The organism is Exiguobacterium sp. SH5S13 (assembly GCF_004337085.1).
In the GTDB taxonomy this organism is placed as follows: Bacteria; Bacillota; Bacilli; order Exiguobacteriales; family Exiguobacteriaceae; genus Exiguobacterium; species Exiguobacterium aurantiacum_A.
The window spans coordinates 1-57,481 of record NZ_SJUS01000011.1; the positions used below are offsets into that span (position 1 = coordinate 1).

Consider the following 57,481-nt stretch of genomic DNA (forward strand, 5'->3'; position numbering starts at 1 on the left):
TGGCATCATCGGGATCGCCTCCAGGATGTGTAGTTATAGCCAGTTTAGTCCGAAACGGCAAGGACGTACAGCGTCGCCCCGAGGGCACGCCGACTCCCGGGGGAACAGCGGGCAAGGCGAGACCCAGCAGCGACATCGTCGCGATGCGGCTCGCTGACCGCCCCCAGGAAAGCGGCGTGCCGGACAGGGCGGCTCGAAGGGCAATGAAAGCAGATGAGCGTCATCCCATCCGGGACGACGCTCATCTGCTTAAAATCATTTGAAGTTTTTCAGTGCCCTCGCAAATGGGTGGTCAAACGTCGTCATTTCAGTTTCAAAATGGAAACGCTATACGGTGCGAGTTCAAGTTCAAGTGAGTCTACGTCCCGGTCGTTCAGTAAATCGTGGGCACCACCTGTATGCCAGAGCGGGTTGAGCGTAGACAACGTATCTGAGTTATTGAAGTAGATCAAATACGTCTCGTCTTTCGAGCTCCGTTCGACGATGAGGGCGTTGTCTTCATCGTCGACGAGGTTGAACCGGTACGATCCTCCGTTCGCGAGCACCGGATGATCTTTGCGGAGCTGGATCAACTTCTGGACGAAGCGGAACAAGTTACGGTCTTCCTCGGCCTCGTCCCACGGCATGCAGCGGCGGCAGCCCGGATCTTGCTCGCCTTCGAGCCCGATCTCATCACCATAGTAAATACATGGGCTACCCGTATACGTGAGCATCGAAGTCATGAGGAGTTTGAACTTCCCTTTATGCCCTTTTGCCCGAGTGAGGGCCCGTGGGGTGTCATGAGAGTCGATCAAGTTGAACGTCACTTCGTTCACGTTCATCGTGTTCATCATCTCGACACGCGTCAACTCGTCCCGGAACTGTGACGCCGTCGTCCGATCGAGCGCGAAGTAGTTTAAGCTCGCGTTCGTGAACGGATAGTTCATGACCGCATCGAACTGGTCGCCTTGAAGCCACGGTTGGGCATCGTGCCAAATCTCACCGAGGATGTACGCTTCGGGGTTCGCTTCTTTTACAGTGCGACGGAAGTCACGCCAGAACGCGTGGTCGACCTCGTTCGCGACGTCTAAGCGCCAACCATCGATGCCGAACTCTTCGACCCAATAACGGGCCACATCTAATAGATAAGCTTTCAACGCCGGGTGTTCGGTGTTGATCTTCGGCATGTTCTTCTCGAAAGCGAACGTATCGTAGTTCGGCTTCGGTGCCGTCTCGATCGGGAAGTCGCGGAGATAGAACCAGTCGCGATACTCGGAATGCGGCCCGTTTTCGACGACGTCTAAGAACCAAGGATGGTTGTAGCCGACGTGATTGAACACCGCATCGAGCATGACTTTGATCCCGTTCTCATGAAGCAAGTCGACCAATTGTTTGAACTGCTCTTTCGTCCCGAACTGCGGGTCGATTTCCATATAATCGAGCGTGTCGTATTTATGGTTCGTCGTCGCTTTGAAGATCGGGCAGAAGTAAATGCCGGTGATCCCGAGTTCGACGATGTGGTCCATATGATCGATGATGCCTTGGAAGTCGCCACCGAAGAAGTTTGTGATCGTTGGCTCAGTGCTGTTCCAGGCGAGCGTCCCTTCAGGATCGAGTGACGCGTCTCCGTTCGCGAACCGGTCAGGGAAGATTTGATACCAGACCGTGTCCTTGACCCATGACGGGGCGTGGAAGATGTCGATCGGGTTGATGAACGGGACACAGAAGTAATAACCCGTATCGTCGAGCGGTTTATCTTCGAACCAGCCTTTTTCCGTATAGACGGCCGTCTCATTGCCGTCATGGAGCCGGAACCCGTAACGGAGGCGACGGAACGGCGGCTTGATCGCGATGAACCAGTAGTCGTACTGGTCGTCGTGGCCGATTTGTTCCATTGGTGTCTCGAACGTGCGCCAGTAGCTCGGCTTGTCCGGGTCAAAGTTCCACATCGCCGGGTCTTCTGAATGCCAGTCGTATGGGTCGTTCCAAATTAAGTCAACAGATTGGATATCATTTCTTTTCGTATGAAACCGAATATGGATCGTTTCCCGGTCGTATTTATAAACGAAAGGGGACATGGCGCGATGATAAATAGCTTCTTTGATCAAGTGAAATCGTTCCTTTCTCGATTGGGGTTGTAACCATTTTACACTGTCTGTTCCGAAAAGAAATGACAGTTGCGAAAACGTTTGCTCAAGCAAAGGGTAATAAAGCGTTTACATTTTGTCAATCACTGTTCATAACAATTATTGAACAATTGAACGTAGAAACGTTGAAAAAGAGATAAATGGGATACCTACAAGAAAAAATCGTAAAAAAAAGTCTTGTAAAACGCTTACACAACTGTATAATAAAAATTGAGGTGAGGATGCAAACGTTTTCACTGAGCGGCTGATTTCGTAGCGGAGTTGATTAAAATCAGTCGTTCAGTACGTGTGCGCAAATCTGACCATACTAATTTCCTTGGGGAGGTTTTTCATCATGAAGATGAAAAAAATGGTAGCAGGACTTTCAACGGCAGTATTAGCTTTCGGTGCACTTGCTGCATGTGGCGGCGGTACGGATAACGGTTCTACTAACGAAGGCGGTTCTACTAGCGAGAACAAGCCAGAAAAAATCGTAATTTGGGAAGATATTGAAAAGTCGGAAACGACGAAAGAAGTTGCGAAAGCGTTTGAAGAAGAACACGGCGTCGCAGTAGAAGTCGTCGAAGTTCAAATGACGGACCAAAAAGACAAGTTGGCGCTTGACGGCCCGGCTGGTAAAGGTCCAGATATCGTTCTCGTACCGCACGACCAAATCGGCACGATCGCTGACCAAGGTCACTTGGCACCGCTCGCTGACGAAGGCGCGCTCGAAGCGTTCACAGATGCTTCGAAATCGGCTGTCATGTTCGACGGACAAGCTTACGGCTATCCTAAATCAGTTGAAACACCAGTCCTCATGTACAACAAGGATTTGGTTTCAGAAGCTCCTGCTTCAATGGACGACCTTTACAAGTTGTCTACAGATCTTAAAGACAAAGGCGAGTACGGCTTCCTCGGTCTTTGGGATAACTTCTACTTCGCTCACGGTGTAATTGCAGGCTTCGGCGGTTACGTCTTCAAAGAAGACGGCGGCGCGCTCGACCCAACCGACATCGGCTTGAACAACGAAGGCGCAGTCAAAGGATTCGACTACATCGGCAAATGGTACCAAGAAGGCCTCTTCCCTAAAGGATTGGTCGGCGAGTCTGGCGGCCAAGCGATGGACCAACTCTTCACTGAGAAGAAAGCACACACAGTTATGAACGGACCTTGGGCTGTTGCTGGTTACCAAGATGCTGGCGTCAACCTCGGAGCGGCGGCAATGCCAACACTTCCGAACGGTGAGCCAATCAAGACGTTCATGGGTGTGAAAACATATGCACTCTCTGCGTACACTGAGAACCAAGAGTGGGCTGAAATGTTCCTCGCAGAACTTACAAACGAAGAGAACGCATTGAAAATGTTTGAAGCATACAACGAAATCCCACCGGTAGCAGCACTCGAGTCGAATGAGACAATCACATCGAACGAAGTTGCGAAAGCGGTATTCGATCAAGCGACAAATGCAATCCCAATGCCGAACATTCCTGAAATGGGACAAGTTTGGGAGCCAATGGCACAAGCGCTTCAGCTCGTAGCGACTGGCAAGCAAGATGCACAAAAATCAGCTGACGAGGCTGTTAAAGTCATCGAGCAACAAATCCAAGCAAACAACCAATAAGGATGTGAAATGACGGGGTACGCCACATGGCGTTCCCCCTCATTTTCTGAAATTGAGCAAACGCTTGCTCGATTGATTTGCTCAAATTGAAAGGAGAAATTGAGGATGGCTTCAATTCCGAACCCAAAAACACCGGAACAACGACCGGACAAACCGACCAACCATGCTCGGAACGCCGCATTACTCTCGATCATTCCGGGAGTGGGGCAGTTCTATAACAACCAACGTGCGAAGGCGATCGCGTTCTTTATCGTCATCATGTCTTATTTTGCAGTAAACTACGATCTGTTTTTCAAAGGGGCGGGCGCCGGACCTGGTGACCGTGGTGGCCTTTGGGGATTGATCACGCTTGGCGAAGTAGCGGGACCTCGTAACGACCACTCCATCTTCTTGATGGTAGAAGGTATTGTCGCAATAATTTTACTGTTCTTCGGTATCGCGTTCTACATTTGGAACATTCGTGACGCTTACCGAGTCGGTCGCATTCGTGATCAGCACCTAAACGTGCCAACGTTCCAAGTGCAACTTCGCAACTTGCGTGACCATGGATTCCCATACTTGATGTTGATCCCGTCGCTCATCTTGCTCGTCTTCACAGTCGTGTTGCCGCTGATCTTTACGTTCTTGATCGCATTCACGAACTATCGTTACAACAACGCGCCACCGGCAAAACTCGTCGAGTGGATCGGGTTCGAAAACTTTACGCGCATCTTTGAAATCGACATTTGGCGCGACACGTTCGTCGGCGTTCTCGGTTGGACGCTCGTCTGGACGGTCGCTTCAACGGTCGGTGTCATCGCGATCGGGATTTTCCTTGCCGTTCTGTTGAACCAAGAAGGACTTCGGTTCCGTCGCTTGTTCCGTTCAATCTTGATCTTGTCATGGGCCGTACCAGCGTTCATCACGATCTTGATTTTCCGCTCGATGTTCAATGAGTCGTTCGGTGTGTTCAATACGACAATCCTGCCGGCCTTTGGTCTCGATCCGATTAACTGGATGACCGACCCGACAGCGACACGTAGTGCGCTCATCTTGATTCAATGGTGGCTCGGTTTCCCGTTCATCATGACGCTCATGACCGGTGTCTTGCAGTCGATCCCGGGTGACTTGTATGAAGCTGCGACGATTGACGGCGCGAACATCTTTGATAAGTTCCGTCTGATCACATTGCCGATGCTCTTGTTCGCAACAGCACCGATTCTCATCACGCAGTTCACGTTCAACTTTAACAACTTTAACATCATCTATCTCTTCAACGGTGGTGGGCCGGCTGTTCCAGGACAAACTGCCGGTGGTACCGACATCTTGATTTCATGGATTTACAAATTGTCGCTCGGGGCCAACCCGCAATACGGACTTGCGGCTGCGATCACGCTCATCTTGTCATTCTTCATCATGACTCTAGCCGTCATCCAGTTCCGTCGGACAAAATCTTTCAAAGACGAGGATATGATCTGATATGAAAAAACAAAAACGAATCAATTTGGCGTTCTCTTATGTCATCTTGACGCTTGCGTCGATCATTATTCTCTATCCGATGCTGTGGGTAATGGGAACATCATTTAACCCGGGTCGTACGATCACGTCGACGATCATTCCGTCAAACCCGACGCTCATTCACTACAAAAACTTGTTTGACCTAACAATTTCGGATTATAGTTTATGGTATGTGAATACGTTGAAGATCGCGTTCATCACGATGGCGCTCGCCGTCATCTTAGTAACGATTACTGGTTATGTGTTCTCGCGTTACCGTTTCGTCGGACGGAAGAACTCGCTCATCTTGTTCCTCGTCTTGCAGATGGTCCCGCAATTCGTTGCCATCATCGCGATTTTTGTGTTACTCAACATGCTCGGCCTTCTTGATACGCATACAGCGCTGATTCTGCTGTACGCCGGTGGGGCGATTCCGATGAACACGTACCTGGCGAAAGGTTACTTCGATACGATTCCGAAAGAGCTCGATGAGGCTGCTCGGATGGATGGTGCCGGTCACCTTCGTATCTTCTGGCAAATCATTTTGCCGCTCGCGAAGCCAATTGTCGCAACGATCGCCTTGTTCAACTTTATGGGCCCGTTCAACGACTTCATCTTGGCATCGCTCGTCCTGCGTACACCTGAGAAGCAGACGCTAGCGGTTGGACTTTACAATATGATCTCGCGACAATTCGACAACAACTTCACGTTGTTCGCGGCAGGCGCCGTCCTTTCGGCCCTCCCGATCGTCCTCTTGTTCTTCATATTCCAACGTTACTTCGTCTCCGGTCTCACTGCGGGTGGTACGAAAGGTTAATACTCAAAAAGGGGGAAGCGATATGAGGCGAGGCGTCGTGCTCGTTCTCCTGTCGCTTCTTTTGTTTCCTACAATCGTCGGAGCGAAAGAAGCAGCAACATGGGAACAAGAACGCATGTACTTTATTATGGTCGACCGGTTCGTTGACGGGAATCCTGACAACAACGACCAAGTCGACAAGGATGATCCAAAAGCGTTTCACGGAGGCGACATTCGAGGTGTGATCGAAAAACTCGACTACATCGAATCGCTCGGATTTACGTCGATTTGGTTGACGCCTGTGTTTCAGAACATGCCGGACGGTTACCACGGCTACTGGATCAAAGATTTTTATGACATCGATCCCCAGTTCGGGACGAAAGAAGATTTGCAAGAACTCGTCGATGAGGCGCATAAGCGCGATATGAAAGTCATTCTTGACTTCGTCGTCAACCATGTCGGTCCGAAACATCCGTGGGTCGAGGAACGACCGGACTGGTTCCATGACGAGTTGCCGATCGTTCTCTGGCAAGACCAAGAGCAAGTCGAGACGCACTGGTTGTTCGACTTGCCGGACTTTAAAACGGAAGACCCTGAAGTGAAAGACTATTTGATCGACGCCGCTACTTATTGGATTGAAGAGACCGGCATCGATGGCTATCGTCTCGATACGGTCCGCCACGTCGATAAGCCGTTTTGGGAAGACTTCGTCGAAGCGGTGCGGGCGGTCGACCCTGACTTTTACTTGTTGGCCGAAGTGTTCGACCCGAATCCACAATACGTCGCCGAGTACGACAATTTAGGATTTAACAGTGTCACAAACTTTACGTTCTATGATCGCGTCTCGAAGACGATGACGCAAAAGCACGCCAACGTCGACGAAATCGACGTGGCGGCAAGCTACGCCGAGACGTTTTTCAACGATCCGAACCAAATGGCGACGTTCCTGGACAACCATGATGTCGAGCGGTTCATGCACGTCGCTGGACTCGGGGGAGCCGAGTCGGCAGAGCGGCGACTTCGCCTAGCGCTGTTCGCGCTCTATGCGTCGCCTGGTATGCCGATTTTATTCCAAGGGACAGAAAACGCGCAAACCGGTGGGGCCGATCCGGCCAACCGGGTGATGACGGATTTCCCAGGGAATGAAGAGTTACATGAGTACGTCGCGACGATGAACCGGATGCGGGAAGACTATCCCGTCTTCGCCACTGGAGAGCAACGGATGATTGCCTCGAAAGACGGCATGGCCGTGTTCGAGCGTCGCGACGGCGATGAGGTCGCCTTGTACGCTATTAATATGAACGATGAGGATACAGAGATTGAATTCGAGGTAAGCGAAGTCGGTGAAGATCAACGGCTCCGCGGTCTCTTGTTCTCACAACTTGTCACGGAAAAACGTGGCACGTTCACCATCAAGCTCGCTGGCGAGAGCGCCAACGCCTATGTCGTCGAGGAATCGGAAGTGAACATGTGGACGCTTGGTCTGCTCGTCGTCACGATCCCGCTGTTCTTGACGGGTCTGGTCATGTGGAAGCGACGCCGCGGCGCGAACTGAATACCCTGTCGCAGGGAACAATGAATTAACGGAAGCAAGGGGGAGCACCATGCAAATCACGATCAAAGATGTCGCCAAACACGCCAACGTCGCACCGTCGACAGTGTCACGCGTCATCGCCAACAGTCCGCGAATTAGCCAGAAAACGAAAGAACGTGTTCGTAGTTCGATGGAAGAACTCGGGTACCATCCGAACATCCATGCAAGAAGTCTCGCCAACCGCTCGACACAATCGATTGGTCTTGTCATGCCGAGCGCGGCGACGAAAATACTCCAAAATCCGTTCTTCCCGGAAGTGTTGCGCGGAATCAGTACGAAAGCCCATCAAAACGGTTATTCGTTGTATATGACGACCGGTGTGACCGAAGAAGAAGTGCTGTCGGGTGTCATCGAGATGGTCCAAGGTCGCCGGGTCGACGGTGTCATCGTCTTGTACTCACGCGAAGACGATAAAGTCGTCCAATATTTGCGGCAGACGAAGTTCCCGTTCGTCGTCGTCGGGAAGCCGTTCGGGGACGCCTCGTCAATCACGTACGTCGATACGGACAACTACTTAGCTGGTCGTGAAGTGACGAAGCACTTGTACAACCTCGGTCACCGCCGCATCGCCTTCATTGGCGGATCGGATAAATTGGCTGTCACGCAAGACCGTCGCAACGGGTACGCGACGGCGCTTATGGAAGCCGGGATCCCGGTACGGGAAGACTACATCGCCCGTGCCGAGTTCATGACGAAAGGTGGCGCCAAAGCGGTCCGGGAACTGCTTCATGTCGATGAGCCACCGACGGCTGTCGTCGTCAGTGATGATATGATGGCGCTCGGTGTCATCAGCACGCTCAGTGAGATGGGTCTGAAAATCCCTGAAGACGTCGCTGTCGTCAGTTTCAACAACGTCTATATCGCTGAGCATTCGAATCCGCCGCTCACTTCAGTCGAAATCAACATCTTCGGTCTCGGTTTCGAGGCGACGAACTGCCTGATCGAACAAATCGGCGATAGTGCACCACCGTACGGGAAACGTGTCATCGTCCCGCACTATTTAGTCGTCCGCCAGTCGTGTGGTCAAAAAAAGAATAGCCATGCGGCTGAATGAGTTGAAACCTTCCGTTTTCGTGCGGAAGGTTTTTTGTGCGGATTCTAACGCATACAAAGAAAGAACGTTCAATCCGACAAAAGTCCTGGCGTTACAAACAGATTACAGTTGTGAAAGAAATGGTTGAAAAAACAGGACGAGGGAACACTTATACTACCGGCAAAATAGCAAATCACGACAGAGCAGTCCGGCCAATAACCAAAAAAATATAGAATTTGAAAGGGAGATACAATCATGGATAACAAACGTTACGTAGGGACTTACTATCAAGAAGCAGAGCTTGTCTCGAAAATTGATGAACTTCGCGCGGCGGGACACCGCGAGGACGACCTGTACGTTGTTGTAAAAGATAAATCGAACCTTTCGATGGTTCGCGGCGAAACGGATGCAGAAGTAAAAGAAACGAAAGCATCGTGGCTCGATCGCTTCTTCGGAGTCGCAGACGGCGGCGATGAAGTGCGCCATACGTTTGATAAACTCGGCTTCTCAGAAGAGGAGACGGCACGCCACCATCAAGATATCGAAAAAGGCGGCTTCGTCTTGTTATTAGATACAGACGACGGCGTCTTGGACAACGGTCGCAACGACACGTTCGAAGGCGGTCGCACGTCAGCGGGCTATGGTTCTGAAGGGAACGAGGCTGGAAACATGACGTCGCGTGATCATGACCTCGGGACGACAGGTGCCGGACTTGGCGCAACGGGCGCGGGAGTCGGAGCGGACCGTCACCATGACATGGACGAGGACATTCGCAACCGTACCGACTTGACGGACGAGCAAAAGCTTGAGCTTCACGAAGAGCGCCTCCAAATCAATAAAGAGCGCGTTCAGACCGGTGAAGTCCGAGTCGAAAAAGAAGTCGTCGAGCACGAAGAACGGGTCGATGTCGAAGTCGAGCATGACGAAGTGCACGTCGAACGACGTCAAGTCGACGGGGACCGTGAAGCGACGGGCCATTCGTTCGATGCTACGACAGATCGCGACGAGATTCGTGTGCCAGTCACAGAAGAACGCGTCGATGTCACGAAGAAAGACGTCGTGGCCGAAGAGATTGTCGTCGGCACAGACAAAGTGAAAGATACAGAGACGGTACGCGAGACGCTTCGTAAAGAAGAAGCCCATATCGAAGGCGAAAACAGCCATCAAAAACATGACGCTGACCATAAGCGCCGTGATGAGCGCGACCGGATCTAATTGGATGACCAAGCACCTCGACAAGGATGGCTCTCTCTGAGGGACCATCCTTTTTTTCGCCAATTCATCTTACAGGAGGAACGAATGTTATGAAACATGCCATCATCTCTGAAGTATTTGACCAACCCGAGGTGTTGCTCAAGCGGACGATCGATTTGAAGCAAGAAGGATATAAAGAAGAAGACATGTACGTCTTCGTCAAACGGACTGAAACGGCTGACGCCATCCGACGCCATTCAAAACTATACGTACTAGTCGCGGATGAGCCGGATACGGTGGCGTCTCTCGTCACGTCAAGCGAACGGCCAATCGAGCGCTGGCTCGGCAGTATGCGGTTGACGCGCGAGCAGCAGGAACGATTCGTGGGTGAAGTCGAGCAAGGACGGTTGTTCCTTTACGTCGACGCGGATCAAAACGAGGAGATGGCGGACATTAAACGATTGCCGCGCGCTTCTTCCAAGGAGCATGAAGAACAGACGCTTGAACTCCACGAGGAGCGACTCGCGGTTGAAAAAGAAACGGTGCAGACGGGGGAACTCGTCATCGACAAGCATGTAACCAAGACTGAACAGACGATTGAAGTACCGGTTCGGAGGGAACACCTACATGTAGAGCGCCTTGCTGGTTCTGAAAATGTGATTGAAGACTACGACTTCGACAAACCTGGCATCCGGACGATCGACGAAGGGGACCAACTACGTATCCAAGTCATCGAAGAGCGCGCCTTCATCGTCAAGCGTCCAGTCGTCGTCGAAGAGATCATCGTCCGCAAGCAAGTGGATGAAGATACGAAGACGGTCACCGAGACGCTCCGTAAAGAAGAGATTGATATTAGGCAAGTGGGACAAGGCAAGATCACGATCGAGGACAATCCAACACCTAGAAAGGATGATAAATGATGAGTAACAAACGATTTGTTGATACGTACAAAGACGAGGCGGCACTCGTCTCAAAGATTGATCAACTGAGCCAAGACGGGTACGACGAGAAAGACCTTTACGTCGTCGCGAGAGACGAGGATAACGTCTCGCTCGTCAAACGGAACACTGACGCGAAAGTCGAGGAAGCGAACGCTTCTTGGATGCAGAAGTTCGCGGGCGTCGCCGAAGGAGAGCAGGAAGTGAAACGGGCACTCCTCGATCTCGGTTTGGCCGATGATGACGTCAACAAAGCGTACGGGGACATTATGGACGGTGGGTATGCCCTCATTCTCGATGAGCCCGATACCGGATTCAACGATGGCGACAACCAGGCCTTTGAAGGTCATGAAGCGAACGCCGCCTTCGGTCGCGATTCAGACGTGTGATACAGACGTACCTACTCTGGCCCAATGAGGCAGGGTAGGTTTTTTTCGTTCCAAAAGTGACAAAAAAAGAATGAAAAACTTTTATGCAAACGATTGCATTCTCGGTGTAGTCGTGTAAAATGAGAGGTGAGATTAAAAATACAGCGCTTTCATAGACAAGCGGTTGCACGATTCGGTTGTCTACTGACAAGTAGCCTTGTAGAGAAAAAGGAGTGGCAGACAGATGAAACGATTGTTTGCAGTCGACGAATGGAAAGTAACGGAAGAAGGGCTTCACCCGAACGAGAACCGTCTCGCAGAATCGATCACCTCGCTCGGTAACGGGCACATGGGGATGCGCGGGAACTTTGAAGAAGATTATTCAAACGATACGCACCAAGGATTTTACGTGGCGGGCGTCTACTATCCCGACAAGACGCGTGTCGGTTGGTGGAAAAATGGATATCCGGAATACTTTGCCAAAGTATTGAACGCGACGAACGTGGCCGGCCTGCGTGTCGCCATCAACGGGACGCCTGTCGACTTGGCGAAGTGGGAAGTCAAAGGCTTCACACGCGAACTCGATATGCAGCGCGGTGTCCTCACGCGGACGTTCACGCTCGTGAACGGATCCGAGGAGACGAACGTCGAAGTCGTTCGCTTCTTCTCGATCGTCGACAAAGAGATTTTGGCGATTCGCTACAACGTCACCCCGGTGAACTATGAAGCGAAAATCGAATTCACTCCTTATCTAGACGGGGACGTCGTCAACGAAGACTCGAACTACGATGAGAAATTCTGGTTGCCGGTCGAACACGGCGTCGAAGAACGGTTCGGTTTCGTCACGACAAAAACGAAGAAACTTGATTGGCACGTCACGGCGTCGATGATCGCCGACGTCGAAGACGCACGCTGTGAAGTGCTCGATGCGACCGACCTCTACGTCGCGAACCGCTTCACGGTCAAAGCGGCAGCGGGTGAGATGGCAACGGCGTACAAGTACGTATCGGTCGTCACGAACCGTGATCATGAAATTGACAATTTGCAAGGAGTCGGCATGCAGCGCGTTGAAGCCGCGTTCGAGAAAGGGTTCGAGACGCTCTTGGCGGAACAGACGGAAGCTTGGCTCGCCCGTTGGGAAAACGCGGACGTCCGCATCGACGGCGACGCGGAAGCGCAACAAGGCATCCGTTTCAACATCTTCAACATGTATCAAACGTATACGGGCGAAGACTCACGTCTCAACATCGGACCGAAAGGGTTCACGGGCGAGAAGTACGGTGGCGCCACGTATTGGGACACGGAAGCGTATTGCCTCCACTTCTACTTGGCGACGACGAAGCCGGAAGTGTCGTGGAACTTGCTCAAATATCGTCATAATCAATTGCCGCAAGCGAAAGAGAACTCGGTCAAAAACGTCGGGATGAAGGGCGCCTTGTATCCGATGGTGACGATGAACGGGGAAGAGTGCCACAACGAGTGGGAGATCACTCATGAAGAGATTCACCGGAACGGTGCGATTGCCCATGCGATCTTCAACTACACGAACTTCACGGGCGACAAGTCGTACCTAGGTCAATACGGACTTGAAGTATTGGTCGAGATCTCGCGTTACTGGGCTAGCCGCGTCAACTTTGTACCACACAAAGACGTGTACATGATCCTAGGCGTCACAGGTCCGAACGAATACGACAACAACGTCAACAACAATTGGTACACGAACTTGATCGCCGCTTGGACGCTCGAGTACACGCAAGAAGTGTACAACTACTTGAAAGAAGCAGAACCGGCACGACTCGACGAGTTGACAGCAACGCTCAACTTGACGGATGCGGAACTCGCGAAGTGGGCTGATATCCAAACGAAGATGTACTATCCGAAAGACGACCTCGTCCCGGACGTGTTCATGCAGCAAGACGGGTTCATGGATAAAGAGCAGATCTTAGTGAAAGACCTCGATCCGAAACACTTGCCACTTAACCAAAATTGGTCGTGGGACCGCATCCTCCGCTCGAACTTTATCAAGCAGGCGGACGTGCTCCAAGGCCTGTACACGTTCAGCGACCGCTTCACGCTCGAACAAAAACGTGCGAACTTCGACTTCTATGAGCCGCGTACGGTGCATGAGTCGAGCTTGTCGCCTTGTGTCTACTCGATCGTGGCAGCTGAAGTCGGTTATGAAGACAAAGCGGTCGAGCTGTACCAACGCTCAGCCCGACTCGATCTTGATAACTACAACAACGATACAGAAGACGGTCTTCACATCACATCGATGGTCGGTTCGTGGATGGCGATCGTCCACGGCTTCGCTGGGATGCGCGCCCTCGAGACCGAACTCACGTTCAGCCCGATGATCCCGAAAGATTGGGACGGTTACTCGTTCAACGTGCTCTGGCGCGGCCATCACTTGACGGTCACATCGACGCGTGAACAAGTGACGATCAAACAGACAAATGGAACGGACGTTACGATTCGTGTGTACGGAAACGCGGTAACGGTTCCGGCGAATGATTCAGTGACGATCGAGACAGTGAAAGCGTGACCAAACGTATCAGGGCAGCAAGTCGGCTTCGGCCGGCTTGCTTTTTTGTGATACAGGCGGGCACATCCCATTATTTTTGTTGTAGGCATGGCTTTGAATGTATGTTATCTTGATGCTTAGCTAATTTTGAAAGGGGAGACAGAACTTGACGGAATCCGTTAAAGAACACGCGCGCATCGGGATCGTTTCGATCATCGGGGGAGTGTTCGTCGCATTATCGATGACATTATTCTTAATCCCAGCGGGGGTTTACTCGACTGGGTTTACGGGCTTGGCCCAAATTTTCACGACCTTATTTGCCGGTACGCCGTTTGAGCTCGGTGAAGGCATTTGGTTCTTCATCTTGAACGTACCGCTTTTAGTCGTCAGTTATTTTATGCTCGGAAAGAACATGATGATCCATACGTTGATCAGCGTTGCCTCGGTCACCTTGTTCATTCGCGTGCTTCCGCAATCGCAGCTCCTCTCGGACGATCCACTCTTAAACGCCGTCTTCGGCGGGGTATTGCTCGCCATCGGGTCAGGCATCACGATTCGGTTCGGTGCCTCGACCGGAGGGTTTGATATCGTCGCCCTCATCCTAGCGAAGTTCACGAACAACTCGGTCGGCGTCTACTTGTTCCTCATGAACATGATGATCGCGCTTTGGGCCGGTGCTTTGTTCGGATGGCCGACGGCGCTGTATACGATCGTCTTCTTGTACGTGACGTCGAAAGTCATCGATGAGATTTACACGAATACACAGCGTCAGACGCTCTTCATCGTCACGAATCATCCAGACGAAGTGACGCAAGAGTTGCACCAACACGTGTTCCGCGGCATCACGCTCATGCCAGCGATCGGTACGTACTCGAAAGTCGAGAAAGCGACGCTCATGATGGTCGCCCAACGCCACGAAGTGCGTGAGATTACCCGTATCTGTAAAGATGCCGATTCACACGTCTTTATTAACGTCGTTCCGACGGAAGATGTTGAAGGGGCATTCCGACGCTGACAGGAAGTCAAGAAAACCCGCTGAACGATTTCAGCGGGTTTTTGTTATGACTTGATGCCAAATTTTTCTTCGAGGTAGATGGCGATGCCGTCATCCATGTTCGAAGCGGTCACTTCGTTGGCGACGACTTTGAGCTGGCTGATGGCGTTGCCCATCGCGACGCCCGTGCCGACGTAGTCGAGCATCTCGAGGTCGTTCTCTTCATCGCCGAAAGCGATGATGTTCTGACGGCTAATGTTCAAGTGCTTCGATACTTCGCGAAGGCCGAGCGCCTTCGATGTATTTTGGCTCATGACTTCGATCATGTGCTCGGGCATGCGCCATTGACGGTTCAAGACGGCTTCGGCGTGCACTTTGTTCAAGCTGGCCCGGACGTTGTCGACGTGTTCTTTCGTCGCGTGGATCAAAAGCGACGTCGGCTCGTCTTGCAAGTGCTTGAGCAAGTCACCAGATGTGACGCTGAGTGCCCGTTCGGCGTAGGGACCGTAAAATTCTTGCGGATCTTTATGGAAATAGACGTGGTCGGTCACTTCGACGACGATGTTGTGTGCTTTCGTCTCCGATACTTCTTCGATGATGTCGTGTGCTGTTTTAAGTGGGATCGGACGGTGTGTGACCGCGTAGGACATATCTTTCGGGTGATGGACGAGCGCTCCGTTGAAGTTGATCAAAGGCGTCGTCAAGCCGAGTTGTTCATAATACATGATCGAGTGACGATGGGGCCGTCCTGTTGCGATCATGACTTCATGGCCGGCATCACGAGCCGCTTGAAGAGCGCGGATGTTCCGCTCACTGATCGTCTTGTCATCTCGTAACAACGTACCGTCTAAATCGACTGCGATTAAATAACGTGACATAAGTCATCCTCTTTTCTACATTGTGTACTATTTCTCTGACCGTACCATATTTCACGTTTCGACGGAAAGAATATACAATCGAGGTCGCATATTGTACGGCAACAATGATATACTATTGCCGTATGGAATTTTATGAATCATCTGTGAGATGGAGGGGACTTTCGATGCGTTACTTAGTCACATTGTTCTGGGCGATCTTGCTTTCGAATACAGCAGTCTTTATCATTTCAGCTGTCGATGGCGTGACGTTCAATGCGGTGCTCGCAACAGCCTTTGGCGTGGTCATCACAATCTTTATCGCGCTCTTGGATACACTTAACCAAGACATGGGAATCAACGACGTCGCCCAAGAAAAGTAAGACGTCCACAACCAAACTGGCTCATATCCGAGTCAGTTCTTTTTATACACATTTAGGAGGGATCGACCATGAAAAACAGTGCCAAACGCGCCAACTTCATTACGTTCGCCATCATCGGTGCCATCATCGTGATCGGGATCGCGCTTTTATTCTTCTTGAATAATGCGAATGAAGAGACCGGCGTCAACGCCGTGTCAGCGGACGAGCTCGAACAGAAAATTGACGAAGAAGAAGAGGTCGTCGTTTACTTCTGGCAGACGGGTTGCGAATATTGTGATCAAGTCAAACCGTATGTCGAACCACTCATCGAGGAGTATGACGCGGTCTCGATCAACTTGGCCGATCATGACGTCTGGACGACTTATGGCATTAACGGAACACCAACGATGATTCGTTTTAAAGACGGTCAAGAAACGGGTCGTGTCGAAGGGGCCGTCTCGGAACAACAGTACGAAACGTTCTTTAAAAACGAGGAGGCCGCACAGTGATCAAAAGCCGCTTGTATCAGACGTTGTTTGAATTGAATGCGACACCGTTCATCGCCAAGCGGCTCCGTCAGTTCGCCGAATCGAAGGCGAGCCGCGCGTTCATCCCGTCGTTCGCGAAAACGTATCAAATCGATATCGCTGAAGCGGCAGAGCCGATCGACGCCTATCCGAGTCTGCACGCCTTTTTCACGCGCCACTTGAAAGACGGGGCGCGCCCGATCGATGCAAACACGGACACGGTCGTATCACCGTGCGACGGACAGCTGTCGATCGTGTCCGCCATAACAGACGAGAGTCGGTTTGAAGTAAAGGGGCAGTCGTATACGCTCGCCGAGATGCTCGGTTCACAGTCAGAGGCGAGACGGTATGCCGGCGGGACGGTTTGCGTGCTCTACTTGAGCCCGCGTGACTACCACCGTGTCCATGTCCCGCTCGCAGGCCGAGTGCTCAGCCATTACGAGCTCGGCGACCGTTCGGCGCCGGTGAATGAACTCGGTTTGACGGAGACGGTCCGCCCGTTGTCACGTAACTATCGCCGTGTCACGCGCTTTGAGAGCGTGGCCGGACGTTACGAGCACATCATGGTCGGCGCTTTGAACGTCAATACAATCGAATGGACCCATGACGGCGAACGTGTCGATAAAGGGGCCGAGGTCGGTTACTTCTCGTTCGGCTCGACCGTCATCCTCTGTTTTGAGAAAGATCGTGTCGTCATCGACCCGGCGAAAATTGGTCCGGTCCGGCTCGGTGAAGTCATCGGTTCGATTCAATCGAACCGATGACTGATAAGTAAATAGACAACAATTTTCTGGCCGGTCAAACGAGACACTAGTCGTTTGGCCGGTTTTCGTATAACATAGAAGGGATATCAATACTTGTATAAGCTGTTGAATCGCTTTAGCTAATTGGAGGAATACAAACGTGTTTAATCGACTTTATCCGAAACAGTTCGTCGCGTCAGTATTTGACATCGACCTTGAAGACTTGAAAGACCGTGGTGTCCGCGTCATTTTGACGGACCTTGATAATACACTCGTGGCCTGGGACGTCCCGCACGCACCTGAGCTTCTTTTGCTATGGCTCGAGAAAGTGAAATCACATGGACTCGATGTCATCGTCGTCTCGAATAATAACGAGAACCGCGTGCGCACGTTTACGGAACCGCTCGGTCTTCATTATGTGGCGCGTGCGAAAAAACCGTTGCCGTCTGGGTTCAAGCAAGCACTTGCCAAGTACGGCTATTCAACCAAAGAAGCGATTTTCTTAGGCGATCAAATCTTCACTGACGTGCTCGGCGCCAATATGGCAGGCATTCACGTCGTTCACGTGCAGCCCGTCGTCAAGACGGACGGTCTCGTCACGAAGTTCAATCGCATGCTGGAGAAAGTCGTATTCGCGCATATGAAGCGTCGCGGGAAGTACGTGTTGATCACGAAAAAAGTGGAGGAAATCGCAGTCGATGCGAAGCGGGCCAAAGTGGCCGTCGCTGAAAAGATCGGCGAGGCGATGCACTCACGTTCAGAAGATTCACATAAAAAAGATAAATAAGGGCCTCGAACGCATAGGAAGAAGGAGGCTGTCTTGTACGGCGCGTAAGACGTCGGAATTAACGCTTCAGGAGTAGCGGCGAGGCGCTACGAAGAATGAAGAAGAGGAAACTTAAAGGACAGCACATACGAATATGGAAGAAACGAAACGTTATTGCGCCGGTTGCGGCGTTCTCATTCAAACAGAAGACCCGACAGCAGTCGGTTATGCACCAAAATCGGCACTTGATCGCGAGATCGTCATTTGCCAACGCTGCTTCAAATTGAAGCATTACAACCAGATCCAAGACGTCGAATTGACGGACGATGACTTCTTGCGCATCTTGAACGGGATCAGCGCCAAAGAAGCGCTCGTCATCAAAATCGTCGATATTTTTGATTTCAACGGAAGCTGGCTCCCGGGACTTCAACGTTCGGTCGGATCGAACGATGTCTTGTTAGTCGGGAACAAAGTCGATCTACTGCCGAAGTCGGTCAACCCGAACCGGATGGCGAACTGGATGAAGACCGAGGCGAAAGAACTTGGTTTGACGCCGGTCGATGTCCATTTGATCAGCGCTAAAAAAGGTCACGGCATCGACGAACTAGCAGAGAAGATCGAGTACTATCGCAAAGGGAAAGACGTCTACGTCGTCGGTTGTACGAATGTCGGGAAATCGACACTCATCAACCAAATCATCAAGCGCTTCGGTGCTGAAGATGAAGCGATCATCACCGTCAGTCATTTCCCGGGAACGACGCTCGACTTGATCGACGTCCCGCTCGATGATGATGCGAACCTGTACGATACGCCAGGGATCATCAACCGCCATCAAATGGCGCATTACGTCGACGCGCGCGATTTGAAGACGATCACACCTAAAAAAGAGATCAAGCCGCACGTGTTCCAATTGAACCCGCAGCAAACACTCTTCTTTGGTGGTCTGGCTCGTCTCGATTACCTGGAAGGCAATAAACGTTCATTCGTCGTCTACATGTCGAACGAGTTGAAGACACACCGGACGAAGCTCGACAAAGCAGATGAGCTTTATGAAAACCATATCGGCAAAATGCTTAACCCGCCGAACGAGAAGACGTTGCAATTGTTGCCGCCGCTCGTGCGTCATGAATTTAGTCTCCGTGACGGCGTCAAGACGGATATCGTCTTTAGCGGACTCGGTTGGGTCGCCATCCACGGAAAAGGTGGACGGATTGCCGCTTGGGCACCAAAAGGAGTCGTCGTCACATTACGCGAGGCGCTCGTATGAGACTGGCCGTCATCGGTCACCCAATCGCTCATTCGCTCTCTCCCTCCCTGCACGAGCAGTGGCTGAGAGCGTCTGGGCTTTTCGGGCGGTATGACGCGCTCGACGTCACAGCGGACGAGCTCGCCCCGTTGTTTCAGGCGATGCGGGACGGGGACTATGACGGGTTCAACGTCACGATCCCGTACAAGGAAGCGGTCATCCCGTTGTTAGACGACTTGGAGGACTCAGCCAAGTCGGCCGGTGCCGTCAACACCGTCTATAAGCGGGACGGACGTTTGATCGGCGCGAACACGGACGGCGTCGGTCTTGTGACCGCACTCGACCCGTACACCGACTGGTCTGGTCGTGTGCTCGTCATCGGGGCGGGTGGAGCGGCCCGCGGGATCATCAGCGCGTTGCCGACCCGAAACGTCACGGTCACGAACCGGACGATCGACCGGGCCGAGCGTCTCGCGAAGACGTTCGGCATCGAGTCACAACCGCTCGGTGATGTCGACGTCGCCCGCTACGACGTCATCATCCAAACGACATCGGTCGGCATGGATGGGGTACAATCACCGCTTCCGTTAAATGGATTACGACAAAACACCGTCATTTGTGATATCATATATCGTCCACTCGTCACACCGTTTTTAAGCGACGCCACAATCCGAGGCGGTAAAACCGTGAACGGGACTGCCATGTTCGTCGGGCAGGGAGCGTTGGCGTTCGAACGCTGGACAGGTGTGAAACCGGATCAAATTGTCGGAATGAAGTTAATTGAAAGCTTATTGGAGGAATAAAAATAATGTTATCAGGTAAACAGAAGCGATTTTTACGCGCCGAGGCACACAACCTCTCGGCCATCTACCAAGTCGGAAAAAACGGCGTCAGTGAAGCGATGTGCAAAGACATCGGCGATGCGCTCGAAAAGCGTGAACTGTTAAAAGTCCAAGTTCTTCAAAACTGTCTCGACACGCCGAAAGACGTGGCTGGAGAGTTGGCTGAAGGAACGAAGGCAGAAGTCGTTCAAGTCATTGGAAAAGTCATCGTCTTGTACAAACAGGCGAAAGAGAAAGAGAATCGCCAAATCAAGCTTCCATGAGTCGCATCGGGCTGATGGGAGGGACGTTCGACCCGCCGCATCTCGGTCATCTGTTGATCGCCGAGCAGGCGAGAGAACAACTCGAGCTCGACGAGGTCTGGTTCTTACCGGCAGCGATCCCGCCCCATAAGGCCGGGTTCAGCCGGGCGGACGACCGGATCGAGATGACGCGGCGGGCCATCTCCGGTCACCCGGATTTCAAGCTCAACTTGATCGAGTTCGAACGAGCTGAACCGTCCTACACGGTCGAGACGATGAAACGGTTGCGGGAGCAGTATCCGGCTGACACGTTCTTCTTCCTGATCGGGGCCGATTCACTCGATGCGCTCGAGAAGTGGCACGATTATGAGACGCTGACTACGCTCGTGACGTTCGGTGCGGTCGCACGGCCCGGGAGCCGCTACCGGATCCCGAGCCGAGCTGACGTCCGTACGATCGACATGCCGCAGCTTGAGATTTCGTCGACCGACATTCGGGAACGTGCGAAGCGGAACAAGTCGATCACGTATCTCGTCCCATGTGAAGTCGAAACTTATATCAAGGAGCACGATTTGTATGACGTATGAACAGGCACAGGCATTGATTGAACGAACGTTGCCTGAGAAACGGTACATCCATACGCTCGGTGTCGTCGAGACGGCAGAACGTCTCGCCCGAACGTACGGAGAGGACGTAGACCAGGCCCGGCTCGCGGCAATGTTGCACGATTATGCGAAGTACCATGACCGTGACGAGATGCGTCAAATCGTCTTAGACGAGCATCTCGACCCGTTGTTGCTCGAGTTTGATGACGAACTGCTTCATGCGCCGGTCGGAGCGGTCTTGTTAGACCGTGCCTACGACCTCGACGCTGAAGTCATATCGGCCATCAAAAACCACACGACCGGCGAACCTGGTATGTCGCGCCTCGATCAAATTTTATTTGTCGCGGATGCGATTGAACCGAATCGTCGGTATCCCGGTGTCGACGTGTTGCGCGATTTGGCAGACGTTTCACTTGAAGCGGCCGTCGTCGCGACACTGCGCCATACGATTAACTATTTATTGAAGAAGTCGGTGCGGATTTTCCCGCAGACGATTACGACATATAACTATTATTTGAACACACCTTAGGAGGGTCTATATGACTGTAAAAGAAGAACTTGAATTGATTGTAAAAGCTGTTGACGATAAACGTGGGGAAGACATCGTCGTCCTCGACATGGAAGGTATCTCACCGATCGCCGATTATTTCGTCATCTGCCACGGTAACTCTGAGAAGCAAGTCGAAGCGATCGCACGTGAAATCAAAGACGTGGCGGGCGAGAACGATTTGCCGCTTAAAAAATTCGAAGGCATGGACTCGGCACGTTGGGTGCTCGCTGACCTTGAAAACGTCGTCGTCCACATCTTCCACCGTGACGACCGTGACTACTACAACCTTGAAAAATTATGGGCTGACGCGCCGCACGTCGACGTGGAAGTCGGCTAATGACGTACGAAGGGTTCGCCTACGTATACGATGAGTTGATGAAAGATGCCCCGTACGCGGATTGGGTCGCGTTCGTGCGGCGCCACGTCGCGGACGGTGCATCGCTTGCCGACGTCGGATGCGGGACGGGCTCAGCGACGATCCGGCTGGCCGAGCATTACGACACGATCGGTCTCGACTTATCCGAGTCAATGCTCGAAGTCGCCCAAGAGAAAGCGCTTGAAGCGGGCGTCACGCTACCGCTCTGGCAACAAGACATGCGTGAGCTCGAACTGCCGGCTCCGGTCGATGCCGTGACGATCCTTTGTGACTCGCTTTGCTACCTTGCAGACGAGGCCGACGTCGTCGACACGTTCGAGGCGGTATATGAGCAGCTGAAGCCGGGCGGGACGTTCATCTTTGACGTCCATTCACCGAACAAGATGGAGACGCTCTTCAACCAGAAGACGTACGCGTCGAACGGGGAAGACTGTTCTTACATCTGGTTCGCTGACCCGGGCGAGAAGCCGCTCTCGGTCATCCACGATTTGACGTTTTTCGTCGCGCTCGAGGATGGCACGTATGAACGCGTCGAAGAGACGCACGAACAGCGGACGTATGAGCCAGGGCAGTATATGCAATGGCTCATCGGTGCCGGCTTCCACGTGAAATCGGTCACGGCCGACTTCTCGGATCAAGCTCCGGGCCAAAACGCCGAACGAATTTTCTTCGTCGCCCAGAAATAAACGAGACCCTATCGCGTGAAGCGATGGGGTCTTTGTCATATGGAAATATGTACACAGTTGTTCGATTAGACACGGAAATGGGAATAAGTCCGTAGAGACATTTTACGGAAAGAAGGCACGTATCATGAAGCTGACACGAGGACGACTGTTAGAATTCGGATTCGTCTTGTTCATGGGGATTATTCTCATCACGTCCATCATTCAAGGAGCGTGGTTTAACGCGAGTGTCGCCGGGGCGGGCATCGTCTCGGGACTGATTCCGTTCATGTTGGAGAAGGCGTTTAAAACCGAGTTCGATGCCAAGATGAAAATCGCCTATATTATTTTCCTGTTCGCCTCGCAATATTTGGGTTCGATCGTCGGATTATACAGCAACGGATGGTGGGACACATTTTTGCACGTGTTGAGCGGGGTATTTTTGGCGTTTCTTGGTTTTGACTTCTTTAGTCGTCTCGATGAAGACACACGGCTCGAGATGCCGAAGCGCTTCCTCTTCGTTTACATCGTCGTCTTCTCGATGGCGGGCGCGGCGTTATGGGAGATGTATGAGTTCACGTCAGACATTGTGTTGCAGACGACGATGCAAGGGAACGGGAACGATGACACGATGGTTGATATAATTGCCGGATCGCTCGGTGGGATCATCGCTGCCTTATTGGTGACAGAAATCCATCGGAAAGAGCAGATTAAAAAGAAAAATGGAACCACCTGAAAATAATAGCGCTTACAAAACGTTCGAGACGTCTCGAGCGTTTTATTTGTAATAATTATTATCTTTTAATATTATTAATTTAGTAATAATGATTATTAAGAGGAGGCAACAATATGGATCAACATCGTCATCTAACTACTAACCAAGGCGTTCCAATCGGGGACAACGCCAACTCCATCACAGCCGGCCGCCGCGGCCCAACGCTTCTCGAAGATTATCAGCTAATTGAGAAACTCGCCCACTTTGACCGTGAGCGCGTGCCGGAGCGGGTCGTTCATGCCCGTGGTGCCGGAGCACACGGTGTCTTCAAAGTTAAAAATAGCATGAAACGATATACGAAAGCCAAGTTCTTGCAAGAAGTTGGCCAAGAAACACCAATTTTTGCCCGCTTCTCGACGGTCATCCACGGTCTCGGTTCACCGGAGACGCTTCGTGACCCGCGTGGATTCTCAGTCAAGTTCTACACCGAAGAAGGCAACTATGACTTCGTCGGAAACAACTTGCCGGTCTTCTTCATCCGTGATGCGATCAAGTTCCCAGACGTGATCCACTCGCTCAAACCGGACCCACGGACGAACCTTCAAGACCCGGACCGTTTTTTCGACTTCATGTCGCTCACACCGGAATCGACGAGCATGCTCGTGCACTTGTTCAGTGATGAAGGCATCCCGGCGTCGTACCGTCACATGCGCGGTTCATCGGTCCATTCGTTCAAATGGGTAAACGAATTTGGGAACACGGTGTACATAAAGCTCCGTTGGGTTCCGAAGCAAGGCATTAAAAACTTGTCGATGGACGAAGCAGCGAAAGTGCAAGCGGAAGACTTCAACCATGCGACGCGCGACTTGTTCAACGCGATCGAAGAAGGCGACTTCCCGGAGTGGGACCTTTACGTCCAAATCCTCGATCCGGCCGATATGGACAACTTCGACTTCGACCCGCTCGATGCGACGAAAGACTGGTTCGAAGACGTCATCCCGTATCAACTCGTCGGCACGATGACGCTCAATAAGAACGTCGACAACTTCTTCGCCGAGACGGAATCGGTCGGGTTCAACCCGGGCGTGCTCGTCCCTGGGATTCAACCGTCGGAAGACAAGATGCTGCAAGGCCGTTTGTTCTCATACTCGGATACGCAACGTTACCGCATCGGGGCGAACTATCTCCAACTCCCGATCAACTGCCCGTTCGCACAAGTGTCGAACAACCAGCGTGATGGCGCGATGCCGTTCAAACAACAGACGAGTCCGGTCAACTACGAGCCGAACCGTTACGAGGACACACCGAAACCGGATGCGGCTTATATCGAAACCGAGCAACCGATCACAGGAGTAACGGGTCGTCAGAAAATCGAGAAGACGAACGACTTCGGGCAAGCGGGCGAGGTGTACCGCCGCTACTCGCAAGACGAGAAAGACGGTCTCGTGCGTAACTTGGTCGCCCACATTAAAGAAGTCCGTCATGAGAAGACGGTCCTTCTCTTGATCTGTAACTTCTACCGTGCCGACCGCGACCTCGGGGAACGCCTGTCGAAAGAATTGAACGTCGATATCACACCATTCTTGAGTCAAGTAACGGAGTAAACGTTAGGAAGCAGAGTCGGCAAAACGCCGCTCTGCTTTTTTGCGTATACTAGGGAGTGGGGGTGATGAAATGAATGTGCGAAGTGCTGGGTATTTGCTAATCGAACGAACAAATCGAGCAGCGTATATGGACGAACGACTGATTCCGAAGTTGGTGCAATCTGCAAGTGTATGCATTTGTGAGCAACATCCAACGCTTGATGTGCTTTGGGGGACGTCAAAACATAGTAAAGATACGTATCGAGAACAATTGCAACTTACCGAAAAAGAGTACCTCATACTCATGGAATGGGTAGATTTGCATCAGGAGAGTGGGGAACTCGGATACCCTCAAACGTTTCAGACGATTGAACTCGCAAAGAAATTTAGGGACCGTTTCTTCTCTCACATCGAACGCGACATCATTGAGCTCGGTCTGCCTGAGTCTTATGTTTCTGACTTTTTAGCAGAGGGGGAAGAAGGAGACAGCCCCGAGCGATACGGCGTTGAACGTTTCATTTTGCGACACGAACGCAATGAGCCGCTCGGACGATTTCTCGGTTACGAAGTGCTCGGGTATGAGAAAGGCACGTTTCATTCCTATCTATGTAATGGGTTAGAGCGAGATTTCGCCGAACGATTCCCGTTTCAGTTGAACGAGCGCGGCTTCATCCCGACGCTTGAAGAAGCGGAACGCTATTGTACATACAGTAATCAAGAAGACGTTGGGACTGAGCCTGTCTTGTGGTTGCCATGGGCCATCTTTAAAGTGGAGTGAGGTCTCTATCATTGTCGGAAACCTTCGCTCTGTGCCAAGATAAGAAAAAAGGGGGAAGCTGCATGAATCAAATCATCGAGACATTACTGAACCACCGCTCCGTCCGCTCGTTCACGGACGAGACGCTGACCGACGAACAGATCCGTCTCATCGTCGAGAGTGCCCAACGCGCCTCGACGTCGAGCTTCATCCAGGCGTATTCGATTATCGGCGTGACCGACCCAGAGAAGAAGGTACGCCTCGCCGAGATCGCCGGCAATCAGCAGTACGTCGTCGACAACGGTCATTTCTTCGTTTTTTGTGCTGACCTTTACCGGCACGAACTGATCGGGCAACTGCAAGAAGCCGCCGTCAATCCGACGCTCGAGACCGATGAGAAACTGCTCGTCGCCGTCATCGACGCCACGCTCGCGTCACAGAACGCCGTCGTCGCTGCCGAATCGATGGGGTTAGGCATTTGTTACATAGGCGGGATCCGCAACGATATGTCGGCTGTCAAAGAGTTGCTCGGTTTGCCGGAGCGGGTGTTGCCGCTGTTCGGGCTCGCGGTCGGTGTCCCGGCGCACGTCGAGGATCAAAAACCGCGGCTTCCGCTCGAGCATATCTATCATGAGAACACGTACGACGCTGATCCGATTCAACTGAAGCAAGAGCTCACAGCTTACGACCAGACGATTCACGACTACTATGCGGCACGTGGATCGAACCAACGCAGCGATACATGGACGGGCCAGATGGGAAGGATGTTGTCGAAGCCGACCCGGCTCGATGTGAAAGACTTCTTGAAGACGCAAGGCTATTTGAAGCAATGAAAAAACCGCCGGCTTGAACTACCCCATTAAAAGTTGGATTTTCATGTCCAACTTTTTTGGTTCAGTTCAACTGGCGGTTTTTAGTTGGTTTTGGTATCGAGCCACGCTTTATCGATCGCACCGAACTGTTTGGCGACGATGACACCATTTTCATCGAGCACATACGTCGTCGGCATCGCTTGGATCCGGTAGGCGTTCCCGACGGCACCGTCCTCATCGTAGACGACTTGGAACGCGTCTTCATAAGGCGCGACGAACGACCGCGCCTCGTCGACGTCACGTTCACTCGTCGTCGTGTTGACGGCAACGATCGTCACATCATCTTGCTCGCGGGCAAACTTGGCCATGTCTGGCATCTCGGCCCGGCACGGCGGACACCAAGACGCCCAAAAGTTGACGACGACACGCTCTCCGCGTAAGTCTTCTAAGTTAAGCGTCGTCCCGTCCGTTCGTTTCAATTCAAAATTAGGCGGAACTTGACCGATGTTCAGTCCGGCCGCTTGAGACGAGTCGGCAACGAGCGTTGGTGTCTCGTCCGGTAAGCTCGCGTTGATGATCGCGAGCGTGACGAGGACACCGAGACCTGATTGGACGATGCGGCGTGACGGTTTGGCGACGTACCCGGCGAGTCCGACTAAAGCTGCGAACGGGATGAGCCACAGTAGATTCACCGTTGTCGTCGCATACGTGCTCACGAGCCAGATAGCAAACGCACCGACCGTCGTCCATAGCAAGGCACCGACCGATGGCGAGCGCATCCAGCGCCACGTCACAACGATTAAGCCTGCGATGAGCAGGGCAGTGTACAGATGGAGCGGTTGAGCGGTCGCGATAAACGGGAGCGTTCCGTACTTCGGCACGACGATCGTTACACCGAACCATAAAAGTAGGGCTGAAAATAGCCAATAGCCCCGAAGCCCGGGAGCAAGCCGGAAGACGAAAAATCCGATTGTTGCAGTGGCGATCAGGATCGACCAGATACCGCCCGTCGCGTACAGCGATAGCGCCAAACTACCGGTCGAGGCGAGGCCGATGATGATGGCGCTCAGTTTCCAGGCGAGAAACCCGGCGAACCACGTCCCGAGGACGGCGTCGCGGTCTTTTTCCGTTAACCCGATTTTTTTGAAGCCGATGTAGAGACCGAGCAGACTGACCATGAAGACGAGAAGGTCGAGTCGGACGTTCAGTGGACCGATTGCAATCACGATATCCCTCCTAGAGAAAAAGCGCCCAAACGAGTGGGCGCTTTCTTTGTTTTTAGTATAGCATTAGCCGATTTGTTCTGCGTTGAGGACGGTCTTCATCGCAGCATAGCCACCGAGGATGTTTTGAATATCCTTGTAGCCGAGCGATTGAAGGACGCTCGCGGCCATACGTGAACGGACGCCTGACGCACAGTGGACGGCGATCGTCTTGTCTGTCGGTAGACCGTCGTGGTCACGCATGAGTTTACCGAGCAAGATGCGCTCTGCTTTCTCATAGTGACTCGCGTTCCATTCTGTCGCGTTGCGGACGTCAAGGACGAACACGTCGTTCTTCTCAGCTGATTCGATCGCTTGTTCAGCCGTCACGTCCGTGTACGTTTCTGTCAATAGTTCTTGACCGAGCTCTTCGACAGGGACGATGAAGCGGAGACGGTCAAGACCGATCGATTGAAGGTCTGTCTGCACTTCTTCGACGTCTTCCGCGCTCGCGATGAGCGTGATGTCTTTGTCGAAGTTAACGAGCCAGCCGGCCCATGAGACGAATTTCGTGTTGTAAGGGATGTTGATCGTCCCAGGGACGTGACCTTGCGCGAAGTCTTCGCCTCTACGTGTGTCGACGACTTGCGTCGCTTCGACGAGTGTGTCGAGACGGTCCGTGCCGACGACTTCTGGACGAGCGATCTCGTTCGTCACTTGGATGCCTTCTTTGTTCACTTTTTTCATCATCGCGAAGTAGTTCGGCGGTTCTGGTTGGTCCGTCGTCAACTCTTTGATGAATGCGTCTTTGTCCGTCATTTGGAGCGCCCAGTTCGTCGCTTTCTCATAACCGACCGTTGACGTTGGGATCGCGCCGAGCGCTTTCCCGCAAGCGCTGCCGGCACCGTGACCAGGCCAGACTTGAACGAAGTCAGGGAGAGCCTTGAACTTGTTAAGCGAGTGGAACATTTGCTCGGCACCGATGGCCGTCGTTCCTTTCACGCCGGCCGCTTCTTCGAGCAGGTCAGGGCGTCCGATATCGCCGACGAAGACGAAGTCGCCTGTGAAAATACCCATCGGTTGCGTTTGGTTGCGGTCATAGAGCAAGAACGAGATGTGTTCCGGTGTGTGGCCTGGTGTGTGCATGACTTCGAGCGTGACGTTACCGACTTTGAACGTGTCGCCGTCTTTGACGAGTTTCGAGTCGATGTCTTTCGCGAACGCATATTTCCATGACGCGTCACCTTCATCTGACAAGTAGGCTGTCGAGCCAGTGCGTTTCGCAAGTTCGAGCGAACCTGAGACGAAGTCGGCGTGGATGTGTGTCTCAGCCGTCGCGACGATCGTCATGCCTTCTTTTTCAGCTTCTTGCAAGTACGGTGTGATGTTGCGAGCCGGGTCGATGACGACCGCTTCGCCGGTCATTTGGCAACCGACCATGTAAGATGCCTGTGCTAATTTTTGATCATAGAAATAACGTAATAACATATGATATACCCCCTAGAATAGTTGACTGTAAACGTTAGTTGTTGTGCTGCTTTATATTAAGAAGTGATTAAACCGTTTCGCCTGTCCAGCTCATCATGCCGCCGTCGACGTTGATGACGTCAAAGCCGAGTGAGTCGAGGTAAGCTGACGCGTTCATGCTGCGTCCGCCTGCCGCACAGATGACATGAATCGGTTTCGTGCGGTCGAGCTCATCGACTTTCGCACTGAAGTCAGACAACGGTACGTTTTTCGCTTGTTTGATATGTCCGCCTGCAAATTCATCCGTTTCACGAACGTCGATCAAGTTGAGCGTTTCATCCGTGCTTAGCAATGTTTCTAATTCAGTCGTCGTAATCGTCTTCATGTGGTATTAATCCCCTTTTCTAATCAAGTTATGTTTAAAGTGAGTAACTTTCGTTGTTTTTAATATACCCCCTAAGGTATACTCAATGCAAGGAAAAGAATTGGAGGTCAAAAATTGCGTAAATTAACGATCATCTTATCGGTTTTAGTGATTGTGACTGTCGGAATCGTGGTTTTCACTTCGAAAGAGGATAGAATCACCCAAATCGACGTCGAAACACTACAAAACAGATTGGAAAACGAAGAAATAACCTTTTTGGACGTCCGTGAACTAGATGAATACGAGGGGGGGCATATCGAAGGAGCGGTGAACGCACCACTTTCTTCATTAAATGAAACCGAATTACCTTATGCGAAAGATGAACCGATCTATATCATTTGCCGCAGTGGCAATCGAAGCGCCCAGGCGGCCGAGTTGTTGCAGGATCGAGGTTATACGGAAATTTATGACGTCTCAGGTGGTATGATCGCTTGGGAACAGAGATAAAACTTACTTATCTAATAGGGTAGGAAACTGGAGGAGCTAGTATGGAGTTAGAGTTTATCATCACAATCTTTTTGATTGGCTTTATCGGATCATTCATCTCAGGGATGGTCGGGATCGGCGGGTCAATCATCAAATATCCGATGTTGTTGTACATTCCGCCGCTTCTTGGCTTCGCGGCGTTCAGCGCGCACGAAGTATCTGGGATCAGCGCGATTCAAGTGTTCTTCGCGACGATCGGTGGGATTTACGCATATCGTAAAGGCGGCTATTTGAATAAACAACTCATCCTGTATATGGGTGTCGCCGTCTTGATCGGAAGTTTCATCGGGGGCTACGGCTCGACGCTGTTGTCGGAGAACTTGATCAACGTCGTCTATGCGGTCCTCGCGACGATTGCGACGATCATGATGTTCTTGCCGAAAGCGAACGTCGAAGACTTGCCGCTCGACCAAGTCACGTTCAATAAACTGATCGCGGCCAGTTCGGCGTTTATCGTCGGGATCGCAGCCGGGATCGTCGGGGCGGCCGGAGCGTTCATCTTGATGCCAATCATGCTCGTCGTGCTCCGTATCCCGACGAAGATGGCGATCGCGAGTTCGCTTGCGATCACGTTCATCTCATCGATCGGGTCGACAGCCGGTAAGATCATCACCGACCAAATCGTTTGGGAACCGGCTTTCGTCATGATTATCGCGAGTTTGATTGCGGCACCGATCGGGGCGAACATCGGGAAAAACATGAAGACGAAGTCGCTCCAGATGATTTTGGCGTTGCTCATTTTAGCGAGTACGGTCAAGATCTGGATGGACATCATCGGCTAAATGAATCGTGTTTCAAAGGCTATCGAGTTCACTCGATAGCCTTTTTTAGATGAAGATTGCAATGAAATTGTTAAGTTTATGTAGCATTGTAAACGTCAAAAAGTTGAATTAAGTTCAAAAGAACGTTAAAATACTCTTTATACGTCTGTACGTTTGTTAGTCGACGCACTAACTTACCATATGAAAATGACCTAAGGAGTGTTTGAATGAATCACACGAATCAATCGAACGGGAAATTAGAGCGGTTCCGTCACGCGGCAAGCGACTCGTTCCGGACGCATCGCCTGTTTTGGATATTTACGATCCTGTTATGGACGAAGTCACTGATTGCGTATCAGTTCTTCTTTAACATGCCACCTGAGAACGCGGTCCAAGCGTTCATTCTGTTCATCAACCCGTTAAGTTTCACGTTGTTCTTGTTTGCCTTTAGTTTCTTCTTCGGAGGCAATAAACGGAAGTGGGCGCTATACGGTCTTTACACGGTGTCCTCGCTCATCTTGTTTGCGGATACAACCTACTACCGTGAGTTCACGGACTTCTTGACTGTGCCGTTATTGTTCCAATCGTCGAACCTAGAGACGTTATCGTCGTCATTCCTGTCGTTGCTTGAATGGAAAGACTTGCTTCTGTTAGGAGATCTCGTCGTGCTTCCGTTCTTGCTCTGGAAACTAAAAGAGACGGGCAAAGCGTCACAACGCCGCGTGTTGCTCACGTTCGGTGCGGCTGCCGCCGTGTTCGGCTTTAACCTTGTCCTTGCAGAGACAGAGCGCCCAGAACTGTTGACGCGTTCGTTCGACCGTGAACTGCTTGTTAAAAACTTAGGCACGTTCAACTTCCACGTCTATGACGCGATGCTTCAAACGAAGACATCGGCGCAAAAAGCGCTCGCGGACGGTTCTGAGCTCGATGAAGTCGAGAACTATACGCGTCAGAACTATGCGGCGCCGGACCCGGACATGTTCGGGAAGTATAAAGGCAAGAACGTCATCGCCATCTCGCTCGAATCGACACAGAGCTTTACGCACAATATGAAAGCTTCGAACGGCGAGTACATCACGCCGAACTTGAACAAGTTGATCGACGAGTCTCACTTCTGGCCGAACTATTACCATACGACCGGTCAAGGGAAGACGTCGGACTCTGAGTTCGCGCTCGACAACTCGCTGTACGGATTGTCGCGTGGCGGCGTCTACTTCACGAACGCCGACAACGAATATGATGCGCTTCCTGGTGTCATCAAAGAAGACAACTACTATTCGGCGGTGTTCCACGCCAACAACAAATCGTTCTGGAACCGTGACCAGATGTATCAAAACATCGGAGTCGATGAGTTCTTTGATGAGAAGAGCTACGATTTAGGCGACCCGGCCAACATGACGGAATGGGGTCTCCTCGACGATGAGTTCTTCTTACAGTCGGTACCGATGCTTGAAGAACTGCCGGAACCTTACTTCGCGAAGTTCATCACGCTGACGAACCATTTCCCGTTCACGATGCCGAGTGCGGACCATGAACTCGTCCCGAAATTCGAGACGAACTCGACGACGCTCAATAACTTCCCGCAAGCGCTCGCGTATCAAGACTACGCCCTCGGTTTGTTCATTGATGAGTTGAAAAAGAACGGGACATGGGACGATACGATCTTCGTCGTTTACGGTGACCATAACGGCATCTCGACGAACCATAACGCTGCCATGGCCGACTTGCTCGGAAAAGATGAGTTGACGCCATATGACGTGGCAAAACTCCAGTCTGTCCCGCTCGCGATTCATTTGCCTGGTCAAGGTCAAGGTCAAGTCCATGAGACGATTGGGAGCCACGTCGACTTGAACCCGACGATTCAACACTTGCTCGGGTTCGATACGTCTGATCAAATCGGATTCGGTAACGACTTGTTCGCGCCAGAACGCAACGATCGCGCCATCTTCCGTGACGGTACGATCGTGACAAGCGACTATTTGTTCACCCAGTCAACGTGTTATGACGCCGAGACAGGAGAAGTCGTCGATGACGCGAAAGTATGTACGCCACTTGAAGACGAGGCGAACAAAGTACTTGAGATGAACGATAAGATCATCTATTCGGACTTGCTTCGCTTTAAAGAAAATAACTAAACACTCGAGAGAAAAGATTTTAAAAATCTTTTCTCTCTTTTTTGTTGTCTGAAAAATAAATCGGCGGCGAAATCAGATCGACTATGGTGAAAATTAGGGTAGGTGAGGTAAGCGATTACATGGCTGGTGTAAAGGGGGATACGAAGTCGGAGCAGCGAGGGGACGTGAAGAGAGAGAACGAGGTGTGTCGTTATATCCTTATAAAAATGAACGAATCCGCTCGCAGATAGCTCGGAAAAAGTTGAGGCTCATCGGTTGCCATCGTGCTCATTCTCGGGTAATATCTGAGTTGTTGTGAAGTTATGAACGAACTGTGAATACGGCTTCTATAATTTAATTAAGTTGATTTCTGTGAGAGTCAGAAATCAATTTAAAAATTTTTATAGAGAGGTGTGTTCATTTGGAAAAATTGAATACGGTAAAACAAGAATGGCTCGGAAACGTTCGAGTCGAAGTAATGGCAGGGATCGTCGTGGCCCTTGCACTCATTCCGGAGGCAATCGCCTTCTCACTGATCGCTGGATTAAATCCGATGGTAGGACTATATGCGTCCTTTATCATCGCGATGGTCATTTCGATTACAGGAGGACGCCCCGCGATGATTTCGGCCGCGACGGGCGCGATGGTACTCCTTGTCGTCGATCTCGTAAAAGATTATGGACTTCAGTACTTGCTCGCTGCAGGGATACTAGCTGGTATTATCCAGATCGTGCTTGGTTTTCTTGGTATAGCTCGTTTAATGAAGTTCATCCCGCGTGCGGTTATGGTCGGCTTCGTTAACGCCCTTGCCATTTTGATTTTCCAAGCCCAGCTTCCGCAATTTGGAGGCGAGACGTGGATCATGTGGGCTATCGTTGCAGCATCGCTTGCGATCATCCTTCTGTTTCCGCGCATCACGTCAGCAATCCCGGCGCCGCTTGTCGCCATCGTGGCGATGACGTTGCTCGTGTTCTTTATGGGACTTGAGACGAAAACGATTGGAGATATGGGGACGATCACGGCAACGCTGCCGATGTTCCTCTTGCCGGACCTCCCGCTCACACTCGAGACACTTATGATCATCTTGCCTTATTCGTTCTCGCTCGCCTTTGTCGGTTTGATTGAGTCGCTATTGACGGCTCAAATCGTCGATGACATGACGGGTACAGATTCGAATAAGAACCGTGAATCAAAAGGTCAAGGGATCGCCAACATCATCGCTGGTTTCTTCGGTGCGATGCCAGGATGTGCGATGATCGGACAATCGGTCATCAACGTCTCGTCTGGAGCACGGGGTCGCTTGTCGACGTTCTCGGCAGGACTTGCGCTCCTCATCATGATCATGACGATGAGTAACATTTTAATGCTGATTCCAGTCGGGGCGCTCGTCGGTGTCATGTTCTTCGTCGCCTATGCGACGTTCGACTGGGGCTCACTCAAAACGCTCAAGACAGGTCAAAAGACCGATTCGCTCGTCATGGTCACGACGGTACTCGCGACCGTGCTCACGCACGACTTGTCGATCGGTGTCATTGTCGGGATCGTGACGGCCGCCGTCATCTTCGCTGCGAAAATTTCGCGTGTCGAGCTGAAGCGCCACCAAGACGGACACCGTGCTCACTATGAAGTGAACGGACAATTATTCTTCGCGTCTACGTCTGACTTTGTCAACCAGTTCGATGTCGAAGAGGATGTCGAAGCAGATGTGAAACAAGTCAGTATCGACTTCGCCAACACCCATCTTTGGGACGATTCGGCCATCGGGGCCATCGATAAAGTCGTCTTCAAATATCGGACGGTCGGAATCGAACCAGAACTGTTAAACTTGAACAAAGATTCAGAGAAGCTGTTGAACACGCTGGCGCTCCATCTTCGTCAACAAGATGCGAACGTCGGCCACTAAAAGGGGGAACTTACAATGAGTAAAATCTTTCTAGCGATTGATGGTTCAGACCATTCGATGCGTGCCACCCAAAAAGCGGTCGAACTCGCCAAAGTGACATCATCTTCAATCGATGTCGTCCATGTCGTGTCACCGAAAGAATCAAAAGAAAGCGCCCTTCAATCGACGGGTAAAATCGATCTTGAAGTGAGACGGAAACAACGTCTTCAAGTGTTTTTCGATGCGATCACCGAAGCGGGCGTTTCGTACGAGTATATCGAACTCCGCGGCGAACCTGACGTTGAACTCGTCAACTACGCCAACCATGAACCGTTTGAATTCGTGGTCGTCGGCTCGCGCGGTCTCAATACGTTCCAGGAGTTCGTATTGGGCAGTGTCAGCCACAAGCTTGCTAAACGATCGTTGTCACCTGTGATCATCGTTCGTTAACAGACAGCGCCACGAAACTTTCGTGGCGCTTTTGCTGTGTGAAAAAAAGGAGGAGCTTATGACATTAGATTATACGGGAGAGCGGGTCATCCCAGATCAAATGAACCCGATGAACGGCATGTTGCTCGAACATATCGCCCGCTATCAGTTCGCCGCGTTGTTTCTCGAAGGACGTGTGCTCGATTTTGCGAGCGGGAGCGGGTTTGGCAGTCAATTGATTGCAAAGATACAAAAAAAATCGGTCGCTGAGGTCGTCGCGCTCGATATTTCAGAAGATGCGATTCGATATGCGCAAGGTCGTTATTTTCACCCGAAAGTGAAGTATATCGTCGGAGACGTGCTCGACCGGACGCTACCAGATCAACTCGGCACGTTCGACTGTATCGTCAGTTTTGAGACAATCGAACACGTTGAAGACTTTGCAGGGTTCATGGCGAACGTTTCAGAATTGTTAAAGCCGGGTGGCATGCTCGTCTTGTCGACGCCGTTCGGTCAAGGCATCGGTAAACCGACGAACGAACCGTTCCACGTTCATCAATTTACCGATCAAGAGTTTAAGGCGCTTTTCACGTCATTCAGTTCGACAGATTTTTATTACCAACGTGGCGTGCTGATCGAACCGAAACGAGAAGCGGTACATTATCCGATTGGAATTGCCGTCGCTATTAAATGATGTGAACGTGTTGATGAGGCCAAGCAGGAGGTGATGAGATGAGTGTGAAAATCATTTGTCCCGAGTGCGATGGGGTCGGGACCGTTCCCATCATAAAAGGATTTCCGTTCGTTAAGGAATGTCCGGTTTGCCAAGCGAGCGGAAAGAAAAAAATAAAACGCAGAAAAAAACGTTCAATTCTTGTAAGATGAGGATTGAACGCTTTGTTTTACATAACGAAAGGGGCAGAAAACATGAAAGGTCTTCGAAAACCATCCTACTACGGATGGTATATGGTCATGATCGCGGGCCTCGGTGTATTTTTCTCAGGTCCCGGTCAGACGTACTTTATTTCCGTTTTTATCGACCAATACATAACCGACTTCGGCTGGTCGCGCTCTGAAGTATCGAGCGTTTATTCGGCCGCGACGCTCGCGTCGGCCGCCTGTTTATTTTTCGTCGGTCGGTTGATCGACCGTTTCGGGCAACGGGCGATGATGGTCATCGCCTCGATATTGCTGGCGGCGGCTTGTCTATTCAACAGTTACGTCACGAACTTGACGATGCTCTTCTTCGGCATCTGGATGCTCCGTCTATTCGGACAAGGGTCGATGACGCTCGTCCCGAATACGCTCGTCCCACAATGGTTCATCACGAAGCGTGGCCAGGCGCTCAGCTATATGGCAATCGGTGGGTTTTTAAGTGCCGCCGTCTTTCCGCCGCTCAACGTCTGGCTCGTCGGTTTGATCGGTTGGCAAACGACGTGGCAAGTGTGGGGACTGCTCGTGCTCGTCTTGTTCACACCGCTCGCTTATCGTTTCGTCCGCAACCGCCCAGAAGACATCGGACTGTTGCCGGACGGAGGGACGAACCCTCATCCGAGCAACAAATCGACAACGACACCGGTTCATATCGATGTCGATTTCACGTTCCAAGAAGCGCTCAAGACACGCGCATTTTGGCTGATTTTGTCGTGCATCGGTATCCCGGCGCTCGTCAACACGGCGATCACGTTCCACTTGATCTCAATCTTTGAAGAGCAGAGCCTACCACCAGCGACGGCCGCACTCGTCTTGAGCTTGATGGCGGTTCTCGGTTTCCCGGCGACGTTCATCGCGGGACGGCTCATCGATGTCGTGAAAATCAATTATGTATTGATCGGTATTTTTGTGACCGAGATCATCTTCATGGTTATCCTGCAATATACGTCGACGTTCTCAATCGCGATTCTGTTCGGGGTGATCTGGGGCATCAGCAACGGCTTTGAGCGCATCGCTTTAAACTATGTTTGGCCGTACTACTTCGGTCGGGCCGCGCTCGGTAGCATCAGCGGGCTGGCGACGTCGGTCATGGTACTTGGCTCGGCGGTCGGACCGTTGCCGTTCGGGATCGCCTACGACTTGTTCGGCAACTACGAGTCGATCATTTGGTATTCGCTCGTCTTCCCGGTCATCGGCATCCTCGCCGCCTCGTTCGCGGTCAAACCGACGCTCGTGCGCTAACCGAGTCGACGTTCGGCTCGATTTAGTCGCCTTATCACGAAGGAAGCGGCGACGAGCACCGGCAATTCGATTAACGGCCCGATGACCAAGACGAGGGCAATGAGCGGCTCGTTCGGGAATGCGGTCGTCGCGATGGCGAGCGCGATCGGTGAATTCCGCGCGAGCGTCGTCATTTGTAGACTCGTCACAGCCGCGTCTTCACGCAACAGTTTCTTGCCGACACGGCGGCTTATGACAAAATTGACGATGAAAAATAACAGCAACGGTACAAGCAACAGGCCGAGGATCGAGACGTGCTCGATCAAGAGCCGCCCTTGTGAGGCAAAGATCGACATGACGGCTAGACTTAACAAGATGATCGGCCATAAGCTGACGCTCTCGAGCCGCTGCAACTGGTTCGACTTGGCGAGAAAGTACCTCAGTCCAATCGCTGAGCCGAGCGGGATCGCTAAAACGGCTAGACTATGTAGGAACACCGAAACTGAGATCACGCTCGACGTCCCTGTCAAAACATAAAGATAGACCGGTAACAGCGCGAGTTGAAGTACAAGGTTGAGCGGCAAGATGCTGAGCGAAGCGACGACGTCGCCTTTCGCGAGACCGGTGAAGACGATATACCAATCGGTGCATGGCGTGACCATGAGCATGATGAATCCGATCCAAAGCGCCGGGTGGTCGGACAAGAAGACGCTCGCGAGTGCAAACGCGAAAACGGGCGTCCAAACGAAGTTGAGGACGAGACTCGTGATCGTGAACGTGCGGTTTGAAAACGAATGCCGGATTTGGGCGAACGGGATTTGAATGAACGTAAAGAACAGCATCGCCATAAGTAACGGTACGATCGCACCGTCCGCGATTCGACGCAGCGTCTCGATCGTCCCGAACGCGAGACCAGTCACAACAGATAGAAGTATGAATATGGGGTATAATTTCTCGAATCGACTCAAAGGGCCACCTCTTTTCCATTAGCAAAAACGTACCACAAAAAAACCCGATGAACGAGTCATCGAGCGATGAAATAGTATAACAGTCCGAGCGCCACGAATGAGACCGGAAATAGGACGATATACGTCCAAGACACCAGCGACCAGCTTTTCTTTTGGCTATAGTCTGATTTGTCTTTTCCGAGACCGACCATGATCGTGAAGACGAGGGCGATCAAGCAGACGACTAGCGATAATCCGATTGTGAGATACATCATACCACTTCCTTTAACATTTCTATACCTAGAATACCGCATCATCAAACAAAAAAACCTCTGAAATGTTGGGATTGTGTGTCCGACAGTCAGAGGTTTTGTCACGTTCATAGAGAGGGGCAGGTCATTCCGCGAACGTCTTGCTGCGGAACATGAACGCCGTGATGATATAGAAGGCGATGATGTGGATCAACACGTAAAACGCTGAGAACCAAATCGTCACGTCCATCGTCTCCATGAAGCCTGGACTTTGATAATAAATGGACAAGTCCGTGTGCAAGAAGACGATCCACTTAGCAATGACCGGCTTCCATGCGATGAGGAGGCCGCCGATCATCGTTGAGACGAAGTTCGCGAGCACGGTAAAACCGATGACGACACCGACCGATTTGAAGACGACCGAGAACATGAGCGTCAAGAAGATGACGAACACGCCGCTCGACACGCTGAGTAGGACGTTACGGAACTGTTCGAACGTCAAGTTCCCGTCAAGCGTCAAAGCGAAGCCATACGTCACGGCAAGGATGAACACGAACTGGGCGAGCATAATCAGGATTGCGGCAACGAGTTTCGACAGCAAGATTCGGTCACGGGAGTACGGACTCATGAGCAAGTGTTTCAATGTATCGAACTTTAACTCGTTCCCGATCATTTCAGCGGTGAACACGATCGTGAAGATGCCGAGGAACGTCATCGCGGCCATCGTTGCATAGTTGACGAACGTTGTCGCATCTCCCGACTCGTTTCCACTCGTGACGATGACGTACGTCAAAATGATGACCCCGGTATACATGCCGAGGGCGATCAGCGGCTTGATCGTGCGCCGCCATTTCATAAACTCATTGGCTAGTAATGAACGCATTGTTCGTTCCTCCTTCTTTCTTCGTCACTTTGAGGAACTGGTCCTCGAGCGTCTCGTATTTCATCCCGATTTGGAAGACGTTGATGTCTTGATTGATGAGTCGTTTCAACAGAACCGGGATATCCGTCTCAGGGCGGGGGACGAGGAACGTCTCTGCCGATTGCTGAACGATCTTCACATCGTCAAAAATCATGGCGGCCGCGTCGAGCGCCTCGTTCATCTGCTCGCGTGACACTTTACAAAGAATGACGCCTTCTTCACGCGTCGTCCCGTCTTGGACCGACTTGATTTGACCGTGGTCGATGATCGCGAACCGGTCCGTGATTTGTTCCATCTCACTAAGTAAGTGGCTTGAGATCAAGATGGCGATGCCGCGGTGCTCGGCGAGATGCCGTAAGTAGTTGCGCAGGTCGGCGATGCCGGCCGGGTCGAGCCCGTTCGTCGGCTCATCGAGAATGAGCACTTTCGGGTTGTGGAGGAGCGCACGGGCGATCCCGAGACGTTGCTTCATCCCGAGCGAGTACTGTTTGACTTTCATGTCGAGCTTCGATTCGAGCCCGACGAGTGCCCCGAGGGCGTTCAAGTCGACTTTTTTCAAATTGGGGATCAAGTTCTTGGCGTGGATCAAGTTTTCTCGACCGGTTAAGTAAGGGTAGAACGCCGGGTTTTCGACGATGGCCCCGATGCGACTGAGCGCCTCTTGGCGGTCGGTCGATACGTCGAACCCGTCGACTGTCACTTTACCGTGCGTTGCCGGCATTAGACCAGTGATGATACGGATCGTCGTCGTCTTTCCGGCACCGTTCGGACCGAGGAAGCCAAAGATTTCGCCGGGCGTGACTTCGAAGCTGACGTTGGTCAGAACGTTCGTCTGGCCCAGTTTTTTGTGGACATTTTGGACGGATAACATGTTGTCACCTTGCTTTCTTTGAGATTTGTTTCCAATCTTGCTAACATTGTATACGACAAGACTGAAAGAAGGTTTCACCTTTTTTTGAAACAATTGAATCAAACGACAACTTTCACAATTAGTCGATAAGTAAAACTTATTGAATTAGTATGGACGAATTGTGAATTTGAAAGGGTCTTTCGACCTGGAAAGGTGTAGTATGAAGAAGAGAGTAAGAGGCAAGATTTGGCTCTTTTCACGGCCTGAATCAGATGGATGAACTGATTCGTGCGGCCTTAAAAAATGAAAGCGTTCACACATCGGGCGCATAGGAACGGACAGGGGGATTTATTCAATGGGAGAGTCGTCGAACGGTCGCGAGCAATCGCAAACATTTTATGGTCCAAACTTAGGCTACATCGTTGAATTGTATGAGCAATATTTGGAAGACAGAGAATCGGTCGATGCGGAGACGCGTCGTTACTTTGATGAGAACGGTTCACCCGAACAAGCGGTACCGGTCGCACCGGTCGCTTCATTTGATTTGGAGAAAATCGTGGCGGCGACTCGGCTCGTCAACGATATCCGGGCGCTCGGGCATAAAGCGGCTGATATTTATCCGCTCAAGGACCATCCGCGTGAGCACGGGTTGTTTGTGTTCGACCGTTACGGGTTGAACGAGTCAGACCTCGAGCAGATCCCGGCACACTTGCTGTCAGAAGACGTACCGAAGCCCGGCGCGAACGCACTTGAACTCGTCCGTCATTTACTCGACGTCTATACAGGGACGGTCGCCATCGAGTTGCGCCACTTGGATGATATGGAAGAGAAGCGCTGGATTCGCCGCCGCATCGAGCAAGGCGCATTGAAAGCCGCGTACTCGAAAGAAGAGAAGCTTGAGTTGTTCGAGCGTTTAGCCGAGACGGAACTGTTCGAATCGTTCCTTCATAAGACGTACGTCGGACAAAAACGTTTCTCGATCGAAGGACTCGACAGCATGGTCCCGCTCCTTGACGCGATGGTCGGACGGCTCATCTCGAGCGGTTCGGAACACATCAACATCGGGATGGCACACCGTGGACGTTTGAACGTCCTTGCCCATGTGCTCGGTAAACCGTACGAAATGATCTTTGCCGAGTTCCAGCACGCACCGAACAAAGAACTCATTCCGTCAGAAGGTTCGATCGGCATCAACTTCGGCTGGTCGGGCGACGTGAAATACCATCTTGGACTCGATCGCCGCGTGTTAGATGAGAAGAAAGAAGTCCGCTTGAACCTCGCCAACAACCCGAGCCACCTTGAATTCGTCGGCTCGATCGTCGAAGGTTACACGCGTGCCGCGCAAGACGACCGCTCTGCAAAAGGGATGCCGGTCCAACACGATGACAAGGCTGCTTCGATCTTGATCCACGGGGACGCCGCGTTCCCAGGCCAAGGCATCGTCGCTGAGACGCTCAACATGACGAACTTGACGGGCTACCGGACAGGCGGCACAGTTCACGTCATCGCCAACAATACGATCGGCTTCACGACGGACCCGAGCGACTCGCGCTCGACACGTTATGCGAGTGATATCGCCAAAGGCTACGAGATCCCGGTCTTCCACGTCAACGCCGACGACCCGGAAGCGTGTGTCGCCGTCGCGAAATTGTGCAGCGAATACCGCGCCAAGTTCCATAAAGACATCCTTGTCGACTTGGTCGGCTACCGCCGCTATGGACACAACGAGATGGATGAGCCGATGAACACGAACCCGGTTCTATACAAGGCAATCAAAGAACATCAATCGGTCCGTCACGTCTATGCCGATCTTCTCGAAGCAGAAGGCGTCATGACGAAAGAAGACAAAGCGACGATCGAACAATCGATTGAAGATCGCTTGAAGTCAGCGCGCGACCTCGTCCCGGCTGAGGAAGAAGATGCGGACATCGTCTTGCCGGAAGCAGTCTATAAAGGATTCCCTTACGTCGATACGGCAGTCGAACGCGACTTGTTGCAACAGTTGAACGATGAGCTGCTCGTCTGGCCTGAAGGGTTCGGCGTGTTCCATAAGCTCCAAAAAGTACTCGACCGTCGTCGTGACGCGTTCGGGGACAACGGCAAAATCGACTGGGGCCATGCCGAGACACTCGCCTACGCCTCGATCATCTCGGACGGGACACCGATCCGTTTAAGCGGTCAAGATTCAGAGCGTGGGACGTTCGCGCAGCGTAACATCATGTTGAACGACGCCGAGACCGGTAAGAAGTTCTCGCCGCTCCACGAGTTGTCGACGGCGAAAGCCTCGTTCACGGTGCACAACAGCCCGCTCTCGGAAGGATCGGTGCTCGGCTTTGAATACGGCTATAACGTGTTCGCACAAGATACGCTCGTGTTGTGGGAAGCGCAGTACGGTGACTTTGCCAACTCGGCCCAAGTCATGTTCGACCAGTTCATCTCGGCCGGTCGTGCGAAATGGGGTCAAAAATCGGGTCTCGTCATGCTGTTGCCGCACGGTTACGAAGGACAAGGTCCGGAGCACTCGAGCGCGCGGATGGAACGTTATTTGACGCTCGCCGGTGAAAAGAACTGGACGGTCGCTAATTTGTCGACGGCTGCCCAATACTTCCACATCTTGCGTCGTCAGGCGAAGATGCTTGGTACTGAGCAAATCCGACCGATGATCATCATGACACCGAAGAGCCTGCTTCGTCATCCACTTGCAGCCTCAACGGTCGAAGAGTTGTCAGATGGCAGCTTCTGTCCGATCGTCGAACAAACAGGTCTCGGCGAACAGCCGGACAAAGTCGAACGGCTCGTCTTCTGTTCAGGGAAGATGGCGATCGATCTGCAAGAAGCGACGATGAAGTCAGAGGAGTCACTCGACTTCCTCCACATCATCCGCGTCGAAGAAATCTATCCGTTCCCGGTCCGTGAGATTCGCGACGTCATCAGTCGCTACCCGAACGCCAAAGAGATCGTCTGGGTACAAGAAGAACCGAAAAACATGGGAGCTTGGACATACATCGAGCCGCGTCTTGAAGCGGTGACATCGAACCGTCTGAACGTCCGTTACATCGGCCGCCGTCGCCGGTCGAGCCCGGCTGAAGGAAATCCGACAGCACACAAACAAGAACAAGCACGCATCATCCGTGAAGCCTTATCCCGTGACGCCGTCTCAAGTGCGGCTGGAGCGAGCACATACCAAAAAGATCGTAAATAAGTTAAGGGGGAACTCATTGTGATCGAAATTAAAGTACCGGAATTAGCAGAGTCCATTACGGAAGGAACGGTCGCGTCATGGCTCAAGCAGCCAGGCGACCACGTTGAAAAAGGGGAGGCCATCGTCGAGCTCGAGACAGACAAAGTCAACATCGAAGTGCCGTCCGATGAGTCGGGAACGTTGGAAGAACAACTCGCCGGGGAAGGCGACACGGTCCAAGTCGGTCAAGTCATCGCCCGCTTAAGTTCAGGATCAGCCGGCGGCACGGCCGTCGCGACGAAGACGAAGACGGAAGCAGCGACAGAAGCTGCTCCGGCTCCAGCCGAGACGAAAACAGAAGAAGTCGGCGAAGCGAAAAAAGTCGAGCGTCGTGAAGAGCACGTGGCAAGCCCAGGTAAAGGCCCGATCGCTACACCGGCGGCACGCAAGCTCGCTCGTGAGCGCGGGATCGACCTCTCGGCCGTTCAGACGAACGACCCGATCGGCCGCATCAACGTCCATGACGTGTCGAACCACAACGCAACACCGGCGCCAAAGCCAGAAGCACCGAAAGCACCGGTTGCGGCACCACAACCGGTCGCGAGTGGCAAAGACGAAGAGCGCATCAAGATGACGCGTCGTCGTCAAACGATCGCGAGCCGTCTCGTCGAAGTCCAACAGACGGCGGCGATGCTCACGACGTTCAACGAGATCGACATGACGGCGGTCATGGCGCTCCGGAAACGTCGCCAAGAGAAGTTCATTAAAGATAACGACGTCAAACTCGGCTTCATGTCGTTCTTCACGAAAGCGGCCGTCGCGGCTCTGAAACGGATGCCGTATTTGAACGCTGAGATTCAAGGCAACGAGATCGTCTTGAAGAAATATTACGACATCGGCATCGCCGTATCGGCACCGGACGGACTCGTCGTCCCGGTCGTCCGGGAAGCGGACCGTAAAAACTTTGGCGAGATCGAGAAGGATATCATCCATCTTGCCGACAAGGCCCGCAACAATAAGCTCGGGCTTAGCGACCTGACTGGCGGCACGTTCACGATCACGAACGGCGGCGTGTTCGGTTCACTCTTATCGACACCGATCTTGAACGGACCGCAAGTCGCTATCCTCGGAATGCACACGATCCAACTTCGTCCGATCGCGATCGATGCTGAGACGATTGAGAACCGTCCGATGATGTACGTGGCGCTCTCATACGACCACCGCATCGTCGATGGCCGTGAGGCCGTGACGTTCCTCAAACACATTAAAGATATGATTGAAGATCCAGAACAGTTGTTGTTCGAAGCGTAAAAAAAAGGTCCATGTCGCAAGTGACATGGACCTTTTATGTGAGTACGAGCGATTCATCGAGCGTGATCTCCATGAGAAGGCGGGGCTGTTCGTCTGGACCTGGTCGAGCAAGGCCCGACTCGAGTCTCGATCATTTAATGCATTGAGTCCTTGGAGCAATTGTACTTCTTGATAGCGCGACCACATTTGAACTCCCCCCCACCTACGCTACGCTTAGAGGTGAGGGATTCCTGAGTTATCCGACCCAGCGGCCGAAACCTGATCAGGCTAGCCCCGTCGTCCCGACGGTTGAAGAGGCCAGGATGCGTTCGGCCTCTCGTTTGAGGTTCAGTCCTGCGTTGACATCGCGGTCGTGGTGGACGCCGCAGTTCGGGCACGTCCACTTACGCAAGGCGAGATGTTTCACGTCTTTGTGTTGATGGCCGCAACCTGAGCAGAGCTGGCTCGAGGCGAACGTCTTCCCGACCTTGACGACGGTCTTTCCGTACCAGTCGGCCTTGTATTCGAGCATGCGGAAGAACGCCGACCAACTGACGTCGGCGATAGACTTGCTCAATTTGCGGTCCTGCTGCATGTCCTTCACCTGCAGCGTCTCGATCCCGATGACGTCGTGGTTTTTGACGATCTCGGTCGACACCTTATGCAGGAAGTCTTCCCGTTTGTTCGCGATCCTCTCATGGATACGCGCGACCTTGCGCTTCTGCTTCTGGTAGTTCTTCGCCTCAGACAATTTCACTTTCTTGTTCAGGGCGATGAGCCGACGCCGGGACAGCTTGCGCTGCTCGCGGGCGAGCTTCTCCTCTAACGTGCGGAAGTAACGGTCGTTTTTGTACACCGTGCCGTCGGACAGGATGGCAAAGTGCTTCAACCCGACGTCGACGCCGACAGAGGAGCCGGTCTGTGGGAGCGGCTCGATGTCCTGCTCGGTCTTCAGGGAGACGAAGTACTTGCCCGTCGCGTTCCGGCGGATCGTGGCGCTGAGGATGCGGCCCTCGACCTTCCGTGAGTTGGCGAACCGGACCCATTTCAGCTTCGGCAGTTTGAGCCGGTCCCCGATGATCGAGACCTCTGGCTGTTGCGACTTGCCCTGGATGTTCGTCGTGTACGACTGGACAGGGTTGCGCTTCGACTTGAAGCGCGGGTGCCCGTTCTGTTTCGTGCGGAGCCGGTCGTAGCCGTCGGCCAGGTGCTTCAACGACCACTGCAGGGCCGTGCTGTCCACCTCTTTCAGCCACGTGAGCTCCTCTTTCATGGACGGCAATACCTCGGAGCACGCGCCGTAGGTCAGTCCTGTACCGCTTGCCTGATAGGTCTCATCCGACTTCGCGAGGAAATGGTTGAAGACGAAGCGGGCGCAACCGAGCGTCTTGATGATCAGGACTTCCTGTTCCTTGGTCGGATAGATCCGAAATCTGTATCCTTTATGTGTCGACACGCCGTTCACCCCCTCTAGGTATTTATACCCAGAAAAGGTCGTGGCGATTCATCGCCCACTTTCGCTAGGGCTTCGCCCTCGTCGCTTTGAAGTGGGCGTATTCTCGCCTATTTTTGATAAATAGTTCCTCCTACAATAAACATCCACTCTGTTCATCGTCAAAATGTGGACGACTTGAAGCAAAGTCGGTAATAAACAAGTCGATTTCGTGGAAACGGATAGCGCTTTCGCTATAATGAAAGACGAATCGATAAAAATAGAGGTGAGACGAATGAAACAAAATCAAGCATTGGTCGTCGGGACGCTCATCGCGGTCGCACTCATCGCGGTCGTGGTCGTTCTCTTGAACCGCCCGGCCGAGCAGGCAGAGACGGCAGCGCCGGCTACGAGCGAGCACGTGCCGACGGACGGGCAACCGACGCTCGGGGAAGCGGACGCACCGGTCTCGATCGTCGAGTTTGGGGACTACAAATGTCCGTCTTGTAAACAATGGGGCGAGACGATCTATCCGCAACTAAAGGCGGACTATGTCGATACGGGCGACGCGAGCTTCAGCTATATCAACGTCTTGTTCCACGGACAAGAGTCGATTTTGGCGTCACTCGCTTCAGAATCGGTCTATAAGCAAGACCCGGATGCGTTCTGGGACTTTCATAAGGCACTCTATGACGCGCAACCGGCGAGCCAGCAGCACGACGAGGCATGGGTCACGGTCGAGCGATTGAAGCAGATCGCAGGCGAGACGACGTCGGTCGACATGGCGAAGTTTGAAGACGACTTGAGTGAAAACTCGAGCGTGCTCGAACAGGTGAGTCTAGATGACGGACTCGTCAAAGAATACGGGGTCCAGTTCACGCCGTCGATCATGATCAACGGCGTCATGCTAGAAGACCCGTTCGACTATAAGGCGATTGAACGGTTGATTGAACAAGGGGCGCCATGAATCAGTCGTTCCTGAGCCGCTACGGCTTGTATCTTGCTTGGCTCGTCGCGCTCACGGCGACGCTCGGCAGTTTATACTTCAGTGAGATCCGCGAGTTCGTCCCGTGCGAACTGTGCTGGGTCCAACGTATCTTTATGTACCCACTCGTCTTCGTGCTCGGTATGGCTGTATTCACGAACGATCGTCAAGTGAAGAAATATGTATTACCGCTAGCAATCGTCGGCGGTATGATTTCACTTTACCATTATCTCGTGCAAAAAGTACCCGGTTTTGCCGACATCAAACCGTGTGTCGAAGGCGTGCCGTGTAACGTGCAGTACATCAACTGGTTCGGCTTCGTGACGATCCCGTTCCTCGCGCTCACGGCGTTCACACTCATCACGCTATTATTGCTCAACACAAAAACGGACAAGTAAGGGGATGGAACGTTTGAAAAAATGGATGCTGATCGGGCTTATGAGTTTACTCACTGTGCTCGCCGCTTGCGGCAATGAGATCGAAGACCCGCTCAACTGGGAGATCGAATCGTTCGACTATATGAACCAGGACGAGGAGATGGTCAGTCTCGACGACTTGAAAGGGAAAGTGTGGATGGCTGACTTCGTGTTCACGAACTGTGAGACCGTCTGTCCGCCGATGACGTACAACATGACGAAGTTGAATGAAGCGCTCATCGAAGAAGGCGTCGAGGACGTCCAGTTCGTGTCGTTCAGCGTCGACCCGACCGTCGACACACCGGATAAGATTAAACAGTTCATGTCCGGGTACGACTTGGCGCAAGCCGACTGGCAGTTCTTGACCGGCTATTCGCAAGACGAGATCGAGGCGTTCGCGCAACAGAACTTCAAGGCGCTCGTCCGCAAGCCCGACGAAGGCACGCAAGTCGATCACGCGACATGGTTCTATCTCGTCGACCAAGACGGGAAAATCATCAAGGCGTACCAAGGGTTCCAAGACGTGCCGATCGAGGAGATCGTCAACGATATTAAAATTTTACAGAAATCTTGAGGGCGACGCGATGTCGTCCTTTTTTGCGTATTTAAAAACAGGGGAATCCGGCATGTTGCCGTATAATAAACAGTAGAGGAGAGGATATTTTTGAAAAAAACACTACTCGTTTCATTGATGGGTTTGGCTGCTGTGACGGGTACGGCGCTCACACAATATAAACCGCTCGGCCGCAAGCCAAAAGCGCTCCAGTCGCCGAATCTTGTCAACGGCAAGTTCCGCAATCAGCTTGAGACACCGATGCGGTTTTCAAGCGATGACATGATCTCGATGTCGAAAGAATTTTTAAATCCGGACTCGCTCCGGAAGCCGAGCGTGCGGTTGCCGGTCGTCCCGATCGACTTCACCGAGACACTCGGCTCGAGCTTCACCCGCATCTATTGGCTCGGCCATTCGGCGATGCTCGTTCAAATGGACGGCAAGACGATGCTCGTCGATCCGATGTTCGGCCGGAGCCCGTCACCGCTCCCGTTCGCGAAGAATGAACGGTTCAGCGAGAACTTGCCGTTCGAGCTCGACGATTTGCCGTCAATCGACGTCGTCTTGCTGACGCATGACCATTACGACCATTTAGACTATGCGACGATTCAAGCGATCAAAGACAAAGTCGCCATGTTCATCGTCCCGCTCGGCGTCGGCAGCCATTTGAAACGTTGGGGCGTCGGGGCCGAACGCATCGTCGAACGCGATTGGGGCGACACGTATCAGTTCGGGACGTGGACGTTCGTCTGTGCGCCGGCCCGTCACTTCTCGGGTCGTGCCCTCACCGACCGCAATGCGACGCTTTGGGCGTCATGGGTCGTCATCGGTGAGACGGACCGCTTGTTCTTTAGCGGTGACGGCGGTTACGGTCCTCACTTTAAAGACATCGGGGACGAGTACGGACCGTTCGATTTCGCGGCACTCGAATGCGGGCAATACGATGAGCGTTGGCCGGATGTGCACATGCAGCCACGAGAGACGGCTCAGGCGTTCCGCGACATACGGGCTGATAAGATATTGCCGATCCATTGGGGCGCGTTCACGCTATCGTTCCACGCCTGGTACGACCCGGCCGAGCAGTTGACACAGTTGTTGCCGCGAGAACACGTACTCACTCCAATCATCGGGGAACGGATCACGCTCGACGGTCGCAACGACACAAACACGTGGTGGCGCGACATCGAGGACATGAACAAGCGCTGACCGAATTCGGTCAGCGCTTGTTTTGTTAGGACGAGATCCGTTCGGTCTCGTCCGTTTCGATATAAAGCTTGTGTTTCCGCGTATAGACGAGGAAGGAAGCGGTCATCGCGATCGAACTTACCCCGAACAAGACGACCATGAGCTGCAGACCGATCAAGTCGAGGAAGAAGCCGGTGACGAGCAACACGACTTGGAAGACGATGCGGTCGAGCATGTTCCGGAACGAGAAGAAGCGCCCGTGATAGTCTTTCGGCATCCGCGTCTGGAAAATCGTCACGGCGGTCGGGAAGAAACAGCCGACCGAGAAGCCGAACAAGACGAACGCCGCGATCGAGACGGCCGGGATGTCGGCGAAGTACAGCATGAGCTGGGCGACCCCGATCAAAAACGAGAACGTGAACAAGATCGAGAACACGGAGAACTTCTCACCGATCCGTTTGATGACGAACGCGCCGACCATGAAGGCAATCCCTTCCGCCGTATAAATCCAGCCTTTGATCGCGGTCGAGTCTTGCAGCTCGCTAATGTTGATGACGAGCAGGTTGAACCCACCGATGAAGAGGAGCGGGATGAGCGTCATGACGAGCGTCATGAAGATGACCGGGATCGACTTGATGATTGGGAAGACGTCCTTGAATCCGCCGGACGACTTCGTATCGACTTTCCGAGCGGACGGTGTCGTCGTCTCGTCGATGTTCAAGAACCACGTCGCGACGGCGAGCAACAAGTAGGCGACGAGCGAGAGCGCGTAGACGTCCCGCAGCGAGACGAGCGTGAGCAAGATGCCGGCGATGGCCGTCCCGATGACGCGTGATAGCGTCGATACGTTCATATGGACCCCGTTCAAGGCGAGCAGCTCGCGTTCCTTGACGATGAGCGGGATCGCTGCTTGGAGCGCCGGGAAGTAAAACGCGGCCGACCCTTGCAGGAAGACGAGGAAGACGACCATCCAAAGCACGCTTCCCGTCTCGATGGCGACGAACATGAAGAGAACGCTGAGCGCCCGGACGACGCTCGAGATGAGCATGATTTTCTTTTTCGAGCCCTGGTCGGTGAGCCGACCGGCGAGCGGTCCGATGGCGACGCCTGCGAGCAGCCCCCCGGCGAGGATGAGCGCCTTGACGAAGTCGGACGGGACTTTCTCCTGCATGAACTCCAAGTTGCCGATGATGCCGAGCCAAAGCCCGAGACCGGCGACGAACTCTCCGGTCAAGATGATCCAGACGTTCCGATTTTTCCACATATGTTAAGTCCTCGATTCTTATCAGTTAATAATAATTATGCTTGAGAATGATTCATTAAGCCACAAAAAAGAAGCCGAAGATTCGGCTTCTACTCCCATTCATTAATTCATGCGAACTGATTATATAAACACTCTGATTTCGTAATACAATGTGTATGAAGGAGGGTGATTGTATGGGAACGATATCTGTGCGACTCAATGAGGAAGACGAACTTCTCATTAGAGAGTATGCGAAAACAAAAAATCTTACCCTCTCTATGCTTGTTCGGGAAGCTGTCCTAGAACGAATAGAAGATGAATTAGACATAGTGCTTTATTATGAAGTAATGAGTGCACATCAAGAACATTCTGAAGCAATTTCATTCGAGGCCATGCTAAAGGATTTGCAAACTTAGATTAAATCTAAAAAAGCATTCGTCCGTATTCAGACGAATGCTTCTCTGTCGTTCTTTTGAAGTCAAATATCGCAGTTATCGTCCGTGCACGTCGCACCGCCCGAGAGCACTTGAAGTGTCGGTGCCGATTCGGCCCACGTCTTCTCGAGTACTTGTGTGAACGCCTCGGTCGGTTGGGCGCCTGAGACGCCATACTTCCCGTCGAAGACGAAGAACGGGACGCCGGTGATGCCGAGATCGCTCGCGCGTTTCTCTTCAGCGCGGACGTCTTCCATGTATACGTCTGAAGCGAGTACGTCTTTCACGGCGTCAGCATCGAGCCCGACGCTTGTCGCGATCGATACGAGTACGTCGTGGTCGCCGATATGTTTCGCCTCGACGAAGTACGCTTTGAGGAGCGCTTCCGACAGTTCCTTCTCTTTACCGACCGTCTTCGCATAGTGCGTCAACCGGTGCGAATCGAGCGTGCCGGTGACGACCATGTTGTCAAAGTCATAGTCGAGTCCGACTGATTGAGCTTGAGCGGCGACTTGGGCCGTCGTCGTTTTTGCCTGCTCGAGCGGCATGCTGTATTTCTTCGCGAGCACTTCATAAATCGAACGTGAATCGGTCGTCGGGGCGTTCGGGTCGAGTTCGAAGCTCTTGAACTCCACTTCGACCTTGTCCGCGTGTGGGAACTGTTCGAGCGCTTCTTCTAGACGGCGCTTACCGATATAACAGAACGGACAGACGTAATCTGACCAAACTTCAATTTTCATAGTGAATCCCTCCTACAGTCAGTGTAGGATGTCTTGAAATTGAAGTAAATGAATGTGCTCACAAAAAAAGCCCTCACGAGGAGGACTTAAAAGACGTACCAGAACACGCAGACGAAGTGGGCGAAGCTTCCGAACAAGATGAACAAGTGGAACACCTCGTGGAAGCCCCAACCGCGCCAGTTGACGAACTTCGGCTTGAAGCCGTAGATGAGACCGCCGACCGTGTACATGAAGCCTCCGAGCAAGAGCCAAAAGATGCCGCCGTTGCCGATCACGCTATGGAGCGGTCCGATGAAGAAGACCGACAGCCAGCCCATGCCGATGTAGAGAGCAGTCGACAAGAAGCGTGGGGCGTGGAACCAGACGAGTTTGAAGATGATGCCGAACAAGGCGAGGACGTGGACGATACCGAACAGCACCCAGCGCATCGGGCTTTCGAGCGCGAGCAGTGTGAGCGGGGCGTATGTCCCGGCGATCAAGGCGTAAATCATCGCATGATCGATTCGTCGGAAGAACGCGATGACTTTCGGCGAGGCGATGATGCTGTGGTAGAGACCAGACGATAAGTAAAGAAAGACGAGACTGATTCCGAACAAAATCGCCGCCATGATGGCGAGCGGTGAGCCGAGCAGTGACGCTTTCACCGTCATCGCGATCAAGGCGATGAAGGCGAGTACCGCTCCGGCGAGATGGGTCAGCGCGTTAATAGGTTCCCGAAAAATCGAATTCATGCAAAAACACTCCTTATGACGTCATGTAGTATCCATAACTACATGATAAGCGGTATGGGCAAGAAGAACAAGGTTTTTGTTTCGACAAACGACGATTGTCCGTATACTGAAAGTGAGGTGATTCGATGAAACCGAACGAGATTGTACGGACGGAAGGCACGCTCCCGAAAGTGGTATTGCCGACGATCGACTTATATATGGACCAAGTCATCCAACTGTTCGAGCAACATTACGGCAAGATGAAACGTAATGAAGACGAGACGATCTTGACGAAGACGATGATCAACAACTACGCCAAAGGCAAGTTGTTCCATCCCGTCAAAAACAAGAAGTACACGAACGAGCATTTGATGCTACTAAGCCTGATTTACGAGATGAAAGGGCTGTTGTCGATCAACGACATCAAAGAGACGCTCCGGCCGCTGAATGAATCGGACGAGGCGTTCTCGCTCGAAGACTTTTACGACGCCTATCAAGCTCAGAAAGAACAGAACTTGCAGGCGTTCGAGACGCAAGCCGAGACGCTGCTCGCGAACGTGGAAGTGACTGAAACGAGTGAAATCCAACAGTCGCTCGCCATTGCCTCCGCCGTGCATATGAGCCACTTGTACCAACGGCTCGCCGAACGGTTGATCGACGAAAGTAAATAAAAATGTCCCCTAGACTCGTTTGGAGTCTAGGGGACATTTTGTCATTTTAGATGTTCGCGTTCGAAGCGCTCACCTTTGTTGTACATTTTAACGACGAGAAGTGGTGCTAAATAACTGATGGTCACAAGAATGAAAAGCGTCCACAAGAGATTATAATCTAACATTAGACGCTCATACGTGAACGACAAAAACAAAATGACGGTGATATGAACTAACGGGTGGAGGTTCCTGAGCAAGGCGTTGAGCACACTACTGATGAACACAGTCAAAATCACGAGCATGAACAAGAAAAACGCAATCAACAACCACATGTAGTCCATACGTCACCACCAAGTTAATTATTGATGTACTTCTCGAACACGTCACCGAAATCTTTCCGGTTCCATTCGTGATAGTGGCCTTGGAGCCAGTCGAACGATTGTTGCGACAAGTCTTTGAACGTCGTCGCGACGTTCGTGTCGCCTTGCCGGAGGCCGCTCAGAACTGACACGGAATGCGTGAGCGACGCGTTGGCGAACTCAAGCATTTTCCGGCCTTCACGCTGTTTATCGGCGATGGCGAGGAGTGATTTGTACAAGTCTTTGACGTGCTCGATTTGCTTTTTGTTCACGTCGATCGAGTATGGCTTATCGCCGATCGTGAACTTGATCTCGACGTCTAAGTCGACCGTGCCGGCCGTCTCGAACATGACGTGTTGGAGCGGATGTTGCGCGTACGGATAACGATACAAGACACGCTTCGAACTGATGGCGCTCGCGCCGTCGAGATGGATCATCGCGAGGTTCGTGAAGCAGTACTCATCCGATTTCGACTTGATCAAGAAGTAAATCTTCTCGTTGTCCTCATGTAAGACGTAATCGTCGGCATCGGCCTTGTCGAAGTCTTTCGGGTCGATGACTTCACCGATATCGCTAAAGCCTGTCAAATCAGAAGCTAGTTTTTTGAACATGTACAGTCTCTCCTCAGTAGTGGATTTTGTGCATTTCGACCGGGTCGGAACCGGTCCGCTCGTTCCGGTTGAGTCCGTCGATCGCTGCCATGTCTTCTTTCGTCAACGTGAAGTCGAATACCTGTATGTTTTCACGGATCCGACTCGGTGTGACCGATTTTGGGATGACGGCGACACCGTTTTGAAGATGCCAGCGCAAGATGACTTGGGCCGGGGACTTGCCGTACTTGCTCGCGATGTCGACGATCGTCGCATCCTCGAGCGCCTCACGACCTTTCATGAGCGGACTCCACGCTTGGATCTGGATGTCATAACGCTTGCAATACGCAATCAATTCTTTTTGGGACAAGTATGGGTGGATCTCAACTTGATTCACCGCCGGTACGATCGCGCACGATTGGATGATCTGTTCGAGGTGTTGAATCTCGAAGTTCGAGACGCCGATGGCCCGTACTTTGCCTTCCTCATACAATTGCTCGAGCGCTTTGTACGTCTCGACGAACTTACCGAAGCGCGGCATCGGCCAATGGATCAAGAACAAGTCGACATAGTCGAGGCCGAGTCGGTCGAGGCTGTCTTGAAACGCCTGGAGCGCCTCGTCGTAGCCGTGAAACTCGTTCCACAGCTTCGTCGTCACGAAGATGTCTTCGCGCGGGACGCTCGACTCGCGGATCGCCTGCCCGACGCTCTCTTCGTTCTGATAGATGGCGGCCGTGTCGATCAACCGGTAGCCGGCGTCGAGTGCCGCCTTGACCGTGTCGACCGTGACCGTCCCGTCTTCAACTTTGTACACGCCGAGACCGAGCATCGGCAGTTTCACATCATTATTGAGTGTTGTCCATTCCATAATTTGATTCCCTCCCTCTCACATCTAACGTTACCGAAAATCACGACAAAGTGAAAGTGAAACCTACAGCCGAATGCTTTCTCCGTGCGCCTTGACCACGATTTGATCGCGTTCGAGTTTGGCTGCGGCGACGAGGCGGTCATACGGCTCCTCGACCGGCTCGTATGATAAGACGAACGTGTCCCAGTGCATCGGGAAGAACCGTTTTGCTCCGCTCTGTTTGAACATCGTCCACGCTTGCTCCGGGGTGCAGTGCGCTTCCTGGAACGAGTCCGGTTGATACGCACCGATCGGGAAGAAGGCGAGGTCGATCGGTTCTTTGTTCGCGAGCCCGTTGAACGCTTCGGTGTACGCCGTGTCGCCGGCGAACAGCATACGGACGCCTTTATATTTCAAGACGTAGCCGTTATAGCCCATGTGTTTGTCCCACGGGAAGCGGTTGCCCCAATGCGCGACCGGGATCGCTTGGACGTTGAGTCCGTTCGCGAGTGTCAACTTGTCGTGGGGATGCATCTCGAGCGTCTGTAGGCTCGGATAGTGACGCAACAGTTTGCTCGTCCCCGGTGCCGAGATGACGACCGTGTCACGGGTGATGAGCCGCTTCAAACTTTTATGGTCGAAGTGGTCCATATGGGCGTGGCTGAGCAAGATGACGTCGACGTGACCGATCTCTTCGATCGAGAGGGCAGGGGCGGTATGCCGTTTCATGCCGAACGTGACGGGACCGACGTGGACACCGATCCGTTTTGAGAATACCGGGTCGGTCAAAATTTTGAGGCCGTACCAATGGATGAGCACGGTCGAGTGGCCAATCCACGTGGCGCTCACGCTCGTCTCGTCGAAAATGGACAAGTCCGGTTTGATCGGCGCCTCTTTAAAGTCAGGACGCGGTAACCGCTGTTTCAATCGTGTATAAAAGAACGTGCCGACGCTTGCCAAGACAGCGCTCGGGACGAGTAAGTTGCGTAATTTCATGTGAGTCACCTCGTTATATAGGATAGTTTCATCTTAACGCTGACGACTAAGACATGCATCCGCCCATAGGCGTAGAAACGATGGGAGATTGTGGGTTTATTGGTTGCGAATCCGCTTACATTTTGGTAAGGTGGCAGTAGATTAGGAAAGGAAGGTACCGCGTGCTATGAAAAAGTCACACTCACTCAACTGATGAAACGAATCATCACTGTTCGTCTGAACAGTCACGGGTGAAGTGTGTCCAATCTCAAGCTGTGGGGTGACCCTTTTTTTCCGCTTGACCGGAGATCTTCACACCATCGCTTTCTAGCGAATGGTGTTTTTTGTTTCATCGCGTATCGGACAAACAAGCGAGGTGAGACAACTATGTTATCTGTACATCAAGTCCGGTTCGACTACGACCAGCAACCGCTATTTGACAGCGTCTCGTTCGACGTGTCAACAGGCGAACGGGCCGTCTTGTTCGGCCAAAACGGGTCAGGGAAGACGACGTTGTTCAAATTGCTCGTCGGTGAACTCAGCCCTCAGGCCGGTCGAATCGAAGTAGCAGGGAAAGTCGGTGTCGTCGAACAGACCGTTTTTGTTGGGGAGGGGACGACGCTCGCGTACGTCATGAAAGGTGACGACGAACGGTTCCGTTTGTACGAAGAAGTCACATCGGGCGACACTGAGCGCGTGCTCGCGGTGTATGACGAGGCGATGGCGTGTGACGCTTTCGGACTCGAGGCCGAGGCGAACCAAGCGTTGAAACGAATCGGCATGGACGGAATGGGATTAAGACGGCTTTCTGACTTGAGCGGCGGCGAACAGACGCGGGCACAATTGGCCCGGCTCATGATGCGTCACGTCGACGTCGTCTTGCTCGACGAGCCGACGAATCATCTCGACGTCGACTCGATCGACTGGCTGACGCGCTGGGTGCGTGAGTTTCCGGGCACGGTGCTCGCCATCTCCCACGACCGCCAGTTCATCGATGACGTCGCAACGGTCATCCTTGAACTGAGTGACGGCGAGGTCGTCCGCTATCCGGGCAACTATAGCGCCTATAAGCAGCAAAAAGCCGAGGAACGGGTGCGTGACGAGCGGGCCCATGCGCGCTATGTGGCGCGCAAGTCGGAACTGCTCGATATGATCGCCCAGTACAAAGGCTGGCACTTGAAGGCGAAAGCGACGGCGAGCGTCCGCAGTCCTGGTGCTCAGAAAGGAGCGGCGAACCTTGCCGTCAAGATGAAAGCAAGGGAACGAAAACTCGATCAGCTCGAACAAGGGCGTCCCAACAAACCGAAAGACGCGGGGCGCGTTTCGGTCCGCTTCGAAGCGGACCCGCTTGAGGCGAAGACGTGGATCACGGTCGAGAACGTCGTGTTCGGGTATGACGAGCCGTTGTTCGAGCATCTTTCGTTCACGTTCAATCGGGGAGACCGCTTGTCGATCGTCGGACCGAACGGGAGTGGCAAGACGACGCTGTTGAAGCTGCTTTTAGGGCAGCTTGAGCCAAACGAGGGTGTTGTGCATCGCCATCCGAAACTGAAAATCGGCTACTTCTCACAGACGCTCGAGCGGTTGCCCGAGGATGGGACGCTGCTTGACGCACTATTATCCGCGAGCGACATTCCGGAGACGGAAGCGCGGACGCTCCTGGCCCATTTCTTGTTCCGTCGTGACGACGTCTATAAACCGATGCGTGAGGCGAGCATGG

At 52.5% G+C, this 57,481-nt stretch carries 58 protein-coding genes (1 of these 58 cut by a window edge); 41 read left to right on the forward strand and 17 right to left on the reverse strand.

Translation table 11 applies throughout. The features are described from left to right. Positions 1-302: 302 nt before the first annotated feature. The gene (locus EVJ30_RS07430) at positions 303-2,087 is read right to left on the reverse strand and encodes a glycoside hydrolase family 13 protein (RefSeq protein ID WP_131459086.1); all 1,785 of its coding nucleotides are present in this window, start codon (positions 2,085-2,087) and stop codon (positions 303-305) included. Positions 2,088-2,460: 373 nt separating this feature from the next. On the opposite strand from EVJ30_RS07430, the gene EVJ30_RS07435 reads away from it, so the two are divergent. The 10 genes from EVJ30_RS07435 (at position 2,461) to EVJ30_RS07480 (ending at position 14,661) form a co-directional block, all read left to right on the forward strand. Further along, positions 2,461-3,726, forward strand: coding sequence for an extracellular solute-binding protein (locus EVJ30_RS07435; RefSeq protein WP_131459085.1), 1,266 nt, complete (start codon positions 2,461-2,463; stop codon positions 3,724-3,726). A gap of 105 nt (positions 3,727-3,831) precedes the next feature. Next, positions 3,832-5,184: a carbohydrate ABC transporter permease gene (locus EVJ30_RS07440; protein ID WP_131459084.1), complete on the forward strand. Its 1,353-nt coding sequence runs from the start codon at positions 3,832-3,834 to the stop codon at positions 5,182-5,184. A gap of 1 nt (position 5,185) precedes the next feature. Then, positions 5,186-6,019: a sugar ABC transporter permease gene (locus EVJ30_RS07445; RefSeq protein WP_070327830.1), complete on the forward strand. Its 834-nt coding sequence runs from the start codon at positions 5,186-5,188 to the stop codon at positions 6,017-6,019. Positions 6,020-6,041: 22 nt separating this feature from the next. Next, positions 6,042-7,553: an alpha-amylase family glycosyl hydrolase gene (locus tag EVJ30_RS07450; RefSeq protein WP_131459083.1), complete on the forward strand. Its 1,512-nt coding sequence runs from the start codon at positions 6,042-6,044 to the stop codon at positions 7,551-7,553. A gap of 49 nt (positions 7,554-7,602) precedes the next feature. After that, positions 7,603-8,646: a LacI family DNA-binding transcriptional regulator gene (locus EVJ30_RS07455; RefSeq protein ID WP_070327828.1), complete on the forward strand. Its 1,044-nt coding sequence runs from the start codon at positions 7,603-7,605 to the stop codon at positions 8,644-8,646. Between the two features lie 234 nt (positions 8,647-8,880). Beyond that, on the forward strand, positions 8,881-9,840 hold the full coding sequence (locus tag EVJ30_RS07460; protein ID WP_131459082.1) for a DUF2382 domain-containing protein: 960 nt from the start codon (positions 8,881-8,883) through the stop codon (positions 9,838-9,840). Positions 9,841-9,929: 89 nt separating this feature from the next. Beyond that, entirely contained in the window at positions 9,930-10,739 is an 810-nt protein-coding gene (locus tag EVJ30_RS07465) for a YsnF/AvaK domain-containing protein (protein WP_161568807.1), read from the forward strand. Next, on the forward strand, positions 10,739-11,146 hold the full coding sequence (locus EVJ30_RS07470; RefSeq protein ID WP_236636039.1) for a general stress protein: 408 nt from the start codon (positions 10,739-10,741) through the stop codon (positions 11,144-11,146). The genes EVJ30_RS07465 and EVJ30_RS07470 overlap by 1 nt, the downstream gene beginning before the upstream one ends. A 223-nt stretch (positions 11,147-11,369) precedes the next feature. Then, the gene (locus tag EVJ30_RS07475) at positions 11,370-13,667 is read left to right on the forward strand and encodes a glycoside hydrolase family 65 protein (protein WP_131468566.1); all 2,298 of its coding nucleotides are present in this window, start codon (positions 11,370-11,372) and stop codon (positions 13,665-13,667) included. 145 nt (positions 13,668-13,812) lie between these two features. Continuing rightward, on the forward strand, positions 13,813-14,661 hold the full coding sequence (locus EVJ30_RS07480; protein WP_131459078.1) for a YitT family protein: 849 nt from the start codon (positions 13,813-13,815) through the stop codon (positions 14,659-14,661). A gap of 44 nt (positions 14,662-14,705) precedes the next feature. Here the strand turns inward: EVJ30_RS07480 and EVJ30_RS07485 are convergent, their stop codons facing one another. Continuing rightward, a complete protein-coding gene (locus EVJ30_RS07485; RefSeq protein WP_131468568.1) occupies positions 14,706-15,518 on the reverse strand; it encodes a Cof-type HAD-IIB family hydrolase in 813 nt (270 codons plus the stop codon). A 164-nt stretch (positions 15,519-15,682) separates the two neighbouring features. Here EVJ30_RS07485 and EVJ30_RS07490 point away from each other — a divergent pair, with 164 nt between their 5' ends. From EVJ30_RS07490 to nfsA, 15 genes are all read left to right on the forward strand, one after another. Continuing rightward, on the forward strand, positions 15,683-15,877 hold the full coding sequence (locus tag EVJ30_RS07490) for a YjzD family protein (RefSeq protein ID WP_070327820.1): 195 nt from the start codon (positions 15,683-15,685) through the stop codon (positions 15,875-15,877). 68 nt (positions 15,878-15,945) lie between these two features. Continuing rightward, positions 15,946-16,365 carry a thioredoxin family protein gene (locus EVJ30_RS07495; protein WP_131458969.1) on the forward strand — a complete coding sequence of 140 codons (420 nt, stop codon included), beginning with the start codon at positions 15,946-15,948 and terminating at the stop codon, positions 16,363-16,365. Beyond that, positions 16,362-17,147 carry a phosphatidylserine decarboxylase gene (locus tag EVJ30_RS07500; protein WP_131458971.1) on the forward strand — a complete coding sequence of 262 codons (786 nt, stop codon included), beginning with the start codon at positions 16,362-16,364 and terminating at the stop codon, positions 17,145-17,147. The genes EVJ30_RS07495 and EVJ30_RS07500 overlap by 4 nt, the downstream gene beginning before the upstream one ends. 139 nt (positions 17,148-17,286) lie before the next feature. Then, entirely contained in the window at positions 17,287-17,913 is a 627-nt protein-coding gene (locus EVJ30_RS07505) for a YqeG family HAD IIIA-type phosphatase (RefSeq protein ID WP_070327818.1), read from the forward strand. Positions 17,914-18,046: 133 nt separating this feature from the next. Next, the gene (gene yqeH, locus EVJ30_RS07510) at positions 18,047-19,159 is read left to right on the forward strand and encodes a ribosome biogenesis GTPase YqeH (RefSeq protein WP_016508207.1); all 1,113 of its coding nucleotides are present in this window, start codon (positions 18,047-18,049) and stop codon (positions 19,157-19,159) included. Beyond that, a complete protein-coding gene (gene aroE / locus EVJ30_RS07515) occupies positions 19,156-19,941 on the forward strand; it encodes a shikimate dehydrogenase (RefSeq protein WP_071399265.1) in 786 nt (261 codons plus the stop codon). Before yqeH ends, aroE begins: the two co-directional genes overlap by 4 nt. Before the next feature lie 5 nt (positions 19,942-19,946). Then, positions 19,947-20,243 carry a ribosome assembly RNA-binding protein YhbY gene (gene yhbY / locus EVJ30_RS07520; protein WP_016508126.1) on the forward strand — a complete coding sequence of 99 codons (297 nt, stop codon included), beginning with the start codon at positions 19,947-19,949 and terminating at the stop codon, positions 20,241-20,243. Beyond that, the gene (locus EVJ30_RS07525; RefSeq protein WP_070327816.1) at positions 20,240-20,809 is read left to right on the forward strand and encodes a nicotinate-nucleotide adenylyltransferase; all 570 of its coding nucleotides are present in this window, start codon (positions 20,240-20,242) and stop codon (positions 20,807-20,809) included. Before yhbY ends, EVJ30_RS07525 begins: the two co-directional genes overlap by 4 nt. Further along, entirely contained in the window at positions 20,799-21,356 is a 558-nt protein-coding gene (gene yqeK, locus EVJ30_RS07530; RefSeq protein ID WP_070327815.1) for a bis(5'-nucleosyl)-tetraphosphatase (symmetrical) YqeK, read from the forward strand. The genes EVJ30_RS07525 and yqeK overlap by 11 nt, the downstream gene beginning before the upstream one ends. Before the next feature lie 10 nt (positions 21,357-21,366). Then, positions 21,367-21,714: a ribosome silencing factor gene (gene rsfS / locus EVJ30_RS07535; protein WP_070327814.1), complete on the forward strand. Its 348-nt coding sequence runs from the start codon at positions 21,367-21,369 to the stop codon at positions 21,712-21,714. Continuing rightward, on the forward strand, positions 21,714-22,439 hold the full coding sequence (locus EVJ30_RS07540) for a class I SAM-dependent DNA methyltransferase (protein ID WP_131458974.1): 726 nt from the start codon (positions 21,714-21,716) through the stop codon (positions 22,437-22,439). The genes rsfS and EVJ30_RS07540 overlap by 1 nt, the downstream gene beginning before the upstream one ends. Before the next feature lie 124 nt (positions 22,440-22,563). Continuing rightward, positions 22,564-23,151, forward strand: coding sequence for a DUF2238 domain-containing protein (locus tag EVJ30_RS07545; RefSeq protein WP_131458976.1), 588 nt, complete (start codon positions 22,564-22,566; stop codon positions 23,149-23,151). A gap of 113 nt (positions 23,152-23,264) precedes the next feature. Further along, positions 23,265-24,734, forward strand: coding sequence for a catalase (locus EVJ30_RS07550; RefSeq protein ID WP_131458978.1), 1,470 nt, complete (start codon positions 23,265-23,267; stop codon positions 24,732-24,734). A gap of 283 nt (positions 24,735-25,017) precedes the next feature. Then, entirely contained in the window at positions 25,018-25,491 is a 474-nt protein-coding gene (locus EVJ30_RS07555) for a hypothetical protein (RefSeq protein ID WP_131458979.1), read from the forward strand. A gap of 62 nt (positions 25,492-25,553) precedes the next feature. After that, on the forward strand, positions 25,554-26,303 hold the full coding sequence (nfsA, locus tag EVJ30_RS07560) for an oxygen-insensitive NADPH nitroreductase (RefSeq protein WP_131458980.1): 750 nt from the start codon (positions 25,554-25,556) through the stop codon (positions 26,301-26,303). Positions 26,304-26,383: 80 nt separating this feature from the next. On the opposite strand, the gene EVJ30_RS07565 is transcribed toward nfsA, so the two are convergent. From EVJ30_RS07565 to EVJ30_RS07575, 3 genes are all read right to left on the reverse strand, one after another. After that, the gene (locus tag EVJ30_RS07565) at positions 26,384-27,508 is read right to left on the reverse strand and encodes a TlpA family protein disulfide reductase (RefSeq protein WP_131458981.1); all 1,125 of its coding nucleotides are present in this window, start codon (positions 27,506-27,508) and stop codon (positions 26,384-26,386) included. A gap of 63 nt (positions 27,509-27,571) precedes the next feature. Further along, positions 27,572-28,972, reverse strand: a complete 1,401-nt coding sequence (locus EVJ30_RS07570; RefSeq protein WP_070327806.1) for an MBL fold metallo-hydrolase — start codon at positions 28,970-28,972, stop codon at positions 27,572-27,574. Between the two features lie 67 nt (positions 28,973-29,039). After that, the gene (locus EVJ30_RS07575; RefSeq protein WP_070327805.1) at positions 29,040-29,336 is read right to left on the reverse strand and encodes a rhodanese-like domain-containing protein; all 297 of its coding nucleotides are present in this window, start codon (positions 29,334-29,336) and stop codon (positions 29,040-29,042) included. Positions 29,337-29,450: 114 nt separating this feature from the next. Between EVJ30_RS07575 and EVJ30_RS07580 the strand changes: the two genes are divergently transcribed. The 7 genes from EVJ30_RS07580 (at position 29,451) to EVJ30_RS07610 (ending at position 37,222) form a co-directional block, all read left to right on the forward strand. Then, a complete protein-coding gene (locus tag EVJ30_RS07580) occupies positions 29,451-29,822 on the forward strand; it encodes a rhodanese-like domain-containing protein (RefSeq protein ID WP_236636041.1) in 372 nt (123 codons plus the stop codon). Between the two features lie 41 nt (positions 29,823-29,863). Further along, complete coding sequence (locus EVJ30_RS07585; RefSeq protein WP_016508199.1) at positions 29,864-30,643, forward strand: sulfite exporter TauE/SafE family protein; 780 nt, start codon at positions 29,864-29,866, stop codon at positions 30,641-30,643. Between the two features lie 206 nt (positions 30,644-30,849). Further along, positions 30,850-32,757: an LTA synthase family protein gene (locus tag EVJ30_RS07590; protein ID WP_131468570.1), complete on the forward strand. Its 1,908-nt coding sequence runs from the start codon at positions 30,850-30,852 to the stop codon at positions 32,755-32,757. Between the two features lie 400 nt (positions 32,758-33,157). After that, positions 33,158-34,639 carry a SulP family inorganic anion transporter gene (locus EVJ30_RS07595; RefSeq protein WP_131458984.1) on the forward strand — a complete coding sequence of 494 codons (1,482 nt, stop codon included), beginning with the start codon at positions 33,158-33,160 and terminating at the stop codon, positions 34,637-34,639. 15 nt (positions 34,640-34,654) lie between these two features. Then, positions 34,655-35,068, forward strand: coding sequence for a universal stress protein (locus EVJ30_RS07600; RefSeq protein WP_131443509.1), 414 nt, complete (start codon positions 34,655-34,657; stop codon positions 35,066-35,068). 58 nt (positions 35,069-35,126) lie between these two features. Beyond that, entirely contained in the window at positions 35,127-35,741 is a 615-nt protein-coding gene (locus EVJ30_RS07605) for a class I SAM-dependent methyltransferase (RefSeq protein ID WP_131443508.1), read from the forward strand. A 233-nt stretch (positions 35,742-35,974) separates the two neighbouring features. Beyond that, the gene (locus EVJ30_RS07610; RefSeq protein WP_201739067.1) at positions 35,975-37,222 is read left to right on the forward strand and encodes an MFS transporter; all 1,248 of its coding nucleotides are present in this window, start codon (positions 35,975-35,977) and stop codon (positions 37,220-37,222) included. On the opposite strand, the gene EVJ30_RS07615 is transcribed toward EVJ30_RS07610, so the two are convergent. From EVJ30_RS07615 to EVJ30_RS07630, 4 genes are all read right to left on the reverse strand, one after another. Continuing rightward, positions 37,219-38,121, reverse strand: coding sequence for an arsenic resistance protein (locus EVJ30_RS07615; protein ID WP_131468614.1), 903 nt, complete (start codon positions 38,119-38,121; stop codon positions 37,219-37,221). The two genes, EVJ30_RS07610 and EVJ30_RS07615, sit on opposite strands and share 4 nt — an antisense overlap. A 104-nt stretch (positions 38,122-38,225) precedes the next feature. Then, a complete protein-coding gene (locus EVJ30_RS07620; protein WP_236634115.1) occupies positions 38,226-38,420 on the reverse strand; it encodes a hypothetical protein in 195 nt (64 codons plus the stop codon). Between the two features lie 124 nt (positions 38,421-38,544). Continuing rightward, positions 38,545-39,282 carry an ABC transporter permease gene (locus EVJ30_RS07625; RefSeq protein WP_131468574.1) on the reverse strand — a complete coding sequence of 246 codons (738 nt, stop codon included), beginning with the start codon at positions 39,280-39,282 and terminating at the stop codon, positions 38,545-38,547. Next, positions 39,260-40,192, reverse strand: a complete 933-nt coding sequence (locus EVJ30_RS07630; RefSeq protein WP_131459108.1) for an ABC transporter ATP-binding protein — start codon at positions 40,190-40,192, stop codon at positions 39,260-39,262. The genes EVJ30_RS07625 and EVJ30_RS07630 overlap by 23 nt, the downstream gene beginning before the upstream one ends. A gap of 334 nt (positions 40,193-40,526) precedes the next feature. Here EVJ30_RS07630 and EVJ30_RS07635 point away from each other — a divergent pair, with 334 nt between their 5' ends. Together EVJ30_RS07635 and odhB are read left to right on the forward strand one after the other, a co-directional pair. Next, a complete protein-coding gene (locus tag EVJ30_RS07635; protein ID WP_131468576.1) occupies positions 40,527-43,373 on the forward strand; it encodes a 2-oxoglutarate dehydrogenase E1 component in 2,847 nt (948 codons plus the stop codon). 18 nt (positions 43,374-43,391) lie between these two features. Next, positions 43,392-44,663, forward strand: a complete 1,272-nt coding sequence (odhB, locus tag EVJ30_RS07640) for a 2-oxoglutarate dehydrogenase complex dihydrolipoyllysine-residue succinyltransferase (protein ID WP_131459110.1) — start codon at positions 43,392-43,394, stop codon at positions 44,661-44,663. A 262-nt stretch (positions 44,664-44,925) separates the two neighbouring features. On the opposite strand, the gene tnpB is transcribed toward odhB, so the two are convergent. Next, entirely contained in the window at positions 44,926-46,098 is a 1,173-nt protein-coding gene (gene tnpB / locus EVJ30_RS07650; RefSeq protein WP_131457536.1) for an IS200/IS605 family element RNA-guided endonuclease TnpB, read from the reverse strand. Between the two features lie 271 nt (positions 46,099-46,369). On the opposite strand from tnpB, the gene EVJ30_RS07655 reads away from it, so the two are divergent. From EVJ30_RS07655 to EVJ30_RS07670, 4 genes are all read left to right on the forward strand, one after another. Then, entirely contained in the window at positions 46,370-47,041 is a 672-nt protein-coding gene (locus tag EVJ30_RS07655) for a DsbA family protein (protein ID WP_131468580.1), read from the forward strand. Beyond that, entirely contained in the window at positions 47,038-47,457 is a 420-nt protein-coding gene (locus EVJ30_RS07660; protein WP_131457532.1) for a disulfide oxidoreductase, read from the forward strand. The genes EVJ30_RS07655 and EVJ30_RS07660 overlap by 4 nt, the downstream gene beginning before the upstream one ends. Before the next feature lie 4 nt (positions 47,458-47,461). Beyond that, a complete protein-coding gene (locus EVJ30_RS07665; protein ID WP_131457530.1) occupies positions 47,462-48,049 on the forward strand; it encodes an SCO family protein in 588 nt (195 codons plus the stop codon). 90 nt (positions 48,050-48,139) lie between these two features. Next, positions 48,140-49,234 carry an MBL fold metallo-hydrolase gene (locus EVJ30_RS07670; RefSeq protein ID WP_236636043.1) on the forward strand — a complete coding sequence of 365 codons (1,095 nt, stop codon included), beginning with the start codon at positions 48,140-48,142 and terminating at the stop codon, positions 49,232-49,234. Positions 49,235-49,259: 25 nt separating this feature from the next. Here EVJ30_RS07670 and EVJ30_RS07675 read toward each other — a convergent pair whose 3' ends face one another. Continuing rightward, entirely contained in the window at positions 49,260-50,477 is a 1,218-nt protein-coding gene (locus EVJ30_RS07675; RefSeq protein WP_131468582.1) for an MFS transporter, read from the reverse strand. 173 nt (positions 50,478-50,650) lie between these two features. Between EVJ30_RS07675 and relB the strand changes: the two genes are divergently transcribed. Further along, entirely contained in the window at positions 50,651-50,872 is a 222-nt protein-coding gene (gene relB, locus EVJ30_RS07680; protein ID WP_131457528.1) for a type II toxin-antitoxin system RelB family antitoxin, read from the forward strand. Between the two features lie 62 nt (positions 50,873-50,934). Here relB and EVJ30_RS07685 read toward each other — a convergent pair whose 3' ends face one another. Next, positions 50,935-51,630 (reverse strand): DsbA family oxidoreductase, encoded by a 696-nt coding sequence (locus EVJ30_RS07685; protein ID WP_131457526.1) that lies wholly within the window; start codon positions 51,628-51,630, stop codon positions 50,935-50,937. 86 nt (positions 51,631-51,716) lie between these two features. After that, positions 51,717-52,361 carry a PAQR family membrane homeostasis protein TrhA gene (trhA, locus tag EVJ30_RS07690; RefSeq protein WP_070327786.1) on the reverse strand — a complete coding sequence of 215 codons (645 nt, stop codon included), beginning with the start codon at positions 52,359-52,361 and terminating at the stop codon, positions 51,717-51,719. Between the two features lie 125 nt (positions 52,362-52,486). Between trhA and EVJ30_RS07695 the strand changes: the two genes are divergently transcribed. Next, positions 52,487-53,011, forward strand: a complete 525-nt coding sequence (locus EVJ30_RS07695) for a DUF1836 domain-containing protein (protein ID WP_131468584.1) — start codon at positions 52,487-52,489, stop codon at positions 53,009-53,011. Positions 53,012-53,052: 41 nt separating this feature from the next. On the opposite strand, the gene EVJ30_RS07700 is transcribed toward EVJ30_RS07695, so the two are convergent. The 4 genes from EVJ30_RS07700 to EVJ30_RS07715 all read right to left on the reverse strand — a co-directional run bounded on the left by EVJ30_RS07700 (position 53,053) and on the right by EVJ30_RS07715 (position 55,782). Beyond that, positions 53,053-53,331, reverse strand: a complete 279-nt coding sequence (locus tag EVJ30_RS07700) for a hypothetical protein (RefSeq protein ID WP_131457522.1) — start codon at positions 53,329-53,331, stop codon at positions 53,053-53,055. A 14-nt stretch (positions 53,332-53,345) separates the two neighbouring features. Next, positions 53,346-53,960: a PH domain-containing protein gene (locus EVJ30_RS07705; protein ID WP_131468586.1), complete on the reverse strand. Its 615-nt coding sequence runs from the start codon at positions 53,958-53,960 to the stop codon at positions 53,346-53,348. Between the two features lie 13 nt (positions 53,961-53,973). After that, on the reverse strand, positions 53,974-54,807 hold the full coding sequence (locus EVJ30_RS07710; RefSeq protein ID WP_131457518.1) for an aldo/keto reductase: 834 nt from the start codon (positions 54,805-54,807) through the stop codon (positions 53,974-53,976). Positions 54,808-54,870: 63 nt separating this feature from the next. Beyond that, on the reverse strand, positions 54,871-55,782 hold the full coding sequence (locus EVJ30_RS07715; RefSeq protein ID WP_131457516.1) for an MBL fold metallo-hydrolase: 912 nt from the start codon (positions 55,780-55,782) through the stop codon (positions 54,871-54,873). A gap of 366 nt (positions 55,783-56,148) precedes the next feature. Here EVJ30_RS07715 and abc-f point away from each other — a divergent pair, with 366 nt between their 5' ends. Next, positions 56,149-57,481, forward strand: the 5' portion of a protein-coding gene (gene abc-f / locus EVJ30_RS07720; protein WP_131468588.1) for a ribosomal protection-like ABC-F family protein. It continues 365 nt past the right edge of the window; only the first 1,333 of its 1,698 coding nucleotides appear in the window; its start codon is at positions 56,149-56,151; its stop codon lies beyond the right edge, outside the window.

Excerpts from the sequence above, each read along its gene's own strand:
- EVJ30_RS07435 (WP_131459085.1), top strand. The coding sequence starts at position 2,461 with ATGAAGATGAAAAAAATGGTAGCAGGACTTTCAACGGCAGTATTAGCT.
- EVJ30_RS07440 (WP_131459084.1), top strand. The coding sequence starts at position 3,832 with ATGGCTTCAATTCCGAACCCAAAAACACCGGAACAACGACCGGACAAA.
- EVJ30_RS07445 (WP_070327830.1), top strand. The coding sequence starts at position 5,186 with ATGAAAAAACAAAAACGAATCAATTTGGCGTTCTCTTATGTCATCTTG.
- EVJ30_RS07450 (WP_131459083.1), top strand. The coding sequence starts at position 6,042 with ATGAGGCGAGGCGTCGTGCTCGTTCTCCTGTCGCTTCTTTTGTTTCCT.
- EVJ30_RS07455 (WP_070327828.1), top strand. The coding sequence starts at position 7,603 with ATGCAAATCACGATCAAAGATGTCGCCAAACACGCCAACGTCGCACCG.
- EVJ30_RS07460 (WP_131459082.1), top strand. The coding sequence starts at position 8,881 with ATGGATAACAAACGTTACGTAGGGACTTACTATCAAGAAGCAGAGCTT.
- EVJ30_RS07465 (WP_161568807.1), top strand. The coding sequence starts at position 9,930 with ATGAAACATGCCATCATCTCTGAAGTATTTGACCAACCCGAGGTGTTG.
- EVJ30_RS07470 (WP_236636039.1), top strand. The coding sequence starts at position 10,739 with ATGAGTAACAAACGATTTGTTGATACGTACAAAGACGAGGCGGCACTC.
- EVJ30_RS07475 (WP_131468566.1), top strand. The coding sequence starts at position 11,370 with ATGAAACGATTGTTTGCAGTCGACGAATGGAAAGTAACGGAAGAAGGG.
- EVJ30_RS07485 (WP_131468568.1), bottom strand. The coding sequence starts at position 15,518 with ATGTCACGTTATTTAATCGCAGTCGATTTAGACGGTACGTTGTTACGA.
- EVJ30_RS07490 (WP_070327820.1), top strand. The coding sequence starts at position 15,683 with ATGCGTTACTTAGTCACATTGTTCTGGGCGATCTTGCTTTCGAATACA.
- EVJ30_RS07495 (WP_131458969.1), top strand. The coding sequence starts at position 15,946 with ATGAAAAACAGTGCCAAACGCGCCAACTTCATTACGTTCGCCATCATC.
- yqeH (WP_016508207.1), top strand. The coding sequence starts at position 18,047 with ATGGAAGAAACGAAACGTTATTGCGCCGGTTGCGGCGTTCTCATTCAA.
- aroE (WP_071399265.1), top strand. The coding sequence starts at position 19,156 with ATGAGACTGGCCGTCATCGGTCACCCAATCGCTCATTCGCTCTCTCCC.
- yhbY (WP_016508126.1), top strand. The coding sequence starts at position 19,947 with ATGTTATCAGGTAAACAGAAGCGATTTTTACGCGCCGAGGCACACAAC.
- EVJ30_RS07525 (WP_070327816.1), top strand. The coding sequence starts at position 20,240 with ATGAGTCGCATCGGGCTGATGGGAGGGACGTTCGACCCGCCGCATCTC.
- yqeK (WP_070327815.1), top strand. The coding sequence starts at position 20,799 with ATGACGTATGAACAGGCACAGGCATTGATTGAACGAACGTTGCCTGAG.
- rsfS (WP_070327814.1), top strand. The coding sequence starts at position 21,367 with ATGACTGTAAAAGAAGAACTTGAATTGATTGTAAAAGCTGTTGACGAT.
- EVJ30_RS07540 (WP_131458974.1), top strand. The coding sequence starts at position 21,714 with ATGACGTACGAAGGGTTCGCCTACGTATACGATGAGTTGATGAAAGAT.
- EVJ30_RS07545 (WP_131458976.1), top strand. The coding sequence starts at position 22,564 with ATGAAGCTGACACGAGGACGACTGTTAGAATTCGGATTCGTCTTGTTC.
- EVJ30_RS07550 (WP_131458978.1), top strand. The coding sequence starts at position 23,265 with ATGGATCAACATCGTCATCTAACTACTAACCAAGGCGTTCCAATCGGG.
- EVJ30_RS07555 (WP_131458979.1), top strand. The coding sequence starts at position 25,018 with ATGGAATGGGTAGATTTGCATCAGGAGAGTGGGGAACTCGGATACCCT.
- nfsA (WP_131458980.1), top strand. The coding sequence starts at position 25,554 with ATGAATCAAATCATCGAGACATTACTGAACCACCGCTCCGTCCGCTCG.
- EVJ30_RS07570 (WP_070327806.1), bottom strand. The coding sequence starts at position 28,972 with ATGTTATTACGTTATTTCTATGATCAAAAATTAGCACAGGCATCTTAC.
- EVJ30_RS07575 (WP_070327805.1), bottom strand. The coding sequence starts at position 29,336 with ATGAAGACGATTACGACGACTGAATTAGAAACATTGCTAAGCACGGAT.
- EVJ30_RS07585 (WP_016508199.1), top strand. The coding sequence starts at position 29,864 with ATGGAGTTAGAGTTTATCATCACAATCTTTTTGATTGGCTTTATCGGA.
- EVJ30_RS07590 (WP_131468570.1), top strand. The coding sequence starts at position 30,850 with ATGAATCACACGAATCAATCGAACGGGAAATTAGAGCGGTTCCGTCAC.
- EVJ30_RS07600 (WP_131443509.1), top strand. The coding sequence starts at position 34,655 with ATGAGTAAAATCTTTCTAGCGATTGATGGTTCAGACCATTCGATGCGT.
- EVJ30_RS07605 (WP_131443508.1), top strand. The coding sequence starts at position 35,127 with ATGACATTAGATTATACGGGAGAGCGGGTCATCCCAGATCAAATGAAC.
- EVJ30_RS07610 (WP_201739067.1), top strand. The coding sequence starts at position 35,975 with ATGAAAGGTCTTCGAAAACCATCCTACTACGGATGGTATATGGTCATG.
- EVJ30_RS07620 (WP_236634115.1), bottom strand. The coding sequence starts at position 38,420 with ATGTATCTCACAATCGGATTATCGCTAGTCGTCTGCTTGATCGCCCTC.
- EVJ30_RS07625 (WP_131468574.1), bottom strand. The coding sequence starts at position 39,282 with ATGCGTTCATTACTAGCCAATGAGTTTATGAAATGGCGGCGCACGATC.
- EVJ30_RS07630 (WP_131459108.1), bottom strand. The coding sequence starts at position 40,192 with ATGTTATCCGTCCAAAATGTCCACAAAAAACTGGGCCAGACGAACGTT.
- EVJ30_RS07635 (WP_131468576.1), top strand. The coding sequence starts at position 40,527 with ATGGGAGAGTCGTCGAACGGTCGCGAGCAATCGCAAACATTTTATGGT.
- EVJ30_RS07655 (WP_131468580.1), top strand. The coding sequence starts at position 46,370 with ATGAAACAAAATCAAGCATTGGTCGTCGGGACGCTCATCGCGGTCGCA.
- EVJ30_RS07660 (WP_131457532.1), top strand. The coding sequence starts at position 47,038 with ATGAATCAGTCGTTCCTGAGCCGCTACGGCTTGTATCTTGCTTGGCTC.
- EVJ30_RS07665 (WP_131457530.1), top strand. The coding sequence starts at position 47,462 with ATGGAACGTTTGAAAAAATGGATGCTGATCGGGCTTATGAGTTTACTC.
- EVJ30_RS07675 (WP_131468582.1), bottom strand. The coding sequence starts at position 50,477 with ATGTGGAAAAATCGGAACGTCTGGATCATCTTGACCGGAGAGTTCGTC.
- relB (WP_131457528.1), top strand. The coding sequence starts at position 50,651 with ATGGGAACGATATCTGTGCGACTCAATGAGGAAGACGAACTTCTCATT.
- EVJ30_RS07685 (WP_131457526.1), bottom strand. The coding sequence starts at position 51,630 with ATGAAAATTGAAGTTTGGTCAGATTACGTCTGTCCGTTCTGTTATATC.
- trhA (WP_070327786.1), bottom strand. The coding sequence starts at position 52,361 with ATGAATTCGATTTTTCGGGAACCTATTAACGCGCTGACCCATCTCGCC.
- EVJ30_RS07695 (WP_131468584.1), top strand. The coding sequence starts at position 52,487 with ATGAAACCGAACGAGATTGTACGGACGGAAGGCACGCTCCCGAAAGTG.
- EVJ30_RS07700 (WP_131457522.1), bottom strand. The coding sequence starts at position 53,331 with ATGGACTACATGTGGTTGTTGATTGCGTTTTTCTTGTTCATGCTCGTG.
- EVJ30_RS07705 (WP_131468586.1), bottom strand. The coding sequence starts at position 53,960 with ATGTTCAAAAAACTAGCTTCTGATTTGACAGGCTTTAGCGATATCGGT.
- EVJ30_RS07710 (WP_131457518.1), bottom strand. The coding sequence starts at position 54,807 with ATGGAATGGACAACACTCAATAATGATGTGAAACTGCCGATGCTCGGT.
- EVJ30_RS07715 (WP_131457516.1), bottom strand. The coding sequence starts at position 55,782 with ATGAAATTACGCAACTTACTCGTCCCGAGCGCTGTCTTGGCAAGCGTC.